Origin of the sequence: Amycolatopsis rifamycinica (assembly GCF_000695625.1) — a bacterium.
Classification (GTDB): domain Bacteria; phylum Actinomycetota; class Actinomycetes; order Mycobacteriales; family Pseudonocardiaceae; genus Amycolatopsis; species Amycolatopsis rifamycinica.
The window spans coordinates 56,556-111,825 of sequence record NZ_JMQI01000006.1 but is presented as its reverse complement, the minus strand read 5'-3'; the positions used below and the strand labels follow the sequence as shown (position 1 = coordinate 111,825).

Sequence of the window (55,270 nt, the reverse complement as noted above, 5' to 3'; positions counted from 1 at the left end):
GGTGTCGAGCCTGGCCCAGACGGTTTTGATGGCCGCGGTCGCCGTGCTGCTGTTCGGGCTGAAGCTGCCGTCCGACCCGGCGAAGTGGCTGACGCTGCTCTGGGTGTTCGCGCTCGGCATCGTCTCGTGCACGCTGCTCGGGATCGCGGTCAGCTCGCTCGCGAAGTCCACGAACGGCGCCGTCGCCGTCGTGCAGATGCTGTACCTGGTGCTGCAGTTCATCTCCGGCGTCTTCGTTTCGCCGATCACGAACCTGCCGAAAGTTATGGTGGACGTCGCGTCGTTCTTCCCGCTGAAGTGGATCTGCCAGGGATTCCGGTCGGTCTTCCTGCCGGACGGCGCCGTGAGGATGGAGATGGCCGGGACATGGGAACTTCCGCGGGTGGCGCTGGTGCTGGCGGTGTGGTGCGTGGCGGGCGCGGTGCTGGCGCGGCTGACGTTCCGGTGGACCGACGCGAAGTGACCGACGCCTGGGACCGGTTCAACTGGCTCTGGGAAATCCTCTTCGCGGTGGCGTACCTGGCCACGACGCTGCTGGTGGTGCTGGACGAGGACGACCCGGTGCGCACGGCGGTCGCGGTCGGGGCGCTGACCGCGCTGGCGCTGACCTACCTGCTGTGGGGCCGCCGGGTGGTGCGCGAAGACGGGCACCTGCGGGAGCGATGGGCGCTGGCCCTGATCGTCCTGGCGCTGGTCGCGGTCGCGATGTTCACCAACACCACGGCCAGCTTCATCCTGTTCATGGTGTGCCCGCTGGTGTTCTCGACGCTGGAGTTCCGGCCCGCGGCCGTGCTCACCACCGTGGCGATCCTGCTGAGCCCGTTGTCGTCGATCGTCAACGAGGGTCTGCAGGGGCCGGCGCTGCACATCCTGCTGCCGATGACCGCGATCCTCGTCGTCTTCGGTGTGCTGTCCGGCAAGTTCATCCTGCACGTCGTCGAGGAGAGCCGGGGGCGCGCCGAGCTGATCGCGCAGCTCGAGGAAAGCCAGGCGGAAGTCGCCCGGCTCTCGCGGGAGGCCGGCACCGCGGCCGAGCGCGAACGGCTCGCGCGGGAGATCCACGACACGCTCGCGCAGGGGTTCACCAGCATCGTCACCCTCGCCCAGGCCATCGAGTCCGAACTGGACACCGACCCGGCCGCGGCGCGGCGGCACGCGGAACTGGCGGCCCGCACCGCGCGCGACAACCTCACGGAGGCCCGCGCCATGGTCGCCGCGCTGGCTCCGGCGGACCTCGCGGCCGGCTCGCTCGTCGACGCCGTCCGGCGGCAGGCCGACCGGCTGGCCGACGAGACGGGGGTGCCGGTCCAGTACGAAGTGGACAGTCCGTTGCCGTCGCTCGGCATGGCGGGCGAAGTGGTGCTGCTGCGGGGCGCGCAGGAAGCGCTGAACAACGTCCGGCGGCACGCGGCCGCGTCGGCGGTCTCGGTGCGGCTGTCCGCTGTGGACGGTTCGGTGCGGCTGTCGGTGCGCGACGACGGCGCCGGCTTCGACCCGGACCGCGCCACCGGGTTCGGGTTGCGCGGGATGCGGTCCCGGGCCGAGCAGGTCGGTGGCAGACTGAGCGTCCGGAGCGGCCCCGGCGGCACCGAACTCACCCTGGAGGTGCCGGCTTGATCCGCGTCATGCTCGTCGACGACCACCCGGTCGTCCGCGAAGGCCTCCGCGGCATGCTCGAAGCGGAGCCCGACCTGACGGTCGTCGGCGAAGCGGGTTCCGGCGACGAAGCCGTCGCGCTCGACCGCGTCGCCGGGCCCGACGTCGTGCTGATGGACCTGCGGATGCCCGGCCTCGACGGCGTCGGCGCCACCAAGCGGATCCTGCGCGAGCAGCCGGGCCGCCGGATCGTCGTGCTGACGACGTACGAGACGGACGCCGACATCCTGCGCGCGGTCGAGGCCGGCGCGTCGGGGTACCTGCTGAAGGACGCCTCCCGCGCGGAGCTGGCCAACGCCATCCGCGCGGCGGCGCGCGGGGAGACGGTGCTGGCGCCGTCGGTGGCCGGGAAGCTGGTCAACCGGGTCCGCAACCCCGAGCCGCAGCCGCTGTCGGCCCGCGAGGTGGAGGTGCTCCGGCTGGTCGCGAAGGGCGGGACGAACGCCGACATCGGCCGCGCCCTGCACATCAGCGAGGCCACGGTGAAGACCCACCTGCTCCGGGTCTTCGGCAAGCTCGGCGTCTCCGACCGCACCGCCGCGGTCACCACAGCGATGGAACGAAACCTCCTCGGCTGAACCGGGCATCACCCCTGCGCCCAGGGGCATCACGCGTGATCCCACGGGCATCATGCGTGATCCCACGGGCATCACGGTGATGCCCCGCCAGTCACGCGTGATGCCCCGCCAATCACGGGTGATGCCTCGTCAGTCACGCGTGATGCCCTGCCAATCACGGGTGATGCCTCTCGGCTGAGGCCCGGGACCTGCTCCATCCGGCGGTGCGCGGCAGAATGCCTCCATGCTTGCCTCGACCGAACTCGCCCTGCTCCGCCGGATCGCCCATGAGCAGGCCGTCTGCCGGGCTCCGTCGCTGGTCGCCGCCGTCGTGCGGGACGGGGAGATCGTCTGGTCCGGTGGCCGGGGGCGCGTCGGCGGGGAAGCCCCGACCACCGACACCCAGTACCGCCTGGGCTCGATCACCAAGACCCTCGTCGCCACCGCCGTCATGCGACTGCGCGACGAAGGCCTCCTCGACCTCAATGACCCGCTCGAAAAGCACGTCCCGGGCACGCCGTTCGGTGCCGCCACCGTCGCCCAGCTGCTGTCCCACACCTCCGGCCTGACGTCGGAGTCGCCCGGCCTGTGGTGGGAGCGGACCCCCGGCGCGGACTGGGACGCGCTGGTCGGCAGCCTCGCCGAGGGCGCGACCAAGCACCGGCCGGGCGCGCGGTTCCACTACTCGAACGTCGGCTACGGCGTGCTCGGCGAACTCCTCACCCGCCACCGCGGCAAGAGCTGGCTCTCCGTGGTCGAGGAGGAGGTCCTCGGCCCGCTGGGGATGACCCGCACGACCCCGCACCCGGTCGGCGCGCACGCCGAGGGCTTCGCCGTGCACCCCTTCGCCGACGTCCTGCTGCCCGAGCCGAGCCCGGACGCCGGCGCGATGGCCCCCGCCGGGCAGCTGTGGTCGACGGCGCGGGACCTCGGCCGCTGGACGGCGTTCCTCGGCGGCGAAACCGGCGGGGTGCTCGCGCCGGACACCGTCGCCGAGATGCGGACCATGATCACCGTCGACGACACCGACGTCTGGACGACCGGGTTCGGGCTCGGCCTGATGCTCGTGCGCCACCAGGGCCGCCGGTTCGCCGGCCACACCGGCTCGATGCCCGGGTTCCTCGCCGTGACGCTGGTCGACCCGGCCGCGCGGACCGGCGCGCTGGTGCTCACCAACTCGACGTCCGGCGTCGGCATCACCCAGCTCTGCCTGGACCTCATCACCATGACCGACGAGCTGGAGCCGCGGCTGCCCGCCGAGTGGCTGCCCTCGCCCACCGACCCCGCGCTGCTCGCGCTGACCGGGCTCTGGCACTGGGGCCCCACGCCGTACCACCTGCGCGTCCAGGGCGACGGGCTGCTGCTGCTCGCGCCGGTCGAGGGCGCCGGGCGCAGCTCGCGCTTCCGCGCGACCGGCGAGGACACCTACGTCGGCCTCGACGGCTACTACGCCGGCGAAACGCTCGTGGTGGGCCGGAACGCCGACGGCGTCGCCACCCACCTCGACCTGGCGACGTTCATCTTCACCCGCACGCCGTACGACCCGGCCGCGCCGGTGCCGGGCGGCGTCGACGACTGGCGCTAGGCGGACCGGGCCCCGCTCACACCCCCAGGGTGGTGAGCGGGGCCCTCAGGTCAGGGCGGGTATGCCCGCCGCGTGGGCGACGGCGGCGGTGAACCGGTTGCCGAGGCGCTTGCCCTCACCCCAGTCGATCAGGCCGAGCTTCAGGGTCGTCTGCACCGTGAGGGCCGAGCCGCCCGGGGCGTGCGAGACCGTCACGGTGACGTTCTGGCCCCAGCTGAGCAGGGACATCCCGGTCTTGAAGAACACGGTTCCCCGCTGCGGGTCGTAGTACGGAGCCGAGCCGCCGGCGGCCGCGACTCCGGCGGGGAGCGAGTTCCACAGCACCTCGGGCGGCACCGGGAAGCTCACCTGCACAGTCGTCATGATCGGGAGACTACCGGCGGCCCGGCGAGCCGGTAACCGTGTTTTTACCCCCACGGGCCGTGGTGCCCGATGAACCCGATGGCGTAGGTGTCGCCGTCCGGGAGGCCGACGACCAGGTCCTCCGCCGGCCACCCGGCGAGCCACAGCCGGCGCCGGTTCCCCAGCTCGGCGGCGATGTCGGCGGGCACCGCGGGCAGGTGGAACTTGATCCGCACGTCCCCGGGCAGCACCGCCCAGCCGTCGACCGGCTCGCCCGCCCGCACGTCGAACGCCGCCGCCGCGACCGGCGTCCAGCGGCCGCTCGCCAGGCACGCCACCGGGCCGGTCAGTTCGGACCGCCACCCGGCGAGCGCCAGCACGACGACCAGGCTCGGCACCGGCAGGACCCACGGCAGCCAGCCCCCGGTCACGACGATGGCCGCGACCTCGGCCGCGAGGGCGAGGGCGCCGACCGCCCACGCCGCCGTCGTGGCGAACACCAGCTTCCACCGCAGGACCGCCCGCCGCGTCGACGCCCGCTTCGGCAGCAGCTTGACCAGTCCGAACACCGAAGCACCGGCGAAGATCGAGACGAAGACCCCGGCGTAGAGGACGTCGGCGCCGTGGGGCGGGTGTTCGACGAGCCCGACGACGATCGCCCCGGCCACCAGGAGCCACAGCAACCCGAAGCCGGCCACCTTCACGCCGCGGGCCGTCGACGCGGTGCGTGCTTCGCCGGTCGCCCACCACGGCAGGCGGCGGACGAAGACCAGCGCCAGCGTCGCCGCGAACCCGACCGGGAGGCCGATCGCGGTCGTTTCCGTCCAGCCTTCGACCGCGAGGTGCGCCGCGGCCACCACGGCGAACCACGCGAAGAAGTACCAGCGAGGTCGATCACTCATCGGTTCCACATGTCGGACGCCGCCCCACCTCTGTTACCTGCTTCGTCCCGACCTGAGAGACTGGCCACATGACCGACGCTGAGTTGACCATCCCCGCCGACCTCAAGCCGGCCGACGGCCGCTTCGGCTGCGGCCCGTCGAAGGTCCGCGCCGAGCAGCTGAGTGCGCTGGCGGAGTCCGGCTCCACCTACCTCGGCACGTCGCACCGGCAGAAGCCGGTCAAGTCCCTCGTCGGGCGCGTCCGTGCGGGTCTGTCCGAGCTGTTCTCCCTGCCCGAGGGCTACGAGGTGATCCTCGGCAACGGCGGCACCACGGCGTTCTGGGACGCGGCCGCCTTCGGCTTGGTCCGCGAGCGCGCGCAGCACTTCACCTACGGCGAGTTCTCGTCGAAGTTCGCCACCGTGACCAAGGGCGCCCCGTTCCTCGCCGACCCGATCGTCGTCAAGGCCGAGCCGGGCAGCGCGCCGGACATCGCCTACGAAGCCGGCGCCGACCTGGTCGGCTGGGCGCACAACGAGACGTCCACCGGTGTGGCCGTGCCGGTCCGCCGCCCCGAGGGCAGCGAGGGCGCCCTGGTCGCGATCGACGCCACCTCCGGCGCCGGCGGCCTCCCGGTCAAGGCCGAGGACTTCGACGTCTACTACTTCGCGCCGCAGAAGTCCTTCGCCGCCGACGGCGGGCTCTGGATCGCGCTGGCCTCCCCCGGCGCCGTCGAGCGGATCGGCGAGATCGGCGGGAGCGACCGCTGGATCCCCGAGTTCCTGTCGCTGACCACCGCGCTGGACAACTCCCGCAAGGACCAGACGTACAACACCCCGGCCGTGGCCACGCTGTTCCTGCTCGCCGAGCAGATCGAGTGGATGAACGGCCAAGGCGGCCTCGCCTGGACGACCTCGCGCACGAAGGACTCGTCGTCGCGGCTCTACGAGTGGGCCGAGAAGACCAGCTACACCACGCCGTTCGTGAAGGACCCGGAGCTGCGCTCGCAGGTCGTCGGCACGGTGGACTTCAGCGACGACGTCGACGCCGCCGCGGTGGCGAAGGTGCTGCGCGCCAATGGGATCGTCGACACCGAGCCGTACCGCAAGCTGGGCCGCAACCAGCTGCGCGTCGGCCTGTTCCCGGCCATCGACCCGGACGACGTCACCAAGCTGACGCAGGCCATCGAGTACGTGGTCGAGCGGCTCAGCTGACCTGAGGCGCTTTCGAGGGGACCTCCGCCGCGTCCGCGGTGGGGGTCCCCTTCTCCGTGGTCAGGCGGCGGGCGCCGAACGCGGCGAGGACCAGCAACGCGAGGCCGTACAGCTCGTAGGACTCCGTCGCCAGCCACCAGCCCGCGGACGGCGCCGGGCGCGGGGCGAACCACATCGGGCCGGCGATGAACAGCGCGAGTCCCGCGACGGCGACCGCGGCCGCCACCCACCGGACCGCGCGGCCGAAGCGCCACACGTACCACCCGGCGAGGACGAGGACCGGCACGCACCACGTCCAGTGGTGGGTCCACGAGATCGGCGAAACCAGCAGCCCGCCGAGCGCGCAGGCGGTGAGCCCGAGCACCGGCTCGGCGCGCACGACGATCACCGCGACCAGGGCCATCACCGCCACGGCCGCCAGCACCCAGGCGAACTCCGGCAGTCCCGCGCGCACGGTCAGGCCGTGCAGCGACTGGTTGCCGACGTAGTCGACGCCGCCGATGCGGCCCGCGTCGAAGACGAGCTTCGTCCAGTAGGTGAAGGACGCCGACGGCCGGATCAGCCACAGCAGCGCGCCGGCCACCACGAATCCGGCGGCCACCCGCGCGGCCGCGCGGAAGTCGCGGCGGAACAGGAAGTACACGACGAAGACGGCCGGGGTCAGCTTGATCGCCGCGGCCACGCCGATCAGCAGGCCCTTCGTCCGCTTCCGCTCGCCGGGCAGCAGGACGTCGAGCACGACCAGCACCATGAGCAGCGCGTTGATCTGCCCGAAGCCCAGCGTCGAGCGCACCGGCTCGAGCAGGGCGCCCGCGAGCTGCGCGCCGATGGCGACCAGCGCGGCCACCATCCGGCCGCGGACCTTCGAGGCGTCGGTCAGCGAGCCGTTGAGCGTCGCCACGTAGAGGTACGCGACCACCCCGGTCGCGAGGATCGACGCGATGCTGACCAGCTTCATCGTCACCGCGAACGGCAGCAGCGTGCCGGGCAGGAAGACCGCGGCGGCGAACGGCGTGTAGGTGAACGGCAGCAGGATCTGGTGGCTGGTCGGCACCCAGGCGTCGTACGGCGAGCCCTGCTCGGCCAGCGCCTTCGCGCCGCCGAGGTAGACCTCGAGATCGAGGCCGTCGAAGCGCTTCAGGACCAGCACGAGGACGACGGCGGCGACCTCGAGCACCGCGAGGGACCACGCCAGCTTCCGCCCAGTCAACGCGCCCCCTCGAGCCAGGTCTCCGACCGGCCGAGATTACCGGGCGCTCAGCAGCAGCCGTGCACCGGCAAGCGCACTGACCTGGCGTTCGCCCCCGCGGCCGGCCGGTTCGCGGCGGCTTCGGCGTCGGCCAGCAGCTTGTCGAGCGCGGCCCGGCCGAGGACGCGGCCGCCGGTGACGACGGTGTCGATCCGCCGGACCGCGCGGATGTCGGCGAGCGGGTCGGCGTCGAGCAGCACCAGGTCGGCGACCTTGCCGGGGGTGATCGTCCCGGCCGTGCCGGCCCGGCCGAGGAACGCGGCCGCGTCCCGGGTCACCGACTGCAGCGCCCGGCGCGGGCTCAGGCCGGCCTCGACGAGGAAGTCGAGCTCGTCGTGCAGGCTGAACCCCGGGTAGACGTACGGGTTCTGGCAGTCGGTCCCGCCGAGGATGCCGACCCCGGCGCGGTGCGCCTCCCCGGTGAGCCGCAGCTGCGCCTGGAAGTAGCGCTCCTGCTGGTCGATCTGCTCGGGCGTGACGGGCGTGAACAGCGTCAGCCGGTCGGCCCAGAGGTCGAGGACCTCCTGCGGGACGTACTTGTTCCGGGGGTCCTGCGCGAACGCGCCGGCGGGCCGGGAAATGACCCGGTTGACCGCGAAGGTGGGGCTGAGCCAGCTGCCGCAGGCGTTGAGGCCGGCGAAGTGCCGGGCCGCCGCGACCGGGTCGTACGCCTGCGCGGCCTCCCGGTCGAGTTCGCGGGCGAGGTTGAAGAAGTCGCGCGGGGCCTTCGGGTCGAACGGCGTCGCGTCGAGGCGGGCGAAGAACTCGTCGCGGCGGCTCGACGTGGCGATCGACAGCCCGAAGTTGTGCTCGAAACTGCGCTGCCCGGCCCGGGCGGCGTCGAGCGGGCGGAGCCGGTAGGGCCAGTGCCCGGCGAACGGCAGGCCGTGGCGCCGGCATTCGTCGGCGATCGCGGCGAAGGCGTCCTTCGGCAGGTAGAAGTACACCTTGACGAAGTCCGACCGCTGCGCGACCGCGGTCCGGACCGCCGCCCGCGCCTCCTCGGCGTTCGCGACCTTGGTGACCGGCGGGCCGAGCAGGGACACCGGGCCGTCGATGATCGAGCTGGCCAGCACGACCCGCGGGGCGAGCAGCTCGCCGCGGGCGATCTTGTCGCGGGTGGCGCGGTTTTCGTCGTAGCCCTGCATTTCCCGGATGCCGGTGACGCCGTTGGCCAGGAACAGCGGCGGCCAGATGTCCTCGTAGTCGATGCCGTGGGCGTGCATGTCCCACAGGCCGGGCACGAGGAAGCGGCCGCGGCCGTCGACGACCCGGGCACCCCCGCACCGCGGCAGGTCGGCGACGGGCCCGACCCAGGCGATCCGGTCCCCGACGAGCACGACGGCGGAGTTCGGCCGCGCGGGGTGGTCGGTGCCGTCGACCACGGTCACCCCGGAGACGACCACGACGCCGGTCCCGGCCGCGGCGGCCTCCTGCGCGAAGAGGGCGGGCGCCACCCCGGCGGCGGCCAGGCCGGCACCCGCTGTTGTGAGCCACCGCAGGAATTCACGCCTGTTCGCCTCGACTCGCACGCGGCCCCACCCTTCGATCGGCTCCCTCCCGCCCATCCAACACCTCCCCGCGGAGGTGGGGAATCTTCCAACGTGCTGGATACCGGGTGAGCAGTAACTCGGCACCCGCCATCCGTGCACCCCGCGAAACCGCCGTTCCGGAGCCCGGACTCCAGGTCACTTTCACGTGAAAGTGTTTCGGAGTGTGGGCTCCGGGTCACTTTCACGTGAAAGTGTTCCGGAGTATGGGCTCCGGGTCACTTTCACGTGAAAGTGCCACTTCGGTCAGGCGAGGGCGCGGGTGGGGGCCAGGCGGGCCGCTCGCACGGCCGGGTACGCCCCGGCCACCGCGCCCACCAGTGCCGCGACGCCGACGCCGCCCGCCAGCGCCGCCGCCGGCAGCACCGCGGGCCACCCCTGGCTCAGCGCGTACCCCGCCGTCACGAGCACCCCGGCCAGCACGCCCGCCAGCCCGCCGAGCCCGGACAGCAGCACCGACTCCGCCAGGAACTGCCCGCGAATTTGCCGCTTCGTCGCCCCCAGCGCCCGGCGCAACCCGATCTCACGCCGCCGCTCCAGCACCGAAATCACCATCGTGTTCGCCACCCCGACCCCGCCGACCAGCAGCGCCACGCCGCCGAGCCCGAGGAACAGCGCGCTGTACGTCGTGTCCGTCAGCTTCTGCGCCGCCAGCGCGTCCGACGGCCGCCGGACCTCGACCTCGTTCGGCGCCTGCGGGTTCAGCGTCGCGGCCAGCACCGACCGCACACCGTCCACTTCGGACTCCTCCGCCCGGACGTACACCGTGGACGGATGCCCGTCGAAGCCGAGCAGCCGCTTCGCCACGTCCCAGCCGACCAGCGCCGAACGCTCGATCTCCGGCGCCAGCGGCATCGGCGCGAGGATGCCCACCACGGTGAACCATTGCGTCCCGATCAGCACCTGCGGCGGCCGAGCCGGGTCGATGTGGTCGACGCCGAGCCGGGCCGCGGCCTGCGAACCCAGCACCGTCACCGGGTAGTCCTGGTTCCCCGCCGCCAGGAACGCCCCGGCCCGGACCTTGCCGCCCAGCACCCCGAGCAGGTCCGGCCGCGCCGCGTACACCGCGAGCCCGGACGTGTCGTTCGGCGCGATCTTGTCGCTGCGGCGCACGCTCGCCGACGTCGTCCCCGTGCCCGCCGCCGCCCGCACCGGCCCGATCCGGCGCGCCATCGCCACCGCGTCGTCCGGCAGCGTCGCGTTGTCGCCGAAGAGCGTCTGGCCCGGCCCCGCGGTGAGCAGGTTGGGCCCGAGCGCGGCCAGCCGGTCGTGCAGGGCCCGCGCGCCCGACGCCGGGATCGCCAGCACGGCCACCATCGCGGCGACGCCGATCGCGATGCCCAGCGCGGACAGCACGGCGCGCACCGGCCGCGTCCGCATGCCGTGGGCCCCGAGCGCGACGACGTCCGGGGGCTTCAGCCGGGCCGGTTCCGGCAGCGTCACCAGCGTCATCGCGCACCCACCAGACCGGTGTCGAGCCGCAGGTGCCCGTCGAGCAGCTCGATCCGCCGCGGCATGCCCGCGGCGATCTCGCGGTCGTGGGTGATCACGACGATCGTGGTGCCGTCCGCCGACAGCTCGCCGAGCAGCGACAGCACCGAGGCACCGGTGCCGGTGTCGAGGTTGCCGGTCGGCTCGTCGGCCAGCAGGATGGCCGGGTCGTTCACCACGGCCCTGGCGATCGCGACGCGCTGGCGTTCCCCGCCGGACAGCTCGCCGGGGCGGTGCCACGCCCGGTGCCCGAGCTTGACGCGGTCGAGCGCCGCCAGTGCCCGCGCGCGCCGCTGCCGCCGCGGGACACCGGCGTAGAGCAGGCCGGTGCACACGTTGTCCACCGCACTCATCCCTTCGTCGAGGAAGAACTGCTGGAACACGAACCCGATCCAGCGCGAGCGCAGCGCCGAGACCTTGCGGTCGGGCAGCGCGGCGACGTCGTGACCGCGCAGCTCGACCCGGCCCGACGACGGCCGGTCCAGCGTGCCCATCAGGTGCAGCAGGGTGGACTTGCCGGAGCCGGACGGCCCGACGATCGCCACCATCTCGCCGTCGTCCAGCGAGAGCGAGACGCCGTCGAGCGCGGCGACCCCGCCGGGGTAGGTGCGCGTCACCTCGTGCACGCGCAGCACGGGCGTCACGACGTCGTCACCACCCGCATGCCCGCGCTCAGCCCGGTGCCGGAGACCTCGACCTTCCCACCGCTGAACAGTCCGGTTCGGACGGCGACCAGCCGTCGTCGGCCGTTCTCGTCGACCTCGACCGCGTACCCGCCTTCGGCGAGCGCCAGCAGCGCGCCGACCGGAACCGCGAGCACGCCCTTCCGGACGTCCTTGGTGAACCGGACGGTGGCCGGCGCCGAGTCGAGGCCGCCGCCGGCGGCCGGGTCGTCGAGCCGGACGGTCACGGTGATCTTCGGCTTGCCGTCGTCCTGGCCCGCCGCGTCCTTGCCTTCGACCGCGGTCCGCCCGACGTCGGTGATCGTGCCCGGCGTCGTCTTCCCGTTGATCGTCACGGACGTCTTCGCGCCCTGCTGGGCGAGGCCCTGTTTGGCCGCGTCGAGCTTCACCTGCACCGACCGGACGGTGCCGGTCGTCTTGAGCACCTCGCCCTGCGCGGGCGAGCCGGGCTTGGCGGCCAGTGCGGACACGCGCAGCTCGCCCGCCGCCAGCACGACGTCGCCCTGCCCGAACGTGCCGGTCTGCTCCAGGCCGAGGGACTTCTGCCACTTCTTCAGCGCGGCCGCCGTCGCCGAGGTGAACTTCTTGTCCGGCGTACCGAACCCGCCGAAGCCGCACGCCTTGAGGTTCTCCTCCAGTTGCTTGACGTCGGCGCCGTCGTCCACGCCCGCGGCGAGGTCGCGGTAGAACGGCAAGGTGCCGTAGAACAGCGGCACCGGTTTCGCGTCCACCCCGTACACCGCCTGGCACCGGGTCAGGGTGGCGCCGGCGTCCGGCAGCGACGTGATCGTGCCCGGCTTGCGGCCGGCGACGACCGACTCGTCGCCGTAGCCGAGGGTGCCGTCGGCCTCCTCTTCTTCGCTCAGGTCGGTCTGCACCACCTCCGCCGTCTCGGCCGCGGGCGGCGCGGCCTCCTTCACGGGCGTCGCGCTCGACACCCGCGTCAGGATCACGACGGAGCCGGTGCCCAGCACCACGACGACGACCGCGGCGGCGATCAGCCAGCGGGCCCGGCCGCGGCGGCGGGGCTTCAGGTGGGTCACGTCGTTCACTTGGCCGCCTCGGCGCGGACGCTCATGCCGAGCCCGCACGCCTTCGCGGCTTCCTCGAACTTCTTCGGGTCGTCGCCCGGCCCGCCGATCCGCATGGTGTTCTTGCCGCTCGGGTCGGGGTCGGGCATGTCGACGCCGTGCTCGCGCATGCACTTGGCGTCCTTGCGCATCTTGTCGAGCTCTTCGGCGCTCGGCGGCTTCATCTCGCCGCCGTTGGGGAGGAAGGTCTTGCACGCGTTGTGCGCGGCCTCGGCCTTCGAGCGGTCGACGTCGCCCCCCTCGCCGGGGCCGACGGCGATCATGCCGCCCTTGCCGTCGCCGGCCGGCTTCGGGTCGGGCATGTCGACGCCGTGCTCGCGCATGCACTTGGCGAACTCGCGCATCTTGTCCAAGTCGCTCTTGCCGCTGTTGTCGGCCGCGGCGGGGCCACCTGTCTTCGGGGGCGTCGAGATCGAGGCGACCTTCGATCCGTCGTCGGCCTTCGCCCCGCAGCCCCCGAGCAGCAGGGCCGTCCCGAGCGCCGCGACGGCTATCCGTGTCCGCATGGCTCGCATTCCTTTCGTCCGGATGCGGACCAGGTCTACGGATCGGGGGATTCGGGCGCGCTAAGCGACGTCGCTTATGCGGTCCTTATGGCCCGCCTGCGCAGACTGGGCGGGTGCGCGTGCTGGTGGTGGAGGACGAGCGGCTGCTGGCCGACTCGGTCGCGGAGGGGCTGCGGCGCTTCTCGATGGCCGTCGACGTCTGCTACGACGGCGAGCAGGCCTTGGAACGCGTCGGCGTGCACGGCTACGACGTCGTGGTCCTCGACCGCGACCTGCCGAAGGTGCACGGCGACGAGGTCTGCGCCGCCGTGGTCCGTGCGGGCGGCGAGGCCCGGGTGCTGATGCTGACCGCGGCCGCCGACGTCACCGACCGGGTCGCCGGCCTCGGCCTCGGCGCCGACGACTACCTGACGAAGCCGTTCGCGTTCGCCGAGCTGGTCGCCCGGGTGCAGGCGCTGTCGCGGCGCGCCCGGCCGGCGTTGCCGCCGGTGCTGGAACGCGACGGCGTCGTCCTCGACCTGCCGCGGCACCAAGCCGCCCGCGACGGCCGGTTCCTGCTGCTCTCCCCGAAGGAGTTCGCCGTGCTGGAGGTGCTCATGCGGGCCGAGGGCACGGTCGTCAGCGCGGAGGACCTGCTGGAGAAGGCGTGGGACGAGCACGCGGACCCGTTCACCAACGCGGTGCGCGTGGCGGTGATGACGTTGCGGCGCAAGCTGGGCGACCCGCCGGTGATCGAGACCGTGCCCGGCGCCGGCTACCGGTTCGGCACGCCGTGAACGGCCTGTCCGTCCGGACGAAGCTGACGGCCTGGTACGGCGCGCTCTTCTTGGTCGCGGGGCTGGTCCTGGTCGTGATCAACTACCTGCTGGTGCAGAGCACGCTGCCGGACCCGGCCCGGTTCGCCTCGACGGCGGTCGCCGGTGACGTGGCGTTCGGGGTCGCCCAGCGGCCGGACGCCTTGTCACCCGCGCCGGCGGTGCGGCTGGTCAGCGGATCGCTGGACGAGTACCGCTCGTCCACGCTGTCCACCCTGCTCGTCGGCTCGGCGGTCGCGCTGGTGGCGACGGCGGCGCTGGCCGTGCTGTTCGGCTGGCTGATGGCGGACCGGGCGCTGCGGCCGCTGCACGACATCACCTCGGCGGCGCGACGGCTGGAGGCGGGCAAGCTCGACCGGCGGATCAACCTCGAAGGGCCGCCGGACGAGCTGAAGGAGCTGGCGGACACGTTCGACGGCATGCTCGACCGGCTCGCGGAGTCGTTCGACAGCCAGAAGCGGTTCGTCGCGAACGCGTCCCACGAGCTCAGGACGCCCCTGGCGGTACAGCGGACGCTGATCGAGGTGGCGATGGCCGACCCCGACGTCCCCGCGGAGCTGAAGAAGCTCGGCACGCACCTGCTCCACACCAACGAGCGCAGCGAGCGCATGATCGAGGGCTTGCTGGTCCTGGCCCGCAGCGACCGCGGCCTGCACGCGCGCACGCCGGTCCGGCTGGACGAGATCACCGCGTCGGTCGTCCGGGCGACGGCGGCTTCGGCGGCCGCGGCCGGGGTGACGATCGAGACCCGCCTGCGGCCCCGGACGGTGGCGGGCGACCCGGTCCTGCTGGAGCGGCTGGTGACGAACCTGGTGGTCAACGCGATCACGTACAACGCATCCGGCGGCTGGGTGTACGTCGAGGTGCGCGGGGACCCGGCGCTGGAGGTGCGGAACTCGGGGCCGGCGGTGCCGCCCGAGGCGGTGCCGACGCTGTTCGAGCCGTTCCGGCGGCTGGGCGGCGCGGAGCGGACCGGCGACACGCGCAACGCGGGGCTGGGGTTGTCGATCGTCCGCTCGGTCACCCAGGCCCACGGCGGCCACGCGGAAGCCCAGCCCGGCCGGCGCGGCGGCCTCACCGTGACTGTCCGCCTGCCCCCGGCTTGATCCACTCGATCGTGACTTTGCGTGTCCGGCGTGTCACCCCTTTGCCGCTGAACCGGCTGGGCAACGATGCGAGGGACGCGATATGAACAGTGGGCAGTTCGGTGCGGACTCGGCGCGCCTCGCACGTCAAGCCGACGCGCCGTTCTAACGTGGGTACCCACCACGGTGAAGAAGATCGGGGAGGCGAGAACAATGCGGGCGCTGCGAGTGGTCGGACTGCACGAGGACGGGAAGTCCATCGTGCTCGAAGACCCGGCGAGCCGTACTCGTTTCCTGCTCCCGGCTGATGAGCGACTGCGCGCGGCGGCGCGGGGTGACATCGCCCGCCTCGGCCAGATCGAAATCGAGTTGGAGAGCCAGATGCGGCCACGCGAGATCCAGCAGCGCATCCGGGCCGGCGAGTCCGTCGAGCAGGTCGCCGCGAGCGCCGGTGTCTCGACGCAGCGCGTCGAGCGCTACGCCTACCCGGTCCTGCTCGAGCGGTCGCGCACCGCCGAGCTCGCGCAGAGCGCCCACCCCGTCCGCGAAGACGGCCCCGACGTGCAGACGCTCGGGGAGGTCGTCGCGTACAGCTTCGGCGTTCGCGGCCACGACTACTCGCAGGCCACCTGGGACTCCTGGAAGGGCGACGACGGCCGCTGGGTCGTCGTGCTCCGCTGGAAGGCCGGGCGGTCGGACAACCGCGCGCACTGGGCGTTCTCCCCGGGCGCGCACGGTGGCACGGTGACGGCGCTGGACGAGAACGCCGAGGTCCTGCTGGACCCGAACGCCTACCGCGCGCCGCGCACGGTCCGCGCCCTCGAGCCGGCCCGCGAGACGGAGTTCCAGCCGACGCTGGATTCGGCCGAGCCGGAGCGCGCCCAGCTGCCGTCGGCCGAGCCGGACCCGGACGACGACACCCGTGAGATCCCGCGCGTCCCGGTGGATCCGGACGAGGACGCGACGGTGCCGGAGCCACGGCCGAAGGCGAAGAAGAACCACCCGATCGTGCCGTCCTGGGAGGACGTGCTGCTCGGGGTCCGCTCGCAGCGCGGCTAATCCAGCCGCGCGGCGAGTGCCTTCGGCGCCACCAGCCGGTAGGCCTCGCGCACGATCCGGTCGATCTCCGCCCAGTCGACATCGACGTCCAGCCGCACCCCGAGCCAGCCGCGGTGCCCGACGTACGGCGGCCGGAAGAACCGCTCCGGCTCGGTGCGCACCAGTTCCTCCTGCACCCCGGGCGGCGCCGGGCACCAGAACGCGAGCACGTCGTCGTGGTGGTGGTCGGCGAACATCACGAACGTCTTCTTGCCGCGCACGAACCACGTCGGCTCGCCGTGGCTGAGGCGCTCGGTCGTCTCCGGCAGGGCCAGGCACAACTCCCGCAACGCGTCCAGCTGCTCCATCCCGCCAGGTTACGATGTGACGTTGGGGGAGGGAACGATCATGCAGCGTGACCATCGGGCGTGGCTCGTCCGCTTCGGCGAGCTGAGGTACCGGGCGTTCGGCGGCGCGTCCGTCGTCGAGGTGGTGCCCGCGCAGTGGGGCCTGGATCCGGCGACCGTCCGGCAGGCCGCGCACTGGCGCCGGTACCGCGAAACCGCACCGGACCGGGCGGACGCCCTGCGGTTCGAATTCGCGCCGGAGCACTTCCCGCCGCCGTTCGACCACGGCCCGGGCACGGACGCCGACCGGCGGCGGCTCGCGAAGCTGCTCGGCGAACAGGAGCAGTTCTGGGCCAGCTCGCGGAGGCTGCGGCTCGGGCGCGACGACATCGTCGAGGCCGCGGTGGCGGCCGGAATGACCGTGGTCGCCGAAGCCGCCGACGCGACCGACCGGCTCCTGCTGCTGCGCCGGGCCGGGCTGCCCGACGAAGAGCTGCGTCCCCGCACGGCGCCCCGCGGGCTCGCCCCGGGCGTGGTCCCCGGCCTGGCCCTGGTCGTCAGCCTGGCCGGGATCACCGCGGTCGCCTGGTTCGCGGCCGGGTCGCAGTGGCTGGTCCCGCTGCTCCTCGCCGCCGTCCTCCTCCCGGTCGCGGTGCTGGTGCCGGTCCGCGCGGTCGCCGGCCGGTCGCCGCACCTGCCGTGGCTGGACGAGCCGTTCGACGGCCGCCCGCAGGCGATCGTGTCGCCTCCGCCGTCGCTGTCCACCGAGCTGCTCGGCGAAGTCGCTTCGCTCTACGGCTACTTCCACGCCGGCCCGTACCCCGGCACCGGCAGCAAGGACCTGTTGTTCCGGAAAACCCGTCCCGGCCTGGTTTTCGGCACCCCGGCACCGCGGATCGCGGCGTCCTACGAGGTCCCCGCCGGCCCACCGGAGCGCGAGCAGTGGCTGCGCAACCACCTCGAGGGCCGTGACGAGCTGTGGGTGAGCGTCCGGCACGCCAGGCTGACGACGGCCCGCATCGCCGAAATCGCGAGCGGCGAGGGCCTGCGCCCGGTCGCGGAGTTCGCCGACAGCACCGACCGGATCCTGCTGCTGCGACGCGGAACGGCGGTCCCCGCGCGGAAGATCCGCATGTCGTACACCGGTTTTCTCGCCCCGGCGGTGTGGGTCCTGCTGTGCCTCGGCGGCGGTGTCATCCCGGCGCTGCTGGCCGGCGAGGACCGCATCGTGGCGATCGGCTTCTTCCTCGCCGTGATCGGGGTGCCGCCGCTGATGTGGGTGCTCCGGATCTTCCCGCGCTCGGTGCGCGTCGGCTGGCTGGCCGGCGAGTTCGACGGCAGTGCCGGCGTGACCTTCTTCTCCGGCCAGTTCGGCGTCTCCCCCGAACTGGTCCGGCAGATCGCCGCGTTCCACGGCTACGCCTTCCGCAGCCGGACGGTGACCCAGGCGCAGGGCACGCTCGTCACCTACGCCCGGTTCCGCTAAAAAGCGATCACCAGCACGCCGATCCACGCGATCACGACGCCGACCGCCGCGCCGTAGGCGGCCCAGCGCAGGATCGGGGTGCGGCGGATCAGCCACAGCGACGGCGTGATCCCGGCCGTCACGATCACCGAAGCCGCCAGCGCCAGCCAGCCGCTGGTCTCGCGGGCCAGCGTCGAGGCCAGGGCCAGCATGGCCACGACGACCACGGCCGCGATGAACGCCGAGACCGTCAGCCCGGTCAGCCACGGCGTCGGCTCGCCGGGCGGGCCGGGCGGCCCGAGCACCGCGCGGACGAACCGGTGGCCGGGCTCGGTGGACGGCGGGGGCGGCTCGACGACCGTGTCTTCGCCGGTCACCGGGTCCACGAACCGCACCGTCGTGCCCATCACCGCGGCCAGCCGGGCGGCCAGCTGACGGCCACGCTGCGAGACCACCGCGCCCGCCTCGGCACCGGGGTCGGCGGTGACCGCGGCCGCCACGCGCGCCCACTCGTGCAGGGCCTGGGCCAGGTCGGCGCCGATCGCGAGCTTGTGCGGGTCCACTTCGCGTGCGTGCTCCCCGCCCGGGCCGGCCAGCACGGCGCGCTCGTCCCGGATCCGCAGCTCCATGGTGCCCCTTCCCGCCTCGGAGACCAGAACTTTAGCCGCCCCGGGCCAGTTCGTAGAAGGCAACGGCGGCAGCGGTGGCGATGTTCAGTGAATCGACTCCCGCCGGCATGGGTATCCGGACGGCATGATCAGCCGCCGCGAGCGCCGTCTCGGTCAGTCCCGGGCCTTCGGCGCCGAAGAGCAACGCCACCCGTCCGGGCGCGTGCTCCCGCAGCGTGGACAACGGGATCGAGCCCGGCCGCGGGGTGAACGCCGCGATGGCGAACCCGCGCGCCCGCAGGTCGTCGAGCCCGCCCGGCCAGTCCGTCAGGTGCCCGAACGGCACGCGCAGGACGTGGCCCATCGACACGCGCACGCTGCGCCGGTACAGCGGGTCGGAGCAGCCGGGGCCGAGCAGCACGCCGCCGACGCCGAGCGCGGCCGCGTTGCGGAAGAGCGCGCCGAGGTTCTCGTGGTCGCCGACGCCTTCCAGCACGGCGATCGGCCCGGTGCCGCCGACGACTTCGGCGACGGTCAGTGGCGCGGGCCGGTCGGCGACGGCCAGGATCCCGCGGTTGAGGTGGAACCCGACCACGTCGGCCATGGTTTCGGCGGAGGCGACGTACTGCGGCACGTCGAGCCCGGCCAGGTCTCCGGCCAGCTCCGCGAACCGCCGCTGGACGCCCAGCAAGGCTCGTACCGGGTAGCGGGACGCCAGCAACCGGGACACCACGACGGTGCCCTCGGCGATGACGAGCCCCCGGCCACCGGGCCGGTCGGGCCGACGGTCCGCAGTGGACAGGTCGCGGAAATCGTCGACGCGGGGATCGCCGGAGTGGTCGATGTGGATCACGCCCATCCACCCAGTCTGTCACCCGCTTGCCGGGCGCTTCACTGGTCCGAACGTCCACTGGATCGTGGTACGAACGGGCTTACCCCGCAGTGGGTTAACCGACCGTGACGGACAGCACCAGTTTGGCCGCTAGCCGGGCTGCATCGCCTGTGTAACGGTTGTCCGCCGGGGCCTGAACACGTCCTAGTCCACGCCGACACGAAGCAGGGATGGTCATGGGGATGGACCTCGAGGCTCAGCCGCTCAACACGCTGGACCGAGGACGGTACCGCCGCAAAGTGCAGCGCTGCCTGGACACGCTGGCCCGCATGCTCACCGACGGCAGTTTTTCGTTCCCCCGCAAGAACATCGGCCTCGAAGTCGAACTGAACCTCGTCGACCGCGAGCTGCGCCCGTCGATGACGAACACCGCGGTGCTGGAGGCGCTCGACGACCCGTCGTTCACCACCGAGCTGGGCCAGCACAACATCGAGCTGAACGTCCCGCCGCGGCCGCTGGCCGGCGATTCGGCGCTCCAGCTCGAAGACGACCTGCGCGCGTACCTCGACATCGCGGCGACGAAGGCGCGTGACACCGGCTCGTCGCTGGCGATGATCGGCATCCTGCCGACGCTGAAGCACGAGCACTTCGACCAGAAGTGGCTCACCAACAAGATCCGGTACTCCACGCTGAACGACCAGATCTTCGCCGCCCGCGGCGAACGCACGGTGCTCGCCATGGAAGGCGTGGCGCTGCCGGGCCAGCAGCCCGAACGCCTGCGCAGCTACGCGGAGTCGATCCTGCCGGAGGCCGCGTGCACCAGCGTGCAGCTGCACCTGCAGGTCGCGCCCGAGGAGTTCGCCGCGCACTGGAACGCGGCGCAGTGCCTGGCCGGGCTGCAGATCGCCCTCGCGTCGAATTCGCCGTTCCTGCTCGGCAAGGCGCTCTGGCACGAGACGCGGATCCCGCTCTTCCTGCAGGCGACCGACACCCGGCCGGAGGAGCTGAAGAACCAGGGCGTGCGGCCGCGGGTGTGGTTCGGCGAGCGCTGGATCACGTCGATCTTCGACCTGTTCGAGGAGAACGTCCGCTACTTCCCCGGCCTGCTCCCGGAAACCGACGCCGAAGACCCGATCGAAGCGCTCGACGCGGGCCAGGCGCCGAAGCTCACCGAGCTGCGCATGCACAACGGCACGATCTGGCGCTGGAACCGCCCGGTGTACGACGTCGTCGACGGCCTGCCGCACCTGCGCGTGGAAAACCGGGTGCTGCCGGCCGGCCCGACGGTGGTCGACACGGTGGCCAACGCGGCCTTCTTCTACGGCGCCCAGCGCGCGCTGGCGGAGGCCGAACGCCCGGTGTGGAGCCAGATGTCGTTCCAGGCCGCCGAGGAAAACCTCTACGCGGGCGCGCGGCGCGGCTTCGACGGGCAGCTGTACTGGCCGGGCATCGGCTGGATCCCGCCGGACGAGCTGGCGCTGCGCGTGCTGCTGCCGCTCGCCCACGAGGGCCTGCGCCGCTCCGACGTCTCCGACGAAGCCCGCGAGCGCTACCTCGGGATCATCGAGCGCCGGTGCCTGGCGCGGCGGACCGGGGCGACCTGGCAGCGTGACTACGTCCTGCGCGCCCAGGAGCGCGGGCTGGACCGCGAGGCGGCGCTCAGCCTGATGCTGGGGCGCTACCTGGAACTTTCGGAGGCCGGCGAACCGGTCCACACCTGGTCCGTCACCGATTGACTCCGCCGCACAAAGCGGCACTTTCACGTGAAAGTGCCGCTTGCGGCTAGCCTGGGCGGATGCCGAAGATTCTCGGTGAGTCACTGGAGGCGCACCGGCGCGAGGTGCGGTCCCGGGTCTTCGACGTCCTGCGCGCGCAGCTCTACGAGCGCGGGTTCGACGCGATCACCCTGGCCGGCGTCGCGTCGGCGGCCGGCGTCGGCCGGACAGCGCTGTACAACCACTTCCCCGACAAGGAGAGCCTGCTGGTCGCCTTCGTCGAGGACGAGGCGGCCCGGTACGTCACGCGGCTGACCGAAGCGGTCGAGGCCCAGGCCGACCCGGTCGACCAGCTGGCCACGTTCGTCCGGCTCCAGCTGCGCGTGCTGGCCGAGTACCACATGCCGCCGGGCACGGCGCTCGCGTCGGCGCTCGCCCCGGCGGCGTACCGGCGCATCAGCGCGCACGCCGACCCGATCACCGACCGCCTGCGCGCCATCCTCGCCGGCGGCGTCGACCTGGGCCGCTGGCCGGCCGAGGACCCGGACGTCCTGATCCCGATGATCACCGCGGCGCTGGGCAACCGAACGCTGGTCGAAGGCCCGGCCGGCCAGCTGGAAGACGTCGTCGAGGCGGCGGTGCGGTTCGTCCTGCGTGCGGTCGGCGCGACAGTTTAGGGTGGCCTAAGTCCGATTCATGCCCTACGATCTTTCTGACAGCGTGTCAGATCGATCGCCGGGAGGCCTGCTCATGTCGGTGACCACGGACGCCCGCCCGTTCTCGGCGACCCTGCGCGCGTCGACCCTCGAGGTCCACGACCGGGCCAACTACTCGACGTACATGCGCGCCCTGCTCGGCGGGGAACTGACCCAGGACGGCTATACCCAGCTGGCGATCCAGTACTACTTCATCTACGGCGCGATCGAGGCGGCGAGCGACGCCATGGCCGGCGACCCCGTCGGCGGCGAGTTCGTCTTCGACGAGCTGCGGCGGCTGCCGAACCTCGAGCGCGACCTCGCCCACCTGGCCGGGCCCGGCTGGCGCTCGACGATCTCCCCGCTCGCCTCCACCCGCGAGTACGTGGCCCGGATCCGTGAGGCGTCGACGTGGGCCGGCGGGTACGTCGCCCACCACTACACGCGCTACCTCGGCGACATCGCCGGCGGCCAGGTCATCCGGCGGACGCTCGAGAAGAACTACGACGTCGCCGAGGCCGGCGCGCTCTTCTACCACTTCGACGGCATCGCCAGCGCCCCTCGCTTCCGCGACACCTATCGCGCGAAGCTGGACAACGCACCGTGGGACGAAGCCGAGCGCGCCCGCGTGATCGACGAGACGCTGGTGGCGTTCGAGTGCAACGTCGCGGTGTTCGAGGAACTGGCTTCCCGGCTCGACGAGTTCCGTGCCTGATCTCACAGGGCGTTGACCTCCAGTTAGGTCCAAGTTGCAGGCTCGGTTTCGGGTGGTGCGCCTCCGGGGTACGCCACCTGCGAGCCGGTCATCCCACGCGGTGATCACGACATGCCCCCGCTCGCCGCGGAGGGGCGTGTGCTACTAGGTTCGGTACCGGAAACTTGTGTCGAAGACAGAAGGAGGGCCAATGGCCCGCTACGAGCTGCCCGATCTCGACTACGACTACGGCGCCCTCGCGCCGCACATCTCCGGCGAGATCAACGAGCTGCACCACAGCAAGCACCACGCGACCTACGTCAAGGGCGCGAACGACACGCTCGACAAGATCGCCGAAGCGCGCGACGCCGGCAACTTCGGTGACATCGTCGGCCTGCAGACCACGCTCGCCTTCCACCTGGCCGGGCACGCCAACCACGTCGTCTGGTGGAAGATCCTGTCGCCGGAAGGCGGCGACAAGCCGACCGGTGAGCTGGCCGCGGCGATCGACGAGGCGTTCGGCTCCTTCGACAAGTTCAAGGCGCAGTTCACCGCCGTCGCGACGACCATCCAGGGCAACGGCTGGGCCGCGCTCTCCTGGGACCCGATCGGCAAGACGCTGATCACCCAGCAGCTGCGCGACCACCACAACAACCTGGTGCTGCCGACCACGCCGATCCTGCTGGTCGACGTCTGGGAGCACGCGTTCTACCTGGACTACAAGAACGTGAAGCCGAAGTACGTCGAGGCCCTGTGGAACATCTTCAACTGGGCCGAGATCAGCAAGCGCTTCGACAACGCGGTCGCCGGCGGCAACGGCCTGCTGCTCGGCTGAGCTTCTGCGGCAACGGGGTCCTCCACCACGGAGGGCCCCGTTTTTCGTCGCCGGCGAAAACGCCTTGACCTCGAGCACGGTCGAGGTGTTTCAGTGGACGGCATGGACATCGACGCGTACCTGGACCGCCTCGGCGTCGCCCGCCCGGCGGCGCCCGACCTCGCGACGCTGCGCCACCTGCAGGAACGCCACCTGGCCGCGGTGCCGTTCGAGAACCTGAGCAGCCACCTCGGGGAACCGGTCGTCCTGGACGAGGAGGCGTTGTTCGGCAAGATCGTGCACCGCCGCCGAGGCGGGTTCTGCTACGAGCTGAACGGGCTGTTCGCGGCGCTCCTGCGCGCGCTGGGCTACGACGCTTCGCTGCACGCGGCCCAGGTCTTCCGCCCGGACGGCACGCTCGGCCCGCCGCTGGACCACGCGGCGATCGTCGTGTCGCTGGACTCGGCGGACTGGCTGGTGGACGTCGGTTTCGGCCGCTTCGCCCGGCACCCGCTGGACCTGTCGGCCGTGGAGGCTCAGCGGGACCCCGACGGCGAGTTCCTCGTCCTGGACGCTCCCCACGGCGACCTCGACGTCCTGCTGGACGGCAAGCCGCAGTACCGCCTGGAGCGCCGCCCGCGCCCGCTGGCCGACTTCGTCCCGATGGCGTGGTGGCAGACGACGTCCCCGGAGTCCCACTTCACCCGGTCGCTGACGTGCTCGCGCCTGACGTCACAGGGCCGCGTGACGCTGTCGGGCGGCAAGCTGATCGAGACAGTCGACGGAGTGCGGAACGAGATCCGCCTGGCCACTCCGGAGGCGATCCGGGCGGCCTACCGCGTGTACTTCGGGATGACGTTGACGCGCCTGCCGGTACCACCCGGCGAGAGTCCCTTGACTGACGACGTGCCCCAGCCGGACACTGCCCTGACGTGAACGAAGCCCCGGCCTGGGGTTTTCCCAGGTCCGGGGCTCCGTCCGTTCCCGAACTGACTGCCGCTCCCACCACGAAGCGGACATGTATGAGGTTAGCCTAACCTCATCTGCGAGGGCAAGAGGTGGGTCGCGGAGACTCGGATCTCACTCTTCCGGGGGACATCGAGGCGCGAGCCGCCGGTTTTTGTCGGTGCCCGTCGATACGGTCACGCCATGGAAACGAACCGATACCTTCAGTCAGACCTTCGTCCGCTTGAGCACGCGCAGGCCCAGGCCGCGCTTCACCGGCCAGGAAATCCCGCCTCGCCGGATCAGCACGACCGCGCACACCACCGCGGCCAGCGCCGAAACCGCGCCGCCGATGTAGAACGGAGACCGCCCCCCGAACTCGTTCGCCATCCACCCCACCATCGGGCCGCCGATCGGGTTGCCGCCGATGAGCACCAGCACATAGAGGCCCATCACGCGGCCGCGCATTTCGGGGCTGACCGACGTCTGCACCAGCGCGTTCGCCGTGTTGAGGAACGTCATCGTGGCGAAGCCGAGCGGGATCAGGCCGAGGCCGAACGTCAGGTACGTCGGCATGAACGCCGTGGTCAGCTCGAACACGCCGAGGAAGAACGCCGACACGAGCATCAGCCGGACCCGCGGCCGCCCCTTGGTGCCGCGCCGGGCGGACATCACCGCGCCGGTGAAGGTGCCGACCGCGACCAGCGTCGACAACAGGCCGTAGCCGTCGGCCGCGGTGTGGAACACGTTCGCCGCGACGATCGGGAGCGAGCTGAAGTACGTGATGCCGAACGTGCTGACGAACAGCACGAGCACCATCACCGTCATCAGGTCCGACCGGCGCCGCACGTACCGCAGGCCCTCGGCCAGCTGACCCTTCTCGCGCGGCACCGCGGCGACGCGGAACAGCTTGTCCGGGTTCATCAGGACCAGCCCGGTGATCACCGCGACCGTGCTGAGCGCGTTCGCGATGAACAGCCAGCCGGTGCCGATCCAGGTGATCGCGAACCCGGCGATCGCCGGGCCGACGATCCGCGCCATGTTGAAGATCGAGGAGTTCAGCGCGACGGCGTTGGCCACCTGGTCGCGGCCCACCATCTCGGCGACGAACGACTGCCGCGTCGGCACTTCCAGCGCCGCCGTCACACCGAGCGTGAAGCACAGGACGTAGACGTGCCACAGCGCGGCGATCCCGCTCAGGTCGAGCACGCCGAGGATCACGGCCTGCGAACACGCCGCGACCTGGATCCAGGTGAGCAGCCGCCGCTTGTCGACGCGGTCGGCGAGGACGCCGGCCCACAGGGAAAGGAACAGCGTCGGCGTGAACTGCAGCGCGACGGCGATGCCGAGGGCGATCGGGTTGTTGCCGCTGAGGGTGAACACCAGCCAGTCCTGGGCGATGCGCTGCATCCAGGTGCCGATGTTCGAGATGACCTGGCCGGTGAAGAACAGCCGGTAGTTGCGCACGCGCAGCGACGCGAACATGCTGCGGCGCGTGGACGGGGACGGCGGTGACGCGGACGGCGGTGAGGCCGTCTCCCGGGTAGCAGTGGTCTGTGTCGAACGCTTCGTTTCGCTACCCGTGGCCGTCACCGTGGTTAGTTCCCCGCCATCCTGTCTATGATTTCGGCGGCTTGGGAGAGCACTTCGCGCTCTTCGTCGCCGAGGTCCGCCAACTTCCGGTCCAGCCACGCCTCCCGCACGGAGATGGCCTTGTGCACGTAGGCCAGCCCGCTGTCGGACAGTTCGACGATGGCCTGCCTGCCATCGGTCGGGTGCGGGCGCCGTTCGACGAACCCCAGCTCCTCGAGCGCGGCGATCACCCTCGTCATCGAAGGTGGCTGGACGCCTTCCTTCGCGGCGAGCTGACCCGGGGTCAGCGCACCGCACTTGTGCAGGGTGGACAGCGCGGCGACCTGCGTCAGCGTGAGGTCGTCCCCGATGCGCTGTGCCCGCAGCCGGCGGTTGAGCCGGACCACCGCGAGACGCAGACGGCTCGCCAAGGAGCGTTCGTGCGTGTCGCCGGACATATAGTTAGCATACCTTACGAAACACCGGCCACACGGGTGATCTCCGTCAAGCCACAACCGGGAACACGGCCGCGCGTCTTCCTGCTGATCGAGAAACGGGGGAGCCGGATGAACAAGAAGCTGGTGGGCTCGGCCGTCGTCGGCGCGGCGGTCCTGGCGGTCGTGGCGGCGCAGTTCCTGAGCGGGTCCGACCCCGCCCCGGCGGCCGCCCCACCGCCGACGCCGGCGCCGGCGTCGGCTCCGGCTCCGGCGATCGTCCGGGGCTCGTTGGAGATCTACCCGCTTTCGGACGCGACCGGTCCCGGCTCGGCGATCGAGATCCCGGTGCCGTCGTCCTGGGCCGTGAGCCGCGACAAGGAACGCGCGAGCTACCGCCAGGGCGACCTTCTGCTCGAGACCGACCGGGTGCCGATCACCCAGGAGGACGCCCTCGGCGGGCTCCGGTCGGTGGCCGGCGGCCAGGGTGGCACCGTGGTCGGGCACGCCCCGATCGCCGACCGCGACGCCGCGGAATGGGACTACACCTACGCGCGCGACGGCGTGCCGCGGCGGGTGACCGTGGTCGGCCTCGGAGCCGGCGACGCCTTGGTGACGGTGCGGTTCGAGGCCCCGGTCGCCGAGTTCGAGCGCAACCGGGGTGTCCTCGACGAAGCCCTGAAGATCAGGAGCTGAATCAGCGGAACGCCGCCTGGAGCGGCCCGACCGCGAAGTACGCCACGAAGGCCAGCGCGATGACCCACATCAGCGGGTGCACCTGGCGGGCCTTGCCGGTGGCCGCACGGATGACGACGTAGCTGACGAAGCCGGCGCCGATGCCGTTCGCGATCGAGTAGGTGAACGGCATCACGACGATGGTCAGGAACGCCGGCAGCGCGATCGAGTAATCGGTGAAGTCGATGTCGCGGACCTGCGACATCAGCATCGCGCCGACGACGACCAGCGCCGGGGCGGCCGCCTCGACCGGCACCACCTGGTACAGCGGGGTCAGGAACATCGCGGCGAGGAACAGCACGCCGGTGACGACGTTCGCCAGCCCGGTCCGCGCGCCCTCGGCGATACCGGACGCCGACTCCACGAACACCGTGTTCGAGCTGGCCGAGCCGAAGCCGCCGGCCGCGCCCGCGAGGCCCTCGACGAACAGCGCCTTGCCGACGTTGGGCAGCTGGCCGTCCTCCGGGAGCAGGTCGGCCTCCTTGGCGAGGCCGGTCATGGTGCCCATCGCGTCGAAGAAGTCGGCCAGGACCAGCGTGAACACCAGCAGGCAGACGGTGATGATCGGCAGCCGCGTCCAGGCGCCGAACGAGACGTCGCCGACCAGCGAGAGGTTCGGCAGGCCCAGGACCTGGTCCGGCAGCGCCGGGTAGCCGAGGTTCCAGCCCTTCGGGTTCGTGCCCCGCGACGGCCCGGCGTTGACGATCGCCTCGACGACGATGGCCAGCACGGTCGAGGTCAGCACGCCGATCAGGATCGCGCCCTTGACCTTGCGGACGACCAGGATGCCGGTGACGAGCAGGCCGACGACGAACACCGCGGTCGGCCAGGAGGCGATCGAGCCGTTGATGCCGAGGCCGACCGGGACGGTGGTGTTCGCGGCGTCCGGGAGCCGGCGCACGAACCCGGCGTCGACCAGGCCGATCAGGCAGATGAACACGCCGATGCCGACGGCGATCGCCGACTTCAGCGCGGCGGGCACGGCGCGGAACACCGCGGTGCGGAACCCGGTGAGCACCAGCAGGACGATGATCACGCCCTCGATGACGACCAGGCCCATCGCCTCGGGCCAGGTCATCTGCGGGGCGATGGTGACCGCGACCAGGCTGTTGATGCCCAGGCCGGTCGCGATGGCGAACGGGTAGTTCGCGATCAGGCCCATGAGGATGGTCAGCACGCCGGCGACGAGCGCGGTCACCGCGGCGACCTGCGGCACCGGCAGGATGCCGCCGAGGACGTCCTTGTGCGCGCCCGCGTCGTCGGCCGAGAAGCTGCCGATGATGAGCGGGTTCAGCACCACGATGTAGGCCATCGTGACGAAGGTGACCAGGCCGCCGCGCAGTTCGCGCGACACGGTCGACCCCCGCTCGGTGATCTTGAAGAACCGGTCCAGTGTGGACGTCCCGGTGCGGGTCGTCTCCTGCTCCGCCATTCGCCTGCCCATTCTCTCGCTGCTGCGGAGTACCCTGCACCTCGTGAGTGAACCGATCAATCCACCGGAGGTTACGGGCTCGTTGCGGCCCACGCCGGAGCTGCCCAAAAGGCTGACCGACCTGACGCCGGTGGTGATCGTAGGCACCTCGATCTGGGCTGTCGCGCTGGTGGTGCTCTTCTTCACGACTTCTGGGCTGCTGGTGCAGACGGCGCTGTCCGGTTTCGCGCTCGGCTTCGTCGGCCTGGCGATCATCGCCTGGCAGCGCGCCGCCGCCCGCCGCGGCTCGAAGTCGGCGCAGCGCCTCTGACGCTCAGGCCAGGAGGGTCCGCGGCGAGGGGTCGTCGAGCAGCGCCGTGATCAGGTGCCGGTCGGGCCAGCGCCCGGCCGCCCAGGCGAACGCGCGAGCCAGGCCCTCGGACGTGTCGGCCGCGTGCAGCCGGTCGTCGGACCACCACGGGACGTCGTGTTCGGCGCCCTTGATGCGCACGGTGAGCGGGTCGTGCACGAGGACGCCGCCGTCCGGGAGCCGGATGCCGAGCTGGTCCGCGACGAGCTTCAGCGCGGGGAGCTCGGCCCAGGGCGCGTACTCGCCTTCGCTGACGACCCCGGCCTCCTCGGTGCTCGCGAGCGGCAGGTCGAGCAGGTCCGCCAGCCGCTCCGGGTCCTCGGGGGCGACCACGTACTGGTCGGGCTCCAGTGCGCCGGCCACCCACGGGACGTCCAGGACCAGCGCGTCGTCCACAACGGACCCGTCCGCGGCCCGGACGGCCCGCGGCACGCGCGGCTCCACTCCGGACTCGATGACGGCGTCGTAGGCGCGCGTGGTCAGCCCGGGCGAAACCACGCGGTCCGGGTCGGCGAGCCGGGCGAGGAGGTCGTCGGCTTCGTCCACACTGGACAGAGTCAGGTCCGTGCGCACCCCGGCGATCTCGAGGAGGTTGGTGTTCAGGCCGACGTCGGGGACCTCGTCGAAGAGCCCGGCGAGGTCGGCGTCCGGCAGGCGCCACTCGTTCGGTGCGGCGCCGCCGAGCAGGGCGTACTGCGCGATCCACCAAGCCGCGTGCCCTTGCGGCGCGCGGAGGGCGTGCCAGGTCCCGGGCCGGGACGCGAGCAGGCGCAGGGCGGCGGGCCAGGCGTCGTCGGCGACGAGGTCGAGGTCCCGGATCGCGACGAGTGTCGACGGCGGCTGCGGCAGGGAATCCCACCAGGCCTCTTCGTCGGGCAGGTCGTGGTCGGGCTCGTGCGGATCGTCGTCGACGACCACGGCGAAGGAGTCGAGCACACCGGCGGCTTCGAGCGTGCTTTGCGGCCAGTCCCCGGCGAAGTCCTCGTCGAGGACGTCCATCGCGCCGTCTTCCTCGAAGACCTCCTCGTCGAAGATGTCGAGCAGCGGCGAAGCCGGGAGGACGAGTTCGTCGGCGCGGCGCCAGGTTTCGGTGCCGGGCAGGGCGAGCGCACCGACCCAGCGCGGAGCGTCGTCTCCGCAGTCGGCGATCAGCCGCAGCACGGCGCCGGCGAGCGTCGTACCGTCCAATCCGGAGCGGACGTCCTCGACGCTGCGCTCGACGGCATCGCGCAGCTGATCGGCGTTGAGCAGCTCACGGGCGTCGGCGTGCTTGGCGCCCAGGCGTTCCAGGAGCGGGTGCGACGCGGCGGGGTGCACCAGCCGCAGCCCCGGGATATCCACATCGGACAGCAGGTCGAGAAGTTCGGCCGAGCCTTCGACGAGCAGGCAGCCACGAGCACCGGGCAGCGTCCGGCCGTCCGACAGGGGAACGGGAAGCCCGTCCAGCCGTTCCACGGCAAGCACGTGCGACTCGACGGCGATCGTCAGAGCCGCGTAGACCTCCCGCCACCAGCCCGGATCACGGGTGACGCCGGTAAGCGTTTCCAGCACCTCTTCGATGCCGATCACCTGCACCGAAACGGCTTTGAGGACCTGCGCGGGCCCTTCGATCAACCCCGGCACAAGGTCGGCGAGCAATGTGGACAGTCCAGGCACGTCGACGTCGAGCACCCGAGCCTGCCGACCGGACACTTCAACACCGTCCTCAGTAGACAGCCATGACTGTCCACTAAGTACTTCCAACACCTCGTCGCGCAACGTGGCGTCTACAGTGGACTTCGGAAACCCGGGCGTCGGAACGAGCGCGAACCGGTGCTCGGGAGACAGCAGCCGGACAAGTCCGACGTACTCTTTCGCGGCTTCCTCAAGCGCTTCCGCCAGCTCGGGGCCGGGCAGCGCACGACGTCGCGACGGTTCGACCGGCACGGAGGCGAGCAGCCGAGCGGGCAGCGACAGCCCGTCGTCGGTCGGCGTCGGGGCGTGCAGAACGTCCTCTTCGAGCGGCCGGGGCACCCCGTCGGCGTCGACCGGGACGGCCCAGACGACGTCACCGCGGTGCGTCAGCCAGCGCGTTTCCTTCTCGGGCCCCCGGATGTGGACGACGTCACCATCGGCTTCGCGCGTCCAAACGCGACCCTCGACGTCGAATTCCCCGAGCCACCGCAGGGCAAGCAGCAGGTCGGCGACGTCCCGGGCCAGCTCGTCGAGAAGGGAGCGCCCATCGACACCGTCCCGAAGCGGCAGCCGGACTTCGGTGTCGAAGCCGGCGGGGACATCGGCGGCAACGGGCCAGGGAAGCCGCAGGACGGGAACCTCCCCCGCGATCCCGGCGGCTTGCCGGGTGCGCTCGGCGGAGAAGGCAACCCCACCGGTGACGGAGACAACGCGAGGTTCATCGCAGACGGTCCGCACGGCGGCGAACCCGACGCCGAACCGCCCGACGGTCCCCCCGGTCTTGCCGGACGCGCGCAGCGAGGCGAGCGAGGCAACGCCCCGGGCGTCGAGCGGAGTGCCGGTGTTGGCGAACCGGAGTTCGGAGTCCACCAGAGCCACCCGAACCCGCCCGGGCTTCCCCGAGGCCATGGCGGCATCGGCGGCGTTCTGCGCGAGTTCGACGAAGAGCCGATCCCGATAGGCGCCGACGCGGAGGTCGCGTTCGACGTTGGTGTCCTCGGTGAGCCGGGTGGGCGAGTCCCGCCAGGAGCGCAGGGTGGCCTCGCGGAGCCGAGCGGTCCCGAACGGATCGCCCGGCTCAGGGGTAGCGCCGATCACCGTTCGGAAGAGCCGTCGACCTGGGCTTGCGCTTCATCACCCTCGCCAACGGCGGCTGGAGGAACATCGCCACCGGAGCCGGCCTGCCCGGTCTCGAGGGCCCCGGCGCCATCGGCAGTCTCCGAAGCAGAGACGGCATCGGTCACCTCGGCTTGGGTCGGCTCGGCTTCGGCGGGCTCCGGCACCTCTGCCACAACGGGCTCGCCCTGGGCCGCCTCCGCATCCGCAGACTCCGGCACCTCAGCTACAACCGGCTCGCCCTGAACCGCCTCCGCCTCGGCGGGCTCGGAAACCCCGGCCCCCTCCAGCTCAGCAGCCACCTCGGCCTGGCCTGGCTCCGCCTCCGCAGACTCCGGCACAACCGCACCTTGCAGCTCAGCAGCCTCGGCCGAAGACGATTCCTCGCGACCGGCCGAAGGAGACCCGGCAACGAGATCGGCCACCTCGACCGGAAGGGGATCCACCTCCGCCGCATCCGACTCGGCAGCCGCCGGGATCTCGCCGGCCTCCGGGTCGGCGGTCGTTTCGTGCTGCTCGGGAGCCTGAAGCGCGGCCGCATCGGTCACCTCGGCCTGGGTGGGCTCGGCTTCCGCGGGCTCCGGCACCTCGGCCACAACCGGCTCGGCAACCTCCGGCGCCTCCGGGGCCACGGGCTCCCCCGCAGCGACCACCGATGCCTCGACCGGCTCGACCCCTTCGGGCGCCGCAACCGGTTCGCCGACACCAGTCGCCTCGAGCGCTTCCGCCGGCGCACCCGCACCTTCGGCCTGCTCGGCCCCTGAATCGGCCGCCGCCAGGGTTGCCGCCTCGGGCTCTGCTGCCGTCGGCTCGGCCAGCGCCGGAACCGAATCCGCCAGCTCCGAGGCCGCCGGCTCCGGAACCCGCACCGGCTCGGCGACCACAGAAGCCGCGACCTCACCCGGCTCGGCAACCTCACCGGTCACCGGCTCGGCAACCGCCGCAGCCTCCGCCCCAGGCTCGGCAACCTCCCCAACCGCCGGCTCGGCAACCTCACCAGTCGCCGGCTCGGCAACCGCCGCCGCCTCGACCTCCGGCTCCGCGACCTCACCAACCGCCGGCTCGGTCGTGACCGGAGCCGCCGCTTCACCCGGCTCGGTCACCTCCGAAGCCACCGCAGCCGAAGCCACCTCAGCCGGCGACACCTCCGAGATCTCCGAGACCTCCGTCTCCGGCGCCGGGGCGAAGTCCAGCAACGAATCGTCGTACACCAGCTCGGCCACCGGGATCGAGCTGGTCACCTCGACCTCTACCTCCGAGTGCGCTCCGCACCCGTACTCCACGTCCACCACGTGGCCGTCCGCCGGGGCGATGTCGTTGCTGCACACCCCGAACACCCCGCGCAACGAGCCCGCCAGCGGCACGAAGAACCCGCACGTCCCGCACACGTCCGGGGCGCTGCGGGCCATGTCCGACCGCGGACCGAACTCGCCCGCGTGCCAGCGGGCCGCCGCCTCCGTGCGGCCGTAGCGGGACAGCGTGTGGACCCGGCCCAAGCCGACCTCGCGGGCGACCTCCTCCACCGCCGGGTCGTCCGACTGGAGGTACGCCGGGGCCAGGCGGGGGTCGTTCTCCGCCGTCGGGAAGATGTCGCCCACTCCGAGGTCGCCCGCGCGGACGCGGCGCTCCCAGGGCACCCACGCCGGCGCCACCAGCGCCGAGGGGCCGGGCACCAGCACGACCTCGCTGACCGTCACCGGCTCGTCTTCGCCCGCCACCGCGACCGTCACCGACCAGCGCCAGCCTCCGTAGCCCGGGACCTGGGCCTCGAACAGGTGACTCGCCGTGACCGCGTCCTCGCGGGTGACCCCCACGTGGCCGCCGAGCTGCTCCTCGGGTGCGTCCTCCAGCACCGCAGCTCGCGCGAACTCCACCGCATCGGCGAGTTTGCGCTGCACGGAACCGTCGTCCAGGGTCAGCAGCAGAGTCATGCGGCCAATTGTGCCGCACGCATCCGCGGCGCCCGTGCCAGGCTGTTCATCGTGCGCACGCCGATCGTCACCGCCCTGCTGCTGGCCGCCGCCCTCGGCGGGTGCGCCGGGGCCCAGGAACAACCAGCCGGCCCCGAACGGCTCACCGTCCAGGTGGCCGGGACCCTCCCGCACGACCCCGCCGCTTTCACCGAAGGCCTCGAGTTCGACGGCGACACGCTGTACGAGAGCACCGGGCTCGCCGGGAAGTCCACGCTCACCGCGGGCCCCGCCGGCGGCCCGCCGCGGACCACGGTCACCCTGCCGTCGCCGATGTTCGGCGAGGGCGTCACCGTTCTCGGGCCGACGCTGTGGCAGCTCACCTGGCAGGACGGCGTCGCCATCGAACGTGACGCCGCCACCCTCGCCGAGCGGCGGCGGGTCCCCTTCCAGGGTGAAGGCTGGGGCCTCTGCCACCAGGCCGACGGCCGCCTGGTGATGAGCAACGGCTCCTCGCGGCTGACCTTCCGGGACCCGGAGACCTTCGCCGTCACCGGGAGCGTCGACGTCGGCCGGGACCAGCTCAACGAGCTCGAATGCGTCGGCGGGGACGTCTACGCCAACGTCTGGCACACCGACACCGTGCTGCGGATCGAAGCCGCCACCGGGCGGATCACCGGGACGATCGACGCAGGTCAGCTGCGGGCGAAGGCGAACGTGACCGGTGCCGAAGACGTGCTCAACGGGATCGCCGCCGTCCCGGGCACCGGCGATTTCCTGCTCACCGGGAAGCAGTGGCCGGTCACGTTCCGGGTGAGGTTCGTCCCGGCTCAGCCGTGAAAGCACGGATGAGCAGGCGGAACCGGCACCCGGTAGGGCAGGATTGACACGTGGCACTCTTCGGCTCCCGCTCCGGCTCGGACGGCCCCCGGTCGGGTCAGCCGCGCGGCCGGAAGTCCAAGCGGCGGTGGACGCCGGAACCGGGCGCCGCCCAGGCCAGGTCCTGGCGGGACGCCGCCGCGCCGCGCGCCGAGCACGGCAGCCCGCCGCCGCCCACCCGCGTCCAGCGGCCCGTGCCGCCGCGCGCCGGGTTCCACGACGGCCGCGTGCCGAACGCCGACGAGGCGCCCACCGCGGCCGCCCCCACCGCCCACCGACCGCCGCCCCCGCGCGGGGCCCGGCCGTACGACCCGCACCGCACCGAGCCGGTGCGCCGCGAGCCGCCGGTCGGCGGCTTCTACCAGGGCGAACGCTATCCCGGCAGCGGCGAGTACGAGCACTACGACACCGGCGGCTACGCGGGCGAACCGCGGCCGCCGGAGCCGACGCCACCGCCGCCGCGGGAGGAACCGCGGACGCCGGGCGGCATCCCGAAACTGCCGAAGAAGATCACCGTCACGCGGGTGGCGGCGATGCGCAGCCGCCAGCTGACCGGCCAGGCCGTCGACGCCTTCCAGCGCGCGACGAAGGCCGACGGCGCCGAGAAGTCCGGCCTGACCTCGCTGACCTACGCCGTGATGCTGAACTACGCCAGCGACGCGGCGATGGCGATCGCGCTGGCCAACACCCTGTTCTTCGCCGCGACCAGCGGCGAGAGCAAGGGCAAGGTGGCGCTCTACCTGCTCATCACGATCGCGCCGTTCGCGCTGGTCGCCCCGGTGATCGGGCCCGCGCTCGACAAGGTGCAGCGCGGCAGGCGGCTGGCGATGTGCGCGTCTTCGGTCGGCCAGGGCCTGATGGCCGTCGTGATGGCGCTGCACTTCGACGACTGGCTGCTCTACCCGGCCGCGCTCGGGATGATGGTGCTGTCGAAGTCGTTCACCGTGCTCAAGGCCGCGGTGACGCCGCGGGTGCTGCCCTCGGAGATCACGCTTTCCAAGACGAACGCCCGGCTGACCACGTTCGGCCTGGTCGCCGCGGGCGTGTTCGGCGCGCTGGCCAGCGGGATCAACGCGATCTCCGGGTCGGCGGGCGCGCTGTGGTTCACGGCGCTGATCTGCGTCGCCGCGGCCGTCCAGTCGATGCGGATCCCGGCCTGGGTGGAGGCGACCGAGGGTGAGGTGCCGACGTCGCTTTCGGCGCACCCGAAGGAGAAGAAACGGCGTCAGCCGATGGGGCGCCACATCGTCGTCGCGCTCTGGGGCAACGGCTCGGTGCGGGTGCTCACCGGCTTCCTCATGATGTTCGCCGCGTTCGCGGTCAAGGCCCAGACCGAGGGCAGCGGGCAGACGCCGTTCATGCAGCTGCTGCTGCTCGGCGTGATCGGCGCCGCCGCGGGCGCCGGCGGGTTCCTCGGCAACGCGCTGGGCTCGCGCCTGCACTTCGGCCGCCCGGACCAGGTGATCGTGGGCTGCGTGGCGGGCTGCGTGCTGGCCGCGCTGGTCGCGACCATCCTGCCCGGCCTGGCCACGGCCGCGATCGTCGGCCTGATCGGCGCCACGGCCAGCGCGCTGGCCAAGATCAGCCTCGACGCCGTCATCCAGGAGGACCTGCCCGAGGAGTCGCGCGCTTCGGCGTTCGGCCGCTCGGAGACCGTGCTGCAGCTGGCCTGGTGCATGGGCGGCGCGGTCGGCCTGCTGCTGCCGCCGACGTACTGGATCGGCTTCCTGGTGATCACGATCGTGCTGGCCGTCGGTCTCACGCAGACGTACCTGGTGCGCCGCGGCGGCTCGCTCGTGCCGGGCCTCGGCGGCGACCGGCCGCTGCGGCCGGAGCCGACCGGCAGCTTCCCGGCCCAGGGCCTGCCCGGAGACCCGACGGCCCGCCGGTAGGCTCCGGGCCATGCGACGTTCCCGGGTGGTGGCCCTGCTTGCGGCCGGTGGGTTCGCGGTGGCCGGCTGCTCGGCACCCGGCCCGGCCGAGGTCACCTTCTACGCCGACGGCCACACCGTCAACACCACGCCCGTGCTCACGTGCGACTACTCGCAGCAGCTCGCGCAGCCGTGCAGCGCGAAGGGCTCGACGCAGACGCTGAAGGTCCGCCCGGGCAAGCCGGTGCAGATCTCCGTGCCCGGCGAGGTCGCCGAAGCGCCGTGGCAGATCGTCTACGAGTACGTCACCCCGCAGGGCGAGTACAAGCAGAGCGACCCGATCCCGTTCACGTCGCTGGACCGCTACGCCTACACGGTCACGCCGCCGACGCCCGCCGACCGCATTTCGGCGGTCGACGTCCAGAAGTACACCGCCGTGCTGAACTCGAGCACCGGTGAATCGGGTCTGCTGCCCAGCGACGTGTGGGGCCTGCGGCTGGAGGCTTAGGGGTCGATGTCCCGGGCGACCGCCCGCATGATCTCGGCGATCTGCTTGGTGTGCTTGCGGTCCGGGTAGCGGTTGCGCCGCAGGTCCGGCTGCACCTTCAGCTCCAGCAGCTTGATCATGTCCTCGATCAGGCCGTGCAGTTCCTCGGCCGGGCGGCGACGCGCCTCGGCGACGGACGGCGGCGGGTCGAGCAGCCGGACGGAGAGCGCCTGCGGACCGCGACGGCCGTCGGCGACGCCGAACTCCAGCCGCTGACCGGCCTTCAGCCCCTCGACGCCCTGCGGCAGCGCGGCCTTGCGAATGTAGACGTCGGCGCCACCGTCCTGCGTGACGAACCCGAACCCCTTCTCCGCGTCGTACCACTTGACCTTGCCGGTCGGCACTTCCCTCACCAGTCCTTCTGCTGTCCGCTCACGACGAACGCGCCCGGGGCGTACCCAGGGCGCGCTGGGTAAAGGGTATCTCGCCACAGGCCCTGGGGAGAAGTCGATACCGGCGGATACCCTTTTGCGTCATGAAGAGCACGACGAAGGAGACCGGCGTGGCCACCCCCGGCAAACCGTTCCTGATGCGCGTCGGCATCGGCTTGTTCGGCCTCGGCATGCTCGCCGTGCTGGCGGTGTTCATCATGTTCGCCGCCGGCCTGGAGAACCTGCCGCTGTGGCTGTCCCTCGCCGCCGGGGTGATCACGTCCCTGGGCCTGCTGCTGGCCTTGATCGCGCTGGTGATCGAGGCCCGGGCCAAGGATTAAGGGACCGCCGCGAACGTCTTCTCGAACCAGTCCGGGAACTCGGTCAGCGACTCGAACACCACCTCCGCTCCTTCGCTGAGCAGGAGCGCGCGGTCGCACGGCCCGGTGGTGACGCCGACCGGGATCGCCCCGGCCGCGAGGGCACCCCGGATATCGCCGGCGTGATCTCCGACATACACCCGCGCGTCGTGGGCCAAAAGCGCCTCGGCCTTCTGCGTCGACCACAGCTCGCCGACGACTTCGTCGACGGCGAGGCCGAGCGCGTCCACGTGCAGCTGCGCGTTGGGCCCGTACTTCCCGGTGACGACCAGCGTGCGCCCGCCGGCCTGGTGGACCGCCCGCAGTGACTCGACCGCGCCCGGCAGCGCGACCGTGCTCGGGACGACCACCTCGGGGTAGATCTCGCGGAACCGGTCGACGAGCCCGGGGATGCGCTCCTCGGGCGCCTCGAAGCCGCGCAGGATGTCGTCGAGCGGCGGCCCGAGGTTGGCCGCGAACGCCTCGCCGTCCAGCGGCAGGCCGGATTCGACGCCCAGCGCGTTCATCGCCGCGGCCATCCCCGGCCGGGCGTCGATCAGTGTCATGTCGAGGTCGAACCCCACGGTGATGCCCACACCTGCACCGTAGCCGCCGGCACCGACAATTTGACGCGCGAGCCGAGCGTGTACAGCGTCTTGACAGCGAGACCATTTGTGTCAAGGTGAGGTGTGACCAGCTTCACCGAACGGACGAAGGCGTCCCTGCGGGAGGCGCTGCTCGACGCCGCCGCAGACCTGCTGCCGGACCGCGGCCACGCGGGCCTGCGGATGGCCGACGTCGCCGCCAAGGCCGGCGTGAGCAGGCAGACGGTCTACAACGAGTTCGGGAACAAGGCGGCGCTGACCCAGGCGGTGGCGCTGCGCACCGCGTCGGAGTTCCTCGACGGGATCCGCCAGCGGTTCGAAGCGGCGGACGGGCTCCTGGCGGGCATCCACCACGCCGTCGTCTACACGATCGAGCACGCGCGGGAGAACCGCCTGGTCGCGGCGGCGCTCGGCACCGAAGCGGGCGAGGACCTCCTGCCGCTGCTCACGTCCAGGGGCGAGCCGATCCTCACCGCGGCCGCGGACCTCGCCGCCGAGCAGTACCGCGAGCTCGAGCCCGGGCTCTCGGCCGCAGCCGCGGCCCTGCTCGCGGAGACCGCCGTGCGGCTTTCCCTGTCGCACCTGGTCCTCCCGACGCACTCCGCGACGGAGGCGGCCGACGCCGTCACCGCCGTGCTGGCACCCGCCATCCGCCAATTCGTCCACAATGGAGTGAACAGATGACCGACACGCTCCCGGAGCTCAGGACCGGCTTTTCCTCGCTGCGCAAGGGCGGGCTGAACTGGGACTCGTTCCCGCTGCGGCTGTTCGTCAAGGGCAACAAGAAGTTCTGGAACCCGGCGGACATCGACTTCAGCCGGGAACGCGAAGGCTGGGACACGCTCAACCCGGAGCAGCAGCGCAGCACGACGTACCTGGTCGCGCAGTTCATCGCCGGCGAAGAGGCCGTCACGGAGGACATCCAGCCGTTCATGCGGGCGATGTCGGCGACCGGCCGGTTCGGCGACGAGATGTACCTGACGCAGTTCTGCTTCGAGGAAGCCAAGCACACGGAGGTGTTCCGGCGCTGGATGGACGCGGTGGGGCTGACCGAGGACCTCCACCCGTTCGTGGCGGAGAACCCGCACTACCGCAAGCTGTTCTACGAGGAGCTGCCGCAGTCGCTGCGGGCGCTGGAGGACGACCCCAGCCCGCTGAACCAGATCCGCGCGAGCGTGACGTACAACCACGTCATCGAGGGCAGTCTCGCGCTGACGGGCTACTACTCGTGGCAGCTGATCTGCACCCAGCACGACATCCTGCCGGGCATGCAGGAGCTGGTCCGCCGCATCGGCGACGACGAGCGCCGCCACATGGCGTGGGGCACGTTCACCTGCCGGCGCCACGTCGCCGCGGACGACTCGTTGTGGGACGCGGTGCAGCAGCGGATGGGCGAGCTGCTGCCGCACGCGCTCAACATGATCCAGTGGGTGCAGGACCAGTTCGAGGAACTGCCGTTCGACAACGACCCGCAGGAGATCGTCCAGTACGCGGCGGACCGGGCCCAGCGGAGGCTGGGCGCGATCGAGTCGGCGCGCGGGATGCCGGTGGAGCAGATCGACGTCGACTACTCGCCGGAGCAGCTGGAGGAGACGTTCGGCGAGGAAGACGCGAAGGCGATCGCGGAAGCGGCCGCGGCGGTGGGCTGAGACGGGGGTGGGGCGCCTCCCACGGAGGCGCCCCACCCCGGTGTTCACCACTCCCAGGTCAGGATGATCATCGGTCGCCTCCCTTCGCGGATTCGCGAAGGGCTCACGCCCGAAGGCGTCAGGCGGTTTAGGCGTGCTTCGCCGCCGCCGCCTTCTCCAGGCCCAGCAGGCTGATCGACTTCTCGCGCATCTCGATCTTGCGGACCTTGCCGGTCACCGTCATCGGGAACTCCTCGACGACGTGGACGTACCGCGGGATCTTGTAGTGCGCCAGCTTGCCGCTGCAGAATTCGCGCACCTTCTCCGCCGTCAACGGCGAAGCGCCTTCGCGCATGCGGACCCAGGCCATCAGCTCTTCGCCGTATTTCTCGTCCGGGACGCCGATCACCTGCGCGTCGAGGATGTCCGGGTGCGTGTACAGGAACTCCTCGATCTCGCGCGGGTACAGGTTCTCACCGCCGCGGATGACCATGTCCTTGATGCGGCCGGTGATGTTCACGTAGCCGTCGTCGTCCATGACCGCCAGGTCGCCCGTGTGCATCCAGCGGGCCGCGTCGATCGCCTCCGCCGTCTTGTCCGGCTGTTCCCAGTACCCGAGCATCACCGAATACCCGCGCGTGCACAGCTCCCCCGGCTCGCCGCGCGGGACCGTCAGGCCGGTTTCCGGGTCGACGACCTTGACCTCCAGGTGCGGCCCGACCCGCCCGACCGTCGAGACGCGGCGCTCGATCGAGTCGTCCGACCGGGTCTGCGTCGACACCGGGGACGTCTCGGTCATGCCGTAGCAGATGGACACCTCGGCCATCCCCATCCGGTCGATGACCTGCTTCATCACCTCGACCGGGCACGGCGAGCCCGCCATGATCCCGGTGCGCAGCGACGACAGGTCGAACTCGCCGAAGTCCGGGTGGCTGAGCTCGGCGATGAACATCGTCGGCACGCCGTAGAGCGACGTGCACCGCTCGGCCGCGACCGCTTCGAGGGTGGCTCCCGGGTCGAACGCGGGTGCCGGGATGACCATGCAGGCGCCGTGGCTGGTGCACGCCAGGTTGCCCATCACCATGCCGAAGCAGTGGTAGAAGGGCACCGGGATGCACACCTTGTCCTGCTCGGTGTAGCCGCACAGCTCGCCGACGAAGTAGCCGTTGTTGAGGATGTTGTGGTGGGACAGCGTGGCGCCCTTGGGGAAACCCGTGGTCCCGGACGTGTACTGGATGTTGATCGGGTCGTCGGCCGACAGCCCGGCCTGCAGGTGCGCCAGCCGCGCCGGGTCACCACCGCGCCCCGCTTCGAGCAGCGCGTGCCAGTCCTCGCCGCCCAGGATGACGACCTGCTCCAGCGCCGCGCACTTCTCGCGCACTTCCTCGGCCATCGCGGGGTAGTCCGACGTCTTGAACCGGTCCGACGCCACCAGCAGCCGGATGCCGGCCTGGTTCAGCACGTACTCGAGCTCGTGCGCGCGGTAGGCCGGGTTGATGTTGACCAGGATGGCGCCGATCTTCGCCGTCGCGTACTGGAGGAACGTCCATTCCGCCCGGTTCGGCGACCAGATCCCGACCCGGTCGCCCTTGCCGATGCCCTGGGCGACCAGGCCGAGGGCCAGCGCGTCCACCTCGCCGGCCAGCTCCCGGTAGGTCCAGCGTTTGCCGGCGGCCCGGTCGACGAGGGCGTCCCGATCGCCGAACGCGGCCACCGTCCGGTCGAAGTTGCCGCCGATGGTGTCCCCGAGCAGCGGGACCTGCGAGGTTCCCGAGGCGTAGCTCGGCCGGGCGGGCGCGTCAGGCATGGTGCCTCCTGAAGTCGGCGGTGACTAGCGCCGAGTCTAGGAATCAGGTGCCTGGTCAGCCAGCCTTGGGCCGGCCGCGCTGCCCGGACCCACCGGGCATCACGACATCGAGACGTCCTTTGCCCTGGGCCGCCGGCCGTCGCGAGTCCACGGCGTCACGAAATGCGGAAAACCGGCCGGGTCCGTGCACCGGCTGGTGCACGGACCCGGTCTGTTCCGCGGAATCAGCAGAGGTTGCCGGTGTACCAGGCGTTGGTCGCGTTGTAGCCCAGATTGGTGATGCCCTGGTCCACGCACTTGAATTCGTCGGACCCGATGATGTAGGTGACCTGGATCTGGACGTGGGTCGTCCCGCAGTGGTTGTAATAGCTGAGCAGGCCCTGTTCGTAGTACCCGCAGACGGCCGCCGCACCGGCCGAACCCTGCTCGGTGGCGGACGCCGGGGCCGACGCGCCGAGGAGCAGGGCTCCCGCGGTGGCCGTGACCGCGGTGGCCGCGCCGATCTTGGCCGCAATCGTTTTCAACATAGGGGTATTACCTCCACTTTTTCGCCGGTGGGTCGAACTGCCGGAATCGGCCGGACAACCAAAATCTACGATTACCGGACACCGCGGGCAATCACCTTCAAGCAAGGCTGAAACCGGGTGCTCGGCCCAGGCCCTCCGAGCCGCCGGCCGGGTGAATTCGGCCATTGCCGATCAAGATGACTTGACTTCTCCGGATCGGGATGCGCACGTTGTCCTGCTCGGTGTAGCCGCCGAGTCCAAGAATCAGGTGCCTGGTCAGCCGGCACGGTGGCAGGATCTCCCTGGGAAGAGGGAGGGAACCCGATGCGAAGAATCCTGGCTCTGGCGTCCGCCGTCCTGCTGCTCGCGGTGGCCGCACCGGCGTCGGCGGCGACGCGGGTGATCGTGCTGCCCGGCGCCACGTCCGCCGAGGGGATCACCGCCGCCGGCGGTGGTACCTACTACACTGGTGACCTGATCGCCGGCACGATCTTCCGCGAAAACCTCGGGCGCGGCACAGCCGAGCGCTTCATCGAGGCGCCACCCGGCACCATGGCGGCCGGGGTGGACTTCGACCGGCGCCACGACCTGCTGTTCGTCGCCGGCGCGATCGGCGGCAAGGCCTACGTCTACGACGTCCGCACCAAGGCGAAGGTCGCGGACTACACCTTCGGCGACCCGCAGACGTCCTACGTCAACGACGTGGTGGTGACGCCGCAGGGCGCCTGGTTCACCGACTCCTACCACCCGCAGCTGTTCTTCGTGCCGGTCGTGGCCGGACGGCTCGGAACGCCGCGCACCCTGCCGCTGAGCGGGCCGGGCGCGGGCGGCTCGCCGGGGAACTTCTTCATGAACGACATCATCGCCACGCCGTCCGGTGGCACCCTGCTCGTGGCCGCGACGATTCCCGGCAAGGTGTTCAGGATCGATCCGCGCACCGGGGTCAGCACGGAGCTCGCGGGCGTCGACGCGCCCAGCGTCGCCAGCCTCGTGCTCGAAGGGAACCGGCTCTGGGCGGTGCAGCTCGACGACAGGATCACCCGGTGGTGCCTCGACGGCGACCTGAGCCACGGCGCCCCGGACGGCACCATCACCGACCCGCTGTTCGACCAGCCGGTCTCGGCGATCAAGGTCGGCCGCCACCTCGCCGTCGTCAACTCCCACATCTACAGCGGCTACCCGCCCACCAGCCCGACGTACGAAGTCCTCGTCGTCGGCGCGTGAGTTGGTAGTGTCCGAACGGATTTCGAGGGGGCGATCGATGGCCGGCTTTCGCGACGAGCTCACCCAGCTGCTGCAGGCGCGCTACCCGCTGCTCGTCGTCGAGACGCACGAAGAGCTGCGGGTGCTGCGGGAAATCCGCGCGGTCGCCGAAGACGCCCACCGGCTGCGGACCCCGCGGCGCGTCTACGTCTGGTCGTCCACCACCGGGCTGGCCCCCGCGGGCGGCCCGCCGATCAGCGAAACCCGCACCGCGGCCGCCGCGCTCGAACGGATCCACGCCTGGGGCGAACCCGCCGTCTTCGTGTTCGCCGACCTGCACCCGTCGCTGGTGTCGGAGGGCGGCCACCGGCCCGATCCGGACGTCGTGCGGCGGCTGCGGGAGCTCGCCGCGGCGTTCAAGACCCGGCCGGTGCCGCTGAGCCTGATCCTCGTGTCGCCGTCGCTGCCCGTGCCGCCGGAGCTGGAGCACGACGCGACCGTCGTCGACTTCCCGCTGCCCGACCAGCGCCAGATCGGCGAGCTGCTGGACAGCATGGTCGCCGCGCACCGGCAGAACGTCCGGATCAGCATCGACCGCGACGACCGCGACATGATCGTCGCCGCCGCGCGCGGGCTGACGCTGCCGGAAGCCGAAAACGCGTTCGCCAGGGCCCTCGTCGAGGGCGGCGGGCTCGATCCCGGCGACCTCGAGCTCATCCTGGCCGAGAAGCGCCAGGCCGTGCGGCGGTCCGGGATGCTCGACATCGTGCCGGCGGAGACGAGCTTCGACGCCGTCGGCGGTCTCGACCGGCTGAAGCGGTGGCTGACCAAGCGCACCGGCACCTGGACGCCCGCCGCGGCGGCGTACAACCTGGCGGCGCCGAAGGGCCTGCTGCTCACCGGCGTCCCCGGCTGTGGCAAGAGCCTGTCCGCGGTGTGCGTCGCGAACATGTGGCGGCTGCCGCTGCTGCGGCTGGACCTCGGACGCGTCTTCGCCGGGCTCGTGGGGTCCAGCGAGAAGAACATCCGCACGGTGATCCGCACGGCGGAGGGCATCGCGCCGTGCGTGCTGTGGGTCGACGAGATCGAGAAGGGCCTCGCGGGCGCCGGCGGCGGAGGCGACGGCGGCACCGCGCGGCGCGTGTTCGGCACGTTCCTGTCCTGGATGCAGGAGAAGTCGGCGCCGGTGTTCGTGATGGCCACGGCGAACCAGGTCGGCTCGCTGCCGCCGGAGTTCCTGCGCAAGGGCCGGTTCGACGAGATCTTCTTCGTCGATCTGCCCTCGGCGCCCGAGCGCGCCGCGATCTGGCGGATCCACCTGGGCAAGCGCGTCACGGATCCGTTCGTGGGCAGCGAGCTGCGGCTGGACGACGCGCTGTTCGCCGAGCTCGCCGACGTCAGCGCGGGCTACAGCGGCGCCGAGATCGAACAGGCCGTGCTGTCCGGCCTGGTCGACGCGTTCGCCGAGAAGCGGCCGCTGCGCCGCGACGACCTCGTGCGGGCGGTGAAGTCGACCGTGCCGCTGTCGGTCACCCAGGCCGACGAGATCCTGGCCATCAGGAACTGGGCGGAAACCCGGGCCGTCGCCGCCACGGACACCGGCGCCGGGGCCCCGGTCGCACCCGTCGCGCCGCCGCCCCCGGCGGCACCGAGTGGGAGGACGATCGACGTATGACGCACCGCGTGACCGTGACCATCGGCAAGGACGGCTCGATCAGCGCCGAGACCCACGGCGTGACCGGCTCGAAGTGCCTCGACTACATCCCGCTGCTGGAGGACCTGCTCGGCGCGGAGACCGTGACGTCGGAGTTCACCGAGGACTACCGGCGCACTTCCGCCTCGGTGGAGGACACCGCTTCGCGGCAGCAGACGCAATGGAACTGCTGAACCTGCACCGGATCGTCGACGTCACCCTCGCCGAAGGCCCGGGTGCGCGGTGTGCCGTGTGGACGCAGGGGTGTTCGGTGCGCTGCCCGGGGTGCTTCAACCCGCAGACGTGGACGACCCGCGGCGGCTTTTCCCTGTCGTGGCCGGACTTGGCCTCCCGGGTGCTGGCCGTCTCCGGGATCGAAGGCGTCACGCTGCTCGGCGGGGAGCCGTTCGACCAGGCCGGACCGCTGGGCCGCTTCGCCGCGGCTGTGCGCTCGGCGGGGCTGTCGGTGATGACGTTCACCGGGCACGTCCGGGAGGACCTGCCGCCGTCGGAGCTGCTCGCGTCGACGGATCTGCTGGTGGACGGGCCGTTCCTGGCGGATCGGCCCGAGCCGTCGCGGCCGTGGGTGGGGTCGGCGAACCAGCGGTTCCACTTCCTGACCGACCGCTACGACGAGTCGATCTTCGCCACCCCGAACCGCCTGGAACTGACGATCGCCCCGGACGGCGCGATCGAGCTGAACGGGTTCGCCACCACCGACGTACTCGAAGCGCTGCTGGAAGGGGACCGCCGATGAGTGTCACGCTCAGGCTGCGCAGTGAGGCACTGGCCCAGCTCGACGCGGCCACGATCGCCGCGCACACGCAGGCCCGCCCGGGGGTCGTCACCGTGCGGACCCGGATGCGCCACCGCGATCTGCTGGCCCGCGCGCTCGCCGGGCTGCGGGCCCAGGTGACCGACGACGGCACGTCCGTCTTCGCGGCCTGGGAGGGCCGGCGCATCACGTTCGGCTACGGCCCCGAGGGCGTCCAGGTGGCGCACGTCGACGGGCCCGGTCTGACGCCTTCGGAAGCCGCGCGGCTGGTGCTGTCCGTCGATGAGGCGTACGCGGCCGAAGTGCAGCGCGCGGTGCTCGCGCGGCTGAAGGACCGGGCGGCGCAGGCGGGCATGCGCGTCGAGTCGGAGCGGGTCAACGCCGACCAGTCGATCAGCGTCACCCTGGCCGCCACGTCGTGACCGAGACCAGGGTCGGGCTGATCGAGTTCGGCAAGGCGCTCAACGACTCGGTCACCCTCCCCGGCCTCGGGGAGCTGCCCGGCGCCCAGGTGAGCACGGGGCGCGCGGTCCGCGGCGCCCGCGCGCGGCTGCTCCGGGGCAACCGGATCGTCGAGGACAACCTGCGCCTCGGCATCATGGTGCGGAAGAAGTTCTTCTCCAGCGACGTCGAGCCGGTGACGGACGCCGGCTTCCTGAAGGACGTGTTCGTCGCCGTCGGGCGCCGGGACCTCGGCAACGGCGACGCGCTGGAGCTGTACACCGACGCCGCCGCCGGGCCGGACATGAGCCGTCCGGAGGGGATCGCGTCGGTGGTGGCACCGGCTTTCGACCAGCTGACGGGCTTCCACGCACAGGTGGGTGTCCACGACGGCGTCCTGCGCTCCGGGGCGCTGTGTGCCCTGGCGCGCGGCGGCCGCCCGCTCGGCGAGCCGATGCGGGTGCTGGGGCTGTTCGGGCCGGCGGGGCCGCTGGAAGAGCTGCCGCCGGGGCAGGCGGGGACGGTGTTGCTGGGCTTCCAGTGCGAGGTGCCGCCGCTGGCCGGGGACACGCTGACGGCGTTCCCGACGCCGGATTTCGTGGAGCAGCGCGACGGGACGGCGGTGGTGCACGGCGTCACCGACCTCGGCAACGGTGCCCTGGTGGCGGCGGTCGAGGTGCCGGAGGGACGGAGCGCGGCGTTCACGGTGGGGGTGAGCGTGCGGGTGCTGCGCCCGATCGGGACGACGTTCAACGAGCGGAGCACGGTCATCGCGTCGGGGTTGCCGGTGCTTTCCCTGGCGCGGGACGGGATCTCGGTGCGTTCTTCCGCGGGGGCGCGGGTGTTCACGGTGGGGTTGGGGACGCGGGATCTGCAGCAGAACGACGTGATCGAGGCTTACGTCCCGGCTGCCGCTTTGGTGGCTTCTTCGGTTGCTTTGGCCACTCCTTTGGCCGCTCCTTTGGCTCCGCCGCCGGCGCCTCCGGTGGAGCTCGTCGACGTCAACACGGCCCCGGCCGCGGCTTTGGCGAGCCTGCCGGGCCTTTCCCCACCACGGGTGGCAGCGGCGCTGGAGCTGCGCAGCCGGCAGGGCGGCTTCCCGGACGTGGAGGCGTTCGGAGTGGCGATCGGCTTGCAACCGCACGAGATCGTCCGCTTGCGCGGACGGGCGACGGCCGCCCGGGTGACGTTGCCCGAGACGGGCGTTCGTCAGCTGGACATCTGACGGGGTCCGCTACGCTCGGGACGTGCCGGAGGAATTCTCGCTGGGCTTGACGGAGGTCACCGCCGCGGTCCGGCGCACCGGCTTGCCGTCGCACTGGCACCCGTTCGAGATCCGCAGCCCGGGCCACACGCTGGCGGAACACGAGCGCATCCTGGCGGAGGCCTGGGACGCGATGCGGGCGCGCGGACTGGCGGGGCCGGAGAAGCTGGACATCGAGGTGGAGCAGACGCTCCGGGCGTGGACCCAGCCGGACGTCTTGATCATCGTCCGCGCGGCCGAGGTGGCGGACGGCCGCCAGGTGTTCTACCGAGCCACCATCGGCCACGGCCTAGGCGTGTATTCGGAGCTGGTGCCGGAGGGCATCAATTTCGTCCAGATCCGCCCCGACCACCTGGTCGACGCCCTGGTCGGCATCCTCCCCGGCTACGGACCGCTGCCGGTGGCGCCCCTGACCGTGACACAGGGCCCGGGCCGGGCGCCGGACAACGAAGCGTTGCGGGACTTCGCCCAGTGGGCCCCCCACCGCCACGGCACCTTCGAGCTGTCAACCCGCCTAGGCCAGGGCAACCTCCGCCCAGCGGGCACGGTGACCTTCGTGGACACGGACGGAGGCCGCTACCTGACCTTCACCGAGCCCCTGTCCGCCGACGAGGTCCGGCTCCGGTTCGTCCCCTCGGACGGGGGACACCTGAGAGGGTGGCTGCACGACCGCATCGCGGAGACGACCCACCGGTGACGTGCGTCCTCGCCCGGGTACGTGATCTACCCGTAGTGTTCAGGTCGTGACCCGAGCAGTTCGCACGATCCTCGCCTTGGCTACCGTGGCGTTCGCGCTGAGCGCCTGTGACAGCAAGGTGGGGGGTACGCCGCAAGCCGCGGAGACGCCGTCGAGCAGTGCGTCCACGACCAAGCCGAGTGGCGCCACGAGCGACAACCCGTTCGGCGGGATGGACCCGTGCAAACTCCTGGACCAGGTACTGGCGGGCCAGGGCTACGCAGCCGCCAAGCGGAGCGATGCGGATGCAGCCCACAACTGCGACACGAAGAAGACCGACTATGGCGTGATCGGTCTTGCGCTCCAGCCCGGACAGTCGATCAACGACATCGTCACCACCCCGGGCAAGGCCGTGACCGGGGACGTCAACGGGCGACCGGCAGTTCAGGAGCGTGACGCTCTCGGCGGCACGGGTTCCTGTGACGTTTCCATGGAAGTGAAGCCGAAGTCGCGGGCCACGGTCCTGGTGACCCTGCAGACAGCGGGCACCGAGGAGGCTTGCCGGGTGGCCAACGACGTTTCGACCAAGGTCGAACCCCTTCTTCCCGCGAACGGCTGAGACCGTCCCTCGACGGGTTGCCGGCGTCACGGATCTGCTGACATCGCCGATCGTCACTACTACAGTTGGCATGGGTACGCACAGTGTCGAGAGGGGTGGACGATGACGACCGGTGCACACTTCGGCAGTGAGCCGCCTGCGGCGGGTGACGCCGGCAACCACTTCCTGTCAGGCCTGTTGGACGTCCCGATCGACGAGGCAGGCGCCAAGCGGCTCAACGCGGGCGCTCAGCAGTTCAAGTCGCTCGCCGAGGGCGGCGGATTCGGGATCAACCAGGCGGGTTTCGACGCCTATACCAAGGTGTGCGACCGGTTCATCCACGAATTCGACGAAATCTTCCACGACGTGAAGCTCCTCGCCCGAGCTCCCGGCATGGGTTCCAGCAGCTACGCGAAGGACATCGCCGAGTTCAATGCGAAGGTTGCCGCCGACGGGGACCAGTCGCTTATCCCCAACCTCGAGTTGCTGAAGCAAGGATTCATCCAAGTCCGCGAAGCCCTGGAAATCGCCCGCAAGAACTACCGCGAAACCGAGGACGCGCACAGCCAGACTTTCGCCAAGCTTCGCGGGAGCGAGTGATCATGGCGCACGAGCACGCGGAACATCGCCAATACGAAGGCGATTTCTACGCCCAGACGCAGCAAAAGCTGCAGCAGAACGTGCATCACTTCGGCGCCGAGGACCAGGGCGACGCCCGTGAGGGGGTCACGCCGCAGACGCAGAACCAGGCCGCTCAGTACTCGGTGGAGCAGGGCAAGGTGCTGCTCCAGAACCAGGCCACCCGAGGTGACGCGCCGGCGCCGGGTCAGAACTACGCCGCCAGCTCGCATGAAGACCTCTACAGCATGGTTCACGAGAACATGAACCCCGGCGACCTCGACGATCGCGGCCGAGTCGCCAACAAACTGGGCAACTGGCTGGCCGACGTCTCCAACGCGGCGAACGACGCCGTCAACTCGAGCGAAATCCAGTGGCAGGGCGACGGCGCCGCGAAGGCGCACGGTTTCTTCCAGAGCACCGCCACCTACACCGCCGACACCGCGAATGCCGCTCAGCTCAGCTCCAACCGCTATTCGCAACAAGCGGCCGCGGCTGATTATGCGCAGAAGAACATGCCTGAACCTACCGGGTTCAACCAGCAGGCCGAGATCACCAAGGCCACCCAGCAGTACCAGGCGGGTGACGTCGTCGGGGCGACGCAGACCATGAACAACGTCGCCGCCAAGCAGCAGCAGGCCGATGCCGCTCATCAGCAGGCCGTTCAAGTCCTTCAGGGCCTTGACTCCACCTACCACGAAACCGCCAGCACGCAGCCCACCTACACCCCGCCGCCTCAGCTTGGGCAGGGTGACTCCACCTCGGTGAGCGGGTTCCACGGCACCGGCGGCACCGGGTTCACCGGGACCCCCACCGTCGGCGGGACCGGGCCCGGTGGCACAACAGGCACCTTCGTGGGACCTGGCGGACCCGGCGGCCAGGGAGGAACCGGCCCCAACCCGCCCGCCACCACCCCACCCGGCTACGTCCCACCGGGCACCAGCAGCGGCACCGGCACCTTCAGCGGCAACACCAACTTCCGCGCCGCCCCCGCCGCGAGCACCTTCGGCCGCGTGACGCCTGATGGGCTCGCGATGCCCGGGACGACCGCCGGTGGTACCTCCTCCGGTGGTGGCGATACCGTCCGGAACAAAGGCGTCGGACGGTCCGGCGGCGGGTTCGCCGGCGCGCGCGTGTCCGGCAGTGCCGGCGCCGCTCCCAAGGAGTCGCCCGCCGAAGGGGGGAAGACCGGCGGCAAAACCGGTGAACGGCTCGAACGTGGGGCCACCGCGGCCGCCGCCGCCAAGGGTAAAGCCAACACCCCTGGTGGGGCCGCGCCCGGAGCAGCCGGGAAAAAGAAGGAAGACGACAAAGAGCACAAGAACAAGTACGCCGTCGACGACGAGGTCTTCGACCTCAAGCCCGAACGGGGGCCGGACGGCGAAAAGGTCGTGAAGCCGACCATCGGGGAGACCACCTAAGGGACAGACCCGAGGGAAACCCGAATAACCACAGCTACATTGGTGGCATGCGCTTCTTCATCGTCGACGCCTTCACTGATCGCGCCTTCGCCGGGAACTCCGCCGGGGTCGTCCTCCTGGACGAACCCGCCGACGAGTCCTGGATGCAGGCCGTCGCCGCCGAGATGAAGCACGCCGAGACGGCTTTCCACGTCAGCAAGACGAAGTTGCTCCGGTGGTTCACCCCCGCCGTCGAGGTTGCCCTCTGCGGGCACGCCACCCTCGCCGTCACGCACGTTCTCGGCGGCGAGCAGGTCTACACCACCAAGAGCGGCGAACTGCGCGCCAAGGCCGAAAACGGCTGGGTCGAGCTGGATTTCCCGTCCGACCCGCCACAGCCCACCGACGACGACCTGTCCGGCATCCTCCCCGGCGTCGACATCGAGTACACCGGCCGCGGCGTCGAGAACCTCTTCGCCGTCGTGAAAGACGCGGAGACCGTCCGTGCCCTCGAGCCGGACCTCGAACAGCTCAAGCACACCTGGACCGGCCGGCTGCTGGTCACCGCGCAAGGCGACAAGACCGACTACGTCAGCCGCTTCTTCGCCCCCGGCGTCGGCATCGACGAAGACCCCGTCACCGGCTCCGCCCACTGCATCCTCTCGCCCTACTGGTCCGAAAAGCTCCGCCACACCGAACTGACCGGCGAGCAGGCCTCGGCCCGCGGCGGCCTCGTCCGGACCCGCCAGGACGGCGACCGCGTCCACCTCGCCGGCCAGGCCGTCACCGTCCTGAGCGGGGAGCTGCACGTCTGATGCGCACCCTGCTGAACATCATCTGGCTCGTCCTGTGCGGCTTCTGGATGGCCGTCGGCTACCTCATCGCCGGCGTCATCTGCTGCATCCTGATCGTCACCATCCCGTTCGGGCTGGCGTCGTTCCGGATCGCGCGCTACGCGTTCTGGCCGTTCGGGCGCACGGTCGTCGACCGGCGGGACGCGGGCGCCGCGTCGTGCGTCGGGAACGTCGTCTGGTTCGTCTTCGCCGGGTGGTGGCTGGCGCTCGGGCACGTGTTCACCGGCATCGCGCTCTGCGTCACGATCGTCGGCATCCCGCTCGGCATCGCGAACTTCAAGCTCATCCCGGTGTCGCTCGTGCCGCTCGGCAAGGAGATCGTCGAGATCGCCTAGGACTCCGGCGCGAACGGCAGCTCGACCACCAGGCACGGCCCGCCGACGAACAGGCCGCCGTCGACACCGAGGGCCTTGCCGCCCGCGTACAGGAACGGGCCCTCGATCTGCGTCGGGTGGATGCCCAGCTGGTCGGCGATCACGCTGTGCCCGTGCACGATCCGCGACCCGCCGAGGGCGTCCATCAGCTTCTGGGCGTTCTCCTCGCCGTCCGGGCCGCGGAACGCGTAACGCGTCGTCATCCGGCGCCAGACGTCCCACCACGCCTCGATGTCGCTGCCTTCGAGGATGTCGCGAGCCGCCTCGTTGATCTCGTCGATCGACGAGCCCCAGTCGAGGTACTCCAGCGTGTCGGAGTGCAGCAGCAGGTGATCGGCGGCGACGGCGGCCAGCGGGCGCGCGGTCAGCCACTCGATGTGCTCCGGGGTCAGCCGGTCCTGGTCCGACAGCAGGCCGCCGTTGATCTCCCAGCTGCGGGCGAAGCTGCGCGGGCCGAAGTCGGACGGCACCGGCTCGTCGCCGAAGTGGTACATCCCCAGCGCGAGGATCTCGTGGTTGCCCAGCAGCGTCTGCACCTGGCCGCCGGCCTCGGCCGCCTGCGCTTCGAGCCGCATGACCAGGTCGATCGCGCCGACGCCGTCCGGGCCGCGGTCGACGAAGTCGCCGAGGAACCACAGCTGGTCCTCGCCGCCGGACCAGTTGTTCTCCTCGTCGACCAGGCCTTCGGATCTCAGCGCGTCGGCGAGTTCGTCACGGTGCCCGTGGACGTCGCCGACCACGTACGTCGACTTGCTCATCAGCTGACGATATGCCCTTTCGCCGCCCGGCCGGTGCTCAGCCTTCGCCGAACGGGTCCAGGGTCCGCCCGATCAGGTCAGCGACCGAGTCGATCACCATCGTGGGCCGGTACGGATAGCGTTCGGCCGACTCCGGGGTGGATATGCCGGTGAGCACCAGGATGGTCTGCAGCCCGGCCTCGATGCCCGAGTGCACGTCGGTGTCCATCCGGTCGCCGATCATCAGGGTCGACTCCGAGTGCGCGCCGAGCCGGCGCAGCGCCGAGCGCATCATCAGCGGGTTCGGCTTGCCGACGTAGTACGGCGAACGCCCGGTGGCCTTCTCGATCAGCGCCGCGACGGACCCGGTGGCCGGCATCGAGCCCTCCAGGCTGGGGCCGGTCGCGTCGGGGTTCGTCGCGATGAACTTCGCGCCGCCCTCGATCAGCCGGATCGCGCGCGTGATGGCGCTGAAGCTGTACGTGCGGGTCTCGCCCAGCACGACGTAGTCGGGGTCACGCTCGGTCAGCACGTAGCCGACTTCGTGCAGCGCCGTCGTCAGGCCCGCTTCGCCGATGACGTACGCCGAGCCGTTCGGCCGCTGCGACGAGAGGAACTTCGCGGTCGCCAGCGCCGAGGTCCAGATCGACTCCTCGGGGATGTCGAGCCCGGTACGCTCGAGCCGCGCCCGCAGGTCGCGCGGGGTGTAGATCGAGTTGTTCGTCAGCACCAGGAAGTCGATGCCGTTCGCCTTCAGCTCGGCGAGGAACTCGTCGGCCCCCGGGACGAGGTGCTCCTCCTTCACCAGGACGCCGTCCATGTCGGAGAGGTACGTCCACCGGCGTTCGCTCATGGTGCGAAACCTATCACGCGCGCGAGACACCTGCGTGATACGCCGAAAAGGGCTACCATTGGAATTGCCGGTATCGCGAGGGGAGTCGCGCACCCGGTCACCGAGGGGGTTCGGGGGAATACTTTTCGACGTCGGCGCCGTGCGCGCCGCCGCGCAGTTCTTCCTGCCCCCGCACCGAAGGGGGAGAATCATGACCGAAATCATCGAGCGCCCGGCGACCGCCGAGCCGATCACCGCGCCGAACTGGGGACTCACCAAGTTCCTCGACCCGTTGCGCATTCCTCCCGTGTTCCGCCCACGCGGCCGGGAAACGATCACCATTCCGATGGTCGTGCAGCACCAGCGGCTGCACTCGGAATTGCCCGAAAGTACTTTGTGGACGTACGCGGGGCATTTCCCGGGTCCGACGATCGAAGTGCGCAGCGGCAAGCAGCTGCGGATTTCGTGGTCGAACGAAATCGACGGCGAGTTCCCGCTCGTGGCCGTTCAGGGGCCGCTCGGCGACGCACCCACCAGCCGCCCTGGCCGCGAACTGGACAAGCCGGACTACTCGATCGTCGACGGCGTCGCCGACCTGCCGTCGTGGACGGTCGTCCACCTCCACGGCGCGCGCACCAACGCGGGCAACGACGGCTGGGCGCACAACGCCGGCCTGAAGGGGACGTCCCAGCTGGCCGAGTACCAAAACCGCCAACCGGCGATGCCGCTCTGGTACCACGACCACGCCATGGCGATCACCCGCTTCAACGTCCACACGGGCCTGGCGGGGATGTACCTGATCCGCGACGACGAGGAGGACGCCCTCGGCCTGCCGCACGGCGACCACGAGATCCCGCTGATCATCACCGACCGGAACCTGGACGTCGACCCGGCGACCGGCGCGCTCACCGGGCAGCTGCTCTTCAAGTTCCCGTTCATCCCGCCGACCGGCCCGGCAATCCCGTTCACGGGCCCGTTCAACCTGGTCAACGGCATGATCTGGCCGCACCTCGACGTCGACGCGCGGTGGTACCGCTTCCGGCTGCTCAACGCGGCCAACTCGCGGTTCTACACGCTGAACCTGGTCGACGAGAACAACGTCGGAGTCAACGACGCCGTCCGCCTGATCGGCACCGACGGCGGCCTGCTGCCCGCGCCGGCGCCGCTGCCCACCGGCGGGCTGACCGTCGCCCCGGCCGAGCGGTTCGACGTCCTCATCGACTTCAGCCGCTTCCAGGGGCAGAAGCTCAAGCTGCGCAACGCCGACCCGCGGCTGGGCGTGGTCGAGCCGGACCTGGTGGAGTTCCGGGTGGACGGCGGGACCAAGCACGACCCGTTCACGCTGCCGGAGAAGATCTCGACGTCGTACGTCCGGGTGCAGCACGGCACGACGCTGCCGGAGGACCACGACCACGTCTGGGTCGCGCTGCTGCTCAACAAGGCGGGCCACCCGGAGATGTGGGACCTCGAGCAGGTCGAGGCCGACCCCGGCGGCGAGGGGATCATCCAGGTCCAGGACCCGAACGGCGGCCTGAAGACGTTTCGGATGATCGGCAGGCTCTTCGACGACACCACCGGCGTCTTCATCGACCACGACCGCTGGGCGGTGTGGAACATCCTGCACGTCGCGAACGGCGGCCCTTCGCACCCGATCCACATCCACCTGACCGAGTTCCAGGCCCTGTTCCGGCGGCGCTTCACGACGACGTTCGACCAGGCCACCGAGCGGACGACGGCGCCGATCGACGGCTTCACCGACGTCCCGCTGGAGGAGTACGAGGAAGGCTGGAAGGACACGATCATCGTGAACCCCGGCCAGTGGGTGAGCGTCGCCGGGCAGTTCGGTGGCGGCACCGGCGAGTTCATGTACCACTGCCACATCCTCGACCACGAGGACGAGGGCATGATGCGGCCGTTCGTCGTGCACCCGCCGGCGGTGGCGAAGTTCCACGTCCACCCGGGCGGCCACCACCACGAAGAGTGAGTCAGGAGGCCGCGGCCGGGTGGATCGCCACGGTCGCGGCCTTCACCGACAGCGTCACCGCCGAGCCCGGCTCCAGCGCCAGCTCGGCGACGGCGGCCGGGGTGAGGTCGGCGGTGAGGCCGTGGGCCCAGCCGCCGCCCTCGGCGCGGACGCGAATCACCGGCCCGT

Annotated in this window: 58 protein-coding genes (2 of these 58 only partly in view); 35 read left to right on the top strand and 23 right to left on the bottom strand. The window is 71.3% G+C overall.

Annotated elements, in window-relative coordinates; all coding sequences use genetic code 11:
• The 4 genes from DV20_RS03730 to DV20_RS03715 form a co-directional block, all read left to right on the top strand.
• On the top strand, window positions 1-463 hold the 3' portion of the coding sequence (locus tag DV20_RS03730; protein ID WP_235190692.1) for an ABC transporter permease. It extends 410 nt beyond the left edge of the window; only the last 463 of its 873 coding nucleotides appear in the window; its start codon lies off the left edge, out of view; it ends in the stop codon at window positions 461-463.
• On the top strand, window positions 460-1,617 hold the full coding sequence (locus DV20_RS03725; RefSeq protein WP_043776439.1) for a sensor histidine kinase: 1,158 nt from the start codon (window positions 460-462) through the stop codon (window positions 1,615-1,617). The genes DV20_RS03730 and DV20_RS03725 overlap by 4 nt, the downstream gene beginning before the upstream one ends.
• Window positions 1,614-2,234, top strand: a complete 621-nt coding sequence (locus tag DV20_RS03720) for a response regulator transcription factor (RefSeq protein WP_043776438.1) — start codon at window positions 1,614-1,616, stop codon at window positions 2,232-2,234. The genes DV20_RS03725 and DV20_RS03720 overlap by 4 nt, the downstream gene beginning before the upstream one ends.
• Before the next feature lie 223 nt (window positions 2,235-2,457).
• Entirely contained in the window at window positions 2,458-3,798 is a 1,341-nt protein-coding gene (locus DV20_RS03715; protein ID WP_043776437.1) for a serine hydrolase domain-containing protein, read from the top strand.
• A 45-nt stretch (window positions 3,799-3,843) separates the two neighbouring features.
• Here the strand turns inward: DV20_RS03715 and DV20_RS03710 are convergent, their stop codons facing one another.
• Complete coding sequence (locus DV20_RS03710; protein WP_043776436.1) at window positions 3,844-4,161, bottom strand: hypothetical protein; 318 nt, start codon at window positions 4,159-4,161, stop codon at window positions 3,844-3,846.
• A 44-nt stretch (window positions 4,162-4,205) separates the two neighbouring features.
• Window positions 4,206-5,042 carry a hypothetical protein gene (locus DV20_RS03705; protein ID WP_084093305.1) on the bottom strand — a complete coding sequence of 279 codons (837 nt, stop codon included), beginning with the start codon at window positions 5,040-5,042 and terminating at the stop codon, window positions 4,206-4,208.
• Window positions 5,043-5,110: 68 nt separating this feature from the next.
• On the opposite strand from DV20_RS03705, the gene serC reads away from it, so the two are divergent.
• Window positions 5,111-6,235 (top strand): phosphoserine transaminase, encoded by a 1,125-nt coding sequence (gene serC / locus DV20_RS03700; protein ID WP_043776434.1) that lies wholly within the window; start codon window positions 5,111-5,113, stop codon window positions 6,233-6,235.
• Here serC and DV20_RS03695 read toward each other — a convergent pair.
• The 6 genes from DV20_RS03695 to DV20_RS03670 form a co-directional block, all read right to left on the bottom strand.
• Entirely contained in the window at window positions 6,228-7,445 is a 1,218-nt protein-coding gene (locus DV20_RS03695; RefSeq protein ID WP_043776433.1) for a glycosyltransferase 87 family protein, read from the bottom strand. The genes serC and DV20_RS03695 overlap by 8 nt on opposite strands.
• Before the next feature lie 47 nt (window positions 7,446-7,492).
• Window positions 7,493-9,016 carry an amidohydrolase family protein gene (locus DV20_RS03690; protein ID WP_043776484.1) on the bottom strand — a complete coding sequence of 508 codons (1,524 nt, stop codon included), beginning with the start codon at window positions 9,014-9,016 and terminating at the stop codon, window positions 7,493-7,495.
• Window positions 9,017-9,280: 264 nt separating this feature from the next.
• Window positions 9,281-10,486: an ABC transporter permease gene (locus tag DV20_RS03685; protein WP_043776432.1), complete on the bottom strand. Its 1,206-nt coding sequence runs from the start codon at window positions 10,484-10,486 to the stop codon at window positions 9,281-9,283.
• The gene (locus tag DV20_RS03680) at window positions 10,483-11,169 is read right to left on the bottom strand and encodes an ABC transporter ATP-binding protein (protein WP_043776430.1); all 687 of its coding nucleotides are present in this window, start codon (window positions 11,167-11,169) and stop codon (window positions 10,483-10,485) included. Before DV20_RS03680 ends, DV20_RS03685 begins: the two co-directional genes overlap by 4 nt.
• Window positions 11,166-12,260: a peptidoglycan-binding protein gene (locus DV20_RS03675; RefSeq protein ID WP_200876345.1), complete on the bottom strand. Its 1,095-nt coding sequence runs from the start codon at window positions 12,258-12,260 to the stop codon at window positions 11,166-11,168. The genes DV20_RS03680 and DV20_RS03675 overlap by 4 nt, the downstream gene beginning before the upstream one ends.
• On the bottom strand, window positions 12,257-12,805 hold the full coding sequence (locus DV20_RS03670; protein ID WP_043776428.1) for a hypothetical protein: 549 nt from the start codon (window positions 12,803-12,805) through the stop codon (window positions 12,257-12,259). The genes DV20_RS03675 and DV20_RS03670 overlap by 4 nt, the downstream gene beginning before the upstream one ends.
• A 113-nt stretch (window positions 12,806-12,918) precedes the next feature.
• On the opposite strand from DV20_RS03670, the gene DV20_RS03665 reads away from it, so the two are divergent.
• The 3 genes from DV20_RS03665 to sepH all read left to right on the top strand — a co-directional run bounded on the left by DV20_RS03665 (window position 12,919) and on the right by sepH (window position 15,764).
• Window positions 12,919-13,581 carry a response regulator transcription factor gene (locus tag DV20_RS03665; protein WP_043776426.1) on the top strand — a complete coding sequence of 221 codons (663 nt, stop codon included), beginning with the start codon at window positions 12,919-12,921 and terminating at the stop codon, window positions 13,579-13,581.
• On the top strand, window positions 13,578-14,726 hold the full coding sequence (locus DV20_RS03660; protein WP_043776424.1) for a sensor histidine kinase: 1,149 nt from the start codon (window positions 13,578-13,580) through the stop codon (window positions 14,724-14,726). The genes DV20_RS03665 and DV20_RS03660 overlap by 4 nt, the downstream gene beginning before the upstream one ends.
• 192 nt (window positions 14,727-14,918) lie before the next feature.
• Complete coding sequence (sepH, locus tag DV20_RS03655; protein ID WP_043776422.1) at window positions 14,919-15,764, top strand: septation protein SepH; 846 nt, start codon at window positions 14,919-14,921, stop codon at window positions 15,762-15,764.
• On the opposite strand, the gene DV20_RS03650 is transcribed toward sepH, so the two are convergent.
• Window positions 15,761-16,111: an MmcQ/YjbR family DNA-binding protein gene (locus DV20_RS03650; RefSeq protein WP_043776419.1), complete on the bottom strand. Its 351-nt coding sequence runs from the start codon at window positions 16,109-16,111 to the stop codon at window positions 15,761-15,763. The genes sepH and DV20_RS03650 overlap by 4 nt on opposite strands.
• 40 nt (window positions 16,112-16,151) lie before the next feature.
• On the opposite strand from DV20_RS03650, the gene DV20_RS03645 reads away from it, so the two are divergent.
• Window positions 16,152-17,576 carry a hypothetical protein gene (locus DV20_RS03645; protein WP_043776417.1) on the top strand — a complete coding sequence of 475 codons (1,425 nt, stop codon included), beginning with the start codon at window positions 16,152-16,154 and terminating at the stop codon, window positions 17,574-17,576.
• On the opposite strand, the gene DV20_RS03640 is transcribed toward DV20_RS03645, so the two are convergent.
• Entirely contained in the window at window positions 17,573-18,184 is a 612-nt protein-coding gene (locus DV20_RS03640; RefSeq protein ID WP_043776416.1) for a DUF2537 domain-containing protein, read from the bottom strand. The genes DV20_RS03645 and DV20_RS03640 overlap by 4 nt on opposite strands.
• Before the next feature lie 31 nt (window positions 18,185-18,215).
• Window positions 18,216-19,022 carry a TrmH family RNA methyltransferase gene (locus DV20_RS03635; RefSeq protein ID WP_043776415.1) on the bottom strand — a complete coding sequence of 269 codons (807 nt, stop codon included), beginning with the start codon at window positions 19,020-19,022 and terminating at the stop codon, window positions 18,216-18,218.
• Window positions 19,023-19,231: 209 nt separating this feature from the next.
• On the opposite strand from DV20_RS03635, the gene DV20_RS03630 reads away from it, so the two are divergent.
• From DV20_RS03630 to DV20_RS03610, 5 genes are all read left to right on the top strand, one after another.
• Window positions 19,232-20,731, top strand: coding sequence for a glutamate-cysteine ligase family protein (locus DV20_RS03630; protein ID WP_235190691.1), 1,500 nt, complete (start codon window positions 19,232-19,234; stop codon window positions 20,729-20,731).
• Between the two features lie 59 nt (window positions 20,732-20,790).
• Window positions 20,791-21,387 carry a TetR/AcrR family transcriptional regulator gene (locus DV20_RS03625; protein WP_043776413.1) on the top strand — a complete coding sequence of 199 codons (597 nt, stop codon included), beginning with the start codon at window positions 20,791-20,793 and terminating at the stop codon, window positions 21,385-21,387.
• Window positions 21,388-21,460: 73 nt separating this feature from the next.
• Window positions 21,461-22,120, top strand: a complete 660-nt coding sequence (locus DV20_RS03620) for a biliverdin-producing heme oxygenase (RefSeq protein WP_043776411.1) — start codon at window positions 21,461-21,463, stop codon at window positions 22,118-22,120.
• 190 nt (window positions 22,121-22,310) lie between these two features.
• On the top strand, window positions 22,311-22,934 hold the full coding sequence (locus tag DV20_RS03615; protein ID WP_043776409.1) for a superoxide dismutase: 624 nt from the start codon (window positions 22,311-22,313) through the stop codon (window positions 22,932-22,934).
• 102 nt (window positions 22,935-23,036) lie between these two features.
• Entirely contained in the window at window positions 23,037-23,849 is an 813-nt protein-coding gene (locus DV20_RS03610) for an arylamine N-acetyltransferase family protein (protein ID WP_043776482.1), read from the top strand.
• 237 nt (window positions 23,850-24,086) lie between these two features.
• On the opposite strand, the gene DV20_RS03605 is transcribed toward DV20_RS03610, so the two are convergent.
• Together DV20_RS03605 and DV20_RS03600 are read right to left on the bottom strand one after the other, a co-directional pair.
• Window positions 24,087-25,343, bottom strand: coding sequence for an MFS transporter (locus DV20_RS03605; RefSeq protein WP_043776407.1), 1,257 nt, complete (start codon window positions 25,341-25,343; stop codon window positions 24,087-24,089).
• Between the two features lie 113 nt (window positions 25,344-25,456).
• Entirely contained in the window at window positions 25,457-25,888 is a 432-nt protein-coding gene (locus DV20_RS03600; protein ID WP_043776405.1) for a MarR family winged helix-turn-helix transcriptional regulator, read from the bottom strand.
• A 108-nt stretch (window positions 25,889-25,996) separates the two neighbouring features.
• Here DV20_RS03600 and DV20_RS03595 point away from each other — a divergent pair, with 108 nt between their 5' ends.
• Window positions 25,997-26,560, top strand: a complete 564-nt coding sequence (locus DV20_RS03595; protein WP_043776403.1) for a hypothetical protein — start codon at window positions 25,997-25,999, stop codon at window positions 26,558-26,560.
• Between the two features lies 1 nt (window position 26,561).
• Here DV20_RS03595 and DV20_RS03590 read toward each other — a convergent pair whose 3' ends face one another.
• Complete coding sequence (locus DV20_RS03590; protein ID WP_043776400.1) at window positions 26,562-28,031, bottom strand: NCS2 family permease; 1,470 nt, start codon at window positions 28,029-28,031, stop codon at window positions 26,562-26,564.
• A gap of 82 nt (window positions 28,032-28,113) precedes the next feature.
• On the opposite strand from DV20_RS03590, the gene DV20_RS03585 reads away from it, so the two are divergent.
• Window positions 28,114-28,341 carry a DUF2530 domain-containing protein gene (locus tag DV20_RS03585; RefSeq protein WP_043776398.1) on the top strand — a complete coding sequence of 76 codons (228 nt, stop codon included), beginning with the start codon at window positions 28,114-28,116 and terminating at the stop codon, window positions 28,339-28,341.
• A gap of 3 nt (window positions 28,342-28,344) precedes the next feature.
• On the opposite strand, the gene DV20_RS03580 is transcribed toward DV20_RS03585, so the two are convergent.
• Together DV20_RS03580 and DV20_RS47160 are read right to left on the bottom strand one after the other, a co-directional pair.
• Window positions 28,345-31,152 carry a sacsin N-terminal ATP-binding-like domain-containing protein gene (locus tag DV20_RS03580; RefSeq protein ID WP_043776396.1) on the bottom strand — a complete coding sequence of 936 codons (2,808 nt, stop codon included), beginning with the start codon at window positions 31,150-31,152 and terminating at the stop codon, window positions 28,345-28,347.
• Window positions 31,149-33,101 carry a DUF3027 domain-containing protein gene (locus DV20_RS47160; protein WP_084093300.1) on the bottom strand — a complete coding sequence of 651 codons (1,953 nt, stop codon included), beginning with the start codon at window positions 33,099-33,101 and terminating at the stop codon, window positions 31,149-31,151. Before DV20_RS47160 ends, DV20_RS03580 begins: the two co-directional genes overlap by 4 nt.
• Window positions 33,102-33,152: 51 nt before the next feature.
• On the opposite strand from DV20_RS47160, the gene DV20_RS03570 reads away from it, so the two are divergent.
• Genes DV20_RS03570 through DV20_RS03560 form a run of 3 tightly spaced genes read left to right on the top strand, consistent with a single transcriptional unit; the run spans window position 33,153 to window position 36,338 of the window.
• Window positions 33,153-33,920 (top strand): glutaminyl-peptide cyclotransferase, encoded by a 768-nt coding sequence (locus DV20_RS03570; protein ID WP_043776395.1) that lies wholly within the window; start codon window positions 33,153-33,155, stop codon window positions 33,918-33,920.
• Between the two features lie 50 nt (window positions 33,921-33,970).
• Window positions 33,971-35,851 (top strand): MFS transporter, encoded by a 1,881-nt coding sequence (locus DV20_RS03565; RefSeq protein ID WP_043776394.1) that lies wholly within the window; start codon window positions 33,971-33,973, stop codon window positions 35,849-35,851.
• A 10-nt stretch (window positions 35,852-35,861) separates the two neighbouring features.
• A complete protein-coding gene (locus DV20_RS03560; protein ID WP_043776393.1) occupies window positions 35,862-36,338 on the top strand; it encodes a DUF2771 family protein in 477 nt (158 codons plus the stop codon).
• Here the strand turns inward: DV20_RS03560 and DV20_RS03555 are convergent.
• Window positions 36,335-36,721: a cold-shock protein gene (locus DV20_RS03555; protein WP_013230216.1), complete on the bottom strand. Its 387-nt coding sequence runs from the start codon at window positions 36,719-36,721 to the stop codon at window positions 36,335-36,337. The two genes, DV20_RS03560 and DV20_RS03555, sit on opposite strands and share 4 nt — an antisense overlap.
• 131 nt (window positions 36,722-36,852) lie before the next feature.
• On the opposite strand from DV20_RS03555, the gene DV20_RS03550 reads away from it, so the two are divergent.
• On the top strand, window positions 36,853-37,089 hold the full coding sequence (locus DV20_RS03550) for a hypothetical protein (protein WP_043776390.1): 237 nt from the start codon (window positions 36,853-36,855) through the stop codon (window positions 37,087-37,089).
• On the opposite strand, the gene DV20_RS03545 is transcribed toward DV20_RS03550, so the two are convergent.
• The gene (locus tag DV20_RS03545) at window positions 37,086-37,703 is read right to left on the bottom strand and encodes an HAD family hydrolase (RefSeq protein ID WP_043776389.1); all 618 of its coding nucleotides are present in this window, start codon (window positions 37,701-37,703) and stop codon (window positions 37,086-37,088) included. The two genes, DV20_RS03550 and DV20_RS03545, sit on opposite strands and share 4 nt — an antisense overlap.
• Window positions 37,704-37,796: 93 nt before the next feature.
• Between DV20_RS03545 and DV20_RS03540 the strand changes: the two genes are divergently transcribed.
• Together DV20_RS03540 and DV20_RS03535 are read left to right on the top strand one after the other, a co-directional pair.
• Window positions 37,797-38,396: a TetR/AcrR family transcriptional regulator gene (locus DV20_RS03540; protein WP_043776388.1), complete on the top strand. Its 600-nt coding sequence runs from the start codon at window positions 37,797-37,799 to the stop codon at window positions 38,394-38,396.
• A complete protein-coding gene (locus tag DV20_RS03535; protein ID WP_043776387.1) occupies window positions 38,393-39,361 on the top strand; it encodes a R2-like ligand-binding oxidase in 969 nt (322 codons plus the stop codon). The genes DV20_RS03540 and DV20_RS03535 overlap by 4 nt, the downstream gene beginning before the upstream one ends.
• A 127-nt stretch (window positions 39,362-39,488) precedes the next feature.
• On the opposite strand, the gene DV20_RS03530 is transcribed toward DV20_RS03535, so the two are convergent.
• The gene (locus DV20_RS03530) at window positions 39,489-41,147 is read right to left on the bottom strand and encodes an AMP-binding protein (protein WP_043776386.1); all 1,659 of its coding nucleotides are present in this window, start codon (window positions 41,145-41,147) and stop codon (window positions 39,489-39,491) included.
• A gap of 224 nt (window positions 41,148-41,371) precedes the next feature.
• Window positions 41,372-41,674, bottom strand: coding sequence for a DUF6355 family natural product biosynthesis protein (locus DV20_RS03525; protein WP_043776384.1), 303 nt, complete (start codon window positions 41,672-41,674; stop codon window positions 41,372-41,374).
• A 303-nt stretch (window positions 41,675-41,977) separates the two neighbouring features.
• Here DV20_RS03525 and DV20_RS03520 point away from each other — a divergent pair, with 303 nt between their 5' ends.
• The 12 genes from DV20_RS03520 (at window position 41,978) to DV20_RS03465 (ending at window position 51,510) form a co-directional block, all read left to right on the top strand.
• Window positions 41,978-42,877, top strand: coding sequence for an SMP-30/gluconolactonase/LRE family protein (locus DV20_RS03520; protein WP_043776383.1), 900 nt, complete (start codon window positions 41,978-41,980; stop codon window positions 42,875-42,877).
• Window positions 42,878-42,914: 37 nt separating this feature from the next.
• A complete protein-coding gene (locus DV20_RS03515; protein ID WP_043776381.1) occupies window positions 42,915-44,531 on the top strand; it encodes an AAA family ATPase in 1,617 nt (538 codons plus the stop codon).
• Window positions 44,528-44,743 carry a DUF2997 domain-containing protein gene (locus tag DV20_RS03510; protein WP_043776380.1) on the top strand — a complete coding sequence of 72 codons (216 nt, stop codon included), beginning with the start codon at window positions 44,528-44,530 and terminating at the stop codon, window positions 44,741-44,743. Before DV20_RS03515 ends, DV20_RS03510 begins: the two co-directional genes overlap by 4 nt.
• The gene (locus tag DV20_RS03505; RefSeq protein WP_043776379.1) at window positions 44,731-45,306 is read left to right on the top strand and encodes a 4Fe-4S single cluster domain-containing protein; all 576 of its coding nucleotides are present in this window, start codon (window positions 44,731-44,733) and stop codon (window positions 45,304-45,306) included. Before DV20_RS03510 ends, DV20_RS03505 begins: the two co-directional genes overlap by 13 nt.
• A complete protein-coding gene (locus tag DV20_RS03500; RefSeq protein ID WP_043776378.1) occupies window positions 45,303-45,746 on the top strand; it encodes a hypothetical protein in 444 nt (147 codons plus the stop codon). The genes DV20_RS03505 and DV20_RS03500 overlap by 4 nt, the downstream gene beginning before the upstream one ends.
• Window positions 45,743-46,990, top strand: coding sequence for a helix-hairpin-helix domain-containing protein (locus DV20_RS03495; protein WP_043776377.1), 1,248 nt, complete (start codon window positions 45,743-45,745; stop codon window positions 46,988-46,990). Before DV20_RS03500 ends, DV20_RS03495 begins: the two co-directional genes overlap by 4 nt.
• A 22-nt stretch (window positions 46,991-47,012) precedes the next feature.
• Window positions 47,013-47,726 (top strand): ESX secretion-associated protein EspG, encoded by a 714-nt coding sequence (locus DV20_RS03490; protein ID WP_084093299.1) that lies wholly within the window; start codon window positions 47,013-47,015, stop codon window positions 47,724-47,726.
• A 46-nt stretch (window positions 47,727-47,772) separates the two neighbouring features.
• On the top strand, window positions 47,773-48,324 hold the full coding sequence (locus DV20_RS03485; RefSeq protein ID WP_043776376.1) for a DUF3558 family protein: 552 nt from the start codon (window positions 47,773-47,775) through the stop codon (window positions 48,322-48,324).
• Window positions 48,325-48,426: 102 nt separating this feature from the next.
• Complete coding sequence (locus DV20_RS03480) at window positions 48,427-48,903, top strand: hypothetical protein (RefSeq protein ID WP_043776375.1); 477 nt, start codon at window positions 48,427-48,429, stop codon at window positions 48,901-48,903.
• Between the two features lie 2 nt (window positions 48,904-48,905).
• Window positions 48,906-50,342: a hypothetical protein gene (locus tag DV20_RS45415; RefSeq protein ID WP_043776374.1), complete on the top strand. Its 1,437-nt coding sequence runs from the start codon at window positions 48,906-48,908 to the stop codon at window positions 50,340-50,342.
• A 47-nt stretch (window positions 50,343-50,389) separates the two neighbouring features.
• Entirely contained in the window at window positions 50,390-51,136 is a 747-nt protein-coding gene (locus tag DV20_RS03470) for a PhzF family phenazine biosynthesis protein (protein WP_043776373.1), read from the top strand.
• Window positions 51,136-51,510, top strand: coding sequence for a YccF domain-containing protein (locus tag DV20_RS03465; RefSeq protein ID WP_043776371.1), 375 nt, complete (start codon window positions 51,136-51,138; stop codon window positions 51,508-51,510). The genes DV20_RS03470 and DV20_RS03465 overlap by 1 nt, the downstream gene beginning before the upstream one ends.
• Here the strand turns inward: DV20_RS03465 and DV20_RS03460 are convergent.
• Both DV20_RS03460 and DV20_RS03455 read right to left on the bottom strand, forming a co-directional pair.
• Window positions 51,507-52,307, bottom strand: coding sequence for a metallophosphoesterase family protein (locus DV20_RS03460; protein WP_043776370.1), 801 nt, complete (start codon window positions 52,305-52,307; stop codon window positions 51,507-51,509). The two genes, DV20_RS03465 and DV20_RS03460, sit on opposite strands and share 4 nt — an antisense overlap.
• 37 nt (window positions 52,308-52,344) lie before the next feature.
• Window positions 52,345-53,139, bottom strand: coding sequence for an HAD-IIA family hydrolase (locus tag DV20_RS03455; RefSeq protein WP_043776367.1), 795 nt, complete (start codon window positions 53,137-53,139; stop codon window positions 52,345-52,347).
• Window positions 53,140-53,329: 190 nt separating this feature from the next.
• On the opposite strand from DV20_RS03455, the gene DV20_RS03450 reads away from it, so the two are divergent.
• Entirely contained in the window at window positions 53,330-55,102 is a 1,773-nt protein-coding gene (locus DV20_RS03450) for a multicopper oxidase family protein (protein ID WP_051735780.1), read from the top strand.
• Window position 55,103: 1 nt separating this feature from the next.
• Here DV20_RS03450 and DV20_RS03445 read toward each other — a convergent pair whose 3' ends face one another.
• Window positions 55,104-55,270, bottom strand: the final stretch of a protein-coding gene (locus tag DV20_RS03445; RefSeq protein WP_043776365.1) for a sulfate/molybdate ABC transporter ATP-binding protein. It continues 901 nt past the right edge of the window; only the last 167 of its 1,068 coding nucleotides appear in the window; its start codon lies off the right edge, out of view — the gene reads right to left on this strand; the stop codon is at window positions 55,104-55,106.

Coding starts and splice junctions, on each gene's coding strand:
- DV20_RS03715 (WP_043776437.1), top strand. CDS start 2,458: ATGCTTGCCTCGACCGAACTCGCCCTGCTCCGCCGGATCGCCCATGAG.
- DV20_RS03710 (WP_043776436.1), bottom strand. CDS start 4,161: ATGACGACTGTGCAGGTGAGCTTCCCGGTGCCGCCCGAGGTGCTGTGG.
- DV20_RS03705 (WP_084093305.1), bottom strand. CDS start 5,042: ATGAGTGATCGACCTCGCTGGTACTTCTTCGCGTGGTTCGCCGTGGTG.
- serC (WP_043776434.1), top strand. CDS start 5,111: ATGACCGACGCTGAGTTGACCATCCCCGCCGACCTCAAGCCGGCCGAC.
- DV20_RS03685 (WP_043776432.1), bottom strand. CDS start 10,486: ATGACGCTGGTGACGCTGCCGGAACCGGCCCGGCTGAAGCCCCCGGAC.
- DV20_RS03670 (WP_043776428.1), bottom strand. CDS start 12,805: ATGCGGACACGGATAGCCGTCGCGGCGCTCGGGACGGCCCTGCTGCTC.
- sepH (WP_043776422.1), top strand. CDS start 14,919: ATGCGGGCGCTGCGAGTGGTCGGACTGCACGAGGACGGGAAGTCCATC.
- DV20_RS03650 (WP_043776419.1), bottom strand. CDS start 16,111: ATGGAGCAGCTGGACGCGTTGCGGGAGTTGTGCCTGGCCCTGCCGGAG.
- DV20_RS03645 (WP_043776417.1), top strand. CDS start 16,152: ATGCAGCGTGACCATCGGGCGTGGCTCGTCCGCTTCGGCGAGCTGAGG.
- DV20_RS03640 (WP_043776416.1), bottom strand. CDS start 18,184: ATGGAGCTGCGGATCCGGGACGAGCGCGCCGTGCTGGCCGGCCCGGGC.
- DV20_RS03635 (WP_043776415.1), bottom strand. CDS start 19,022: ATGGGCGTGATCCACATCGACCACTCCGGCGATCCCCGCGTCGACGAT.
- DV20_RS03630 (WP_235190691.1), top strand. CDS start 19,232: ATGGGGATGGACCTCGAGGCTCAGCCGCTCAACACGCTGGACCGAGGA.
- DV20_RS03625 (WP_043776413.1), top strand. CDS start 20,791: ATGCCGAAGATTCTCGGTGAGTCACTGGAGGCGCACCGGCGCGAGGTG.
- DV20_RS03620 (WP_043776411.1), top strand. CDS start 21,461: ATGTCGGTGACCACGGACGCCCGCCCGTTCTCGGCGACCCTGCGCGCG.
- DV20_RS03615 (WP_043776409.1), top strand. CDS start 22,311: ATGGCCCGCTACGAGCTGCCCGATCTCGACTACGACTACGGCGCCCTC.
- DV20_RS03610 (WP_043776482.1), top strand. CDS start 23,037: ATGGACATCGACGCGTACCTGGACCGCCTCGGCGTCGCCCGCCCGGCG.
- DV20_RS03605 (WP_043776407.1), bottom strand. CDS start 25,343: ATGTTCGCGTCGCTGCGCGTGCGCAACTACCGGCTGTTCTTCACCGGC.
- DV20_RS03600 (WP_043776405.1), bottom strand. CDS start 25,888: ATGTCCGGCGACACGCACGAACGCTCCTTGGCGAGCCGTCTGCGTCTC.
- DV20_RS03595 (WP_043776403.1), top strand. CDS start 25,997: ATGAACAAGAAGCTGGTGGGCTCGGCCGTCGTCGGCGCGGCGGTCCTG.
- DV20_RS03590 (WP_043776400.1), bottom strand. CDS start 28,031: ATGGCGGAGCAGGAGACGACCCGCACCGGGACGTCCACACTGGACCGG.
- DV20_RS47160 (WP_084093300.1), bottom strand. CDS start 33,101: ATGACTCTGCTGCTGACCCTGGACGACGGTTCCGTGCAGCGCAAACTC.
- DV20_RS03560 (WP_043776393.1), top strand. CDS start 35,862: ATGCGACGTTCCCGGGTGGTGGCCCTGCTTGCGGCCGGTGGGTTCGCG.
- DV20_RS03550 (WP_043776390.1), top strand. CDS start 36,853: ATGAAGAGCACGACGAAGGAGACCGGCGTGGCCACCCCCGGCAAACCG.
- DV20_RS03535 (WP_043776387.1), top strand. CDS start 38,393: ATGACCGACACGCTCCCGGAGCTCAGGACCGGCTTTTCCTCGCTGCGC.
- DV20_RS03530 (WP_043776386.1), bottom strand. CDS start 41,147: ATGCCTGACGCGCCCGCCCGGCCGAGCTACGCCTCGGGAACCTCGCAG.
- DV20_RS03525 (WP_043776384.1), bottom strand. CDS start 41,674: ATGTTGAAAACGATTGCGGCCAAGATCGGCGCGGCCACCGCGGTCACG.
- DV20_RS03520 (WP_043776383.1), top strand. CDS start 41,978: ATGCGAAGAATCCTGGCTCTGGCGTCCGCCGTCCTGCTGCTCGCGGTG.
- DV20_RS03515 (WP_043776381.1), top strand. CDS start 42,915: ATGGCCGGCTTTCGCGACGAGCTCACCCAGCTGCTGCAGGCGCGCTAC.
- DV20_RS03510 (WP_043776380.1), top strand. CDS start 44,528: ATGACGCACCGCGTGACCGTGACCATCGGCAAGGACGGCTCGATCAGC.
- DV20_RS03505 (WP_043776379.1), top strand. CDS start 44,731: ATGGAACTGCTGAACCTGCACCGGATCGTCGACGTCACCCTCGCCGAA.
- DV20_RS03500 (WP_043776378.1), top strand. CDS start 45,303: ATGAGTGTCACGCTCAGGCTGCGCAGTGAGGCACTGGCCCAGCTCGAC.
- DV20_RS03480 (WP_043776375.1), top strand. CDS start 48,427: ATGACGACCGGTGCACACTTCGGCAGTGAGCCGCCTGCGGCGGGTGAC.
- DV20_RS45415 (WP_043776374.1), top strand. CDS start 48,906: ATGGCGCACGAGCACGCGGAACATCGCCAATACGAAGGCGATTTCTAC.
- DV20_RS03470 (WP_043776373.1), top strand. CDS start 50,390: ATGCGCTTCTTCATCGTCGACGCCTTCACTGATCGCGCCTTCGCCGGG.
- DV20_RS03465 (WP_043776371.1), top strand. CDS start 51,136: ATGCGCACCCTGCTGAACATCATCTGGCTCGTCCTGTGCGGCTTCTGG.
- DV20_RS03460 (WP_043776370.1), bottom strand. CDS start 52,307: ATGAGCAAGTCGACGTACGTGGTCGGCGACGTCCACGGGCACCGTGAC.
- DV20_RS03455 (WP_043776367.1), bottom strand. CDS start 53,139: ATGAGCGAACGCCGGTGGACGTACCTCTCCGACATGGACGGCGTCCTG.
- DV20_RS03450 (WP_051735780.1), top strand. CDS start 53,330: ATGACCGAAATCATCGAGCGCCCGGCGACCGCCGAGCCGATCACCGCG.